The 51,547-nt window shown below is 36.7% G+C and carries 44 protein-coding genes and 2 pseudogenes (1 of these 46 running past the window's edge); 16 read left to right on the forward strand and 30 right to left on the reverse strand.

The window, feature by feature from the left end; translation table 11 throughout:
- The 4 genes from H9650_RS07925 to H9650_RS07940 all read right to left on the reverse strand — a co-directional run.
- Positions 1 to 1,052: the 5' portion of a DUF4179 domain-containing protein gene (locus H9650_RS07925; protein ID WP_191696945.1), read on the reverse strand. Its footprint begins 259 nt before the window's first position; the window shows 1,052 of its 1,311 coding nt (coding positions 1–1,052); its start codon is at positions 1,050 to 1,052; its stop codon lies beyond the left edge, outside the window.
- Complete coding sequence (locus tag H9650_RS07930) at positions 1,045 to 1,563, reverse strand: sigma-70 family RNA polymerase sigma factor (RefSeq protein ID WP_144539896.1); 519 nt, start codon at positions 1,561 to 1,563, stop codon at positions 1,045 to 1,047. Before H9650_RS07930 ends, H9650_RS07925 begins: the two co-directional genes overlap by 8 nt.
- 431 nt (positions 1,564 to 1,994) lie before the next feature.
- Entirely contained in the window at positions 1,995 to 2,561 is a 567-nt protein-coding gene (locus tag H9650_RS07935) for an NADPH-dependent FMN reductase (protein ID WP_144539898.1), read from the reverse strand.
- A 229-nt stretch (positions 2,562 to 2,790) separates the two neighbouring features.
- Positions 2,791 to 3,546, reverse strand: coding sequence for an NAD-dependent epimerase/dehydratase family protein (locus H9650_RS07940; RefSeq protein WP_151111447.1), 756 nt, complete (start codon positions 3,544 to 3,546; stop codon positions 2,791 to 2,793).
- A gap of 112 nt (positions 3,547 to 3,658) precedes the next feature.
- On the opposite strand from H9650_RS07940, the gene H9650_RS07945 reads away from it, so the two are divergent.
- The 3 genes from H9650_RS07945 (at position 3,659) to H9650_RS07955 (ending at position 6,661) form a co-directional block, all read left to right on the forward strand.
- A complete protein-coding gene (locus H9650_RS07945) occupies positions 3,659 to 4,663 on the forward strand; it encodes a hypothetical protein (protein WP_144539902.1) in 1,005 nt (334 codons plus the stop codon).
- 47 nt (positions 4,664 to 4,710) lie between these two features.
- The gene (locus tag H9650_RS07950) at positions 4,711 to 4,893 is read left to right on the forward strand and encodes an SE1832 family protein (protein WP_144539904.1); all 183 of its coding nucleotides are present in this window, start codon (positions 4,711 to 4,713) and stop codon (positions 4,891 to 4,893) included.
- A gap of 205 nt (positions 4,894 to 5,098) precedes the next feature.
- A complete protein-coding gene (locus tag H9650_RS07955; RefSeq protein WP_151111451.1) occupies positions 5,099 to 6,661 on the forward strand; it encodes an ABC-F family ATP-binding cassette domain-containing protein in 1,563 nt (520 codons plus the stop codon).
- 83 nt (positions 6,662 to 6,744) lie between these two features.
- Here H9650_RS07955 and H9650_RS07960 read toward each other — a convergent pair whose 3' ends face one another.
- The 6 genes and pseudogenes from H9650_RS07960 to H9650_RS07985 all read right to left on the reverse strand — a co-directional run bounded on the left by H9650_RS07960 (position 6,745) and on the right by H9650_RS07985 (position 12,357).
- Entirely contained in the window at positions 6,745 to 7,020 is a 276-nt protein-coding gene (locus H9650_RS07960; protein ID WP_154311581.1) for a hypothetical protein, read from the reverse strand.
- Between the two features lie 429 nt (positions 7,021 to 7,449).
- The gene (locus H9650_RS07965; RefSeq protein WP_144540056.1) at positions 7,450 to 7,998 is read right to left on the reverse strand and encodes an RNA polymerase sigma factor; all 549 of its coding nucleotides are present in this window, start codon (positions 7,996 to 7,998) and stop codon (positions 7,450 to 7,452) included.
- 224 nt (positions 7,999 to 8,222) lie between these two features.
- Positions 8,223 to 9,488, reverse strand: a complete 1,266-nt coding sequence (locus tag H9650_RS07970; protein ID WP_225215978.1) for a hemolysin family protein — start codon at positions 9,486 to 9,488, stop codon at positions 8,223 to 8,225.
- A 306-nt stretch (positions 9,489 to 9,794) separates the two neighbouring features.
- Positions 9,795 to 10,700 carry a cation diffusion facilitator family transporter gene (locus tag H9650_RS07975; RefSeq protein WP_144539908.1) on the reverse strand — a complete coding sequence of 302 codons (906 nt, stop codon included), beginning with the start codon at positions 10,698 to 10,700 and terminating at the stop codon, positions 9,795 to 9,797.
- A gap of 507 nt (positions 10,701 to 11,207) precedes the next feature.
- Positions 11,208 to 11,894 (reverse strand): annotated as a pseudogene (locus H9650_RS07980) (cyclase family protein).
- Between the two features lie 88 nt (positions 11,895 to 11,982).
- Positions 11,983 to 12,357, reverse strand: a complete 375-nt coding sequence (locus H9650_RS07985) for a VOC family protein (protein WP_186318220.1) — start codon at positions 12,355 to 12,357, stop codon at positions 11,983 to 11,985.
- Between the two features lie 233 nt (positions 12,358 to 12,590).
- Between H9650_RS07985 and H9650_RS07990 the strand changes: the two genes are divergently transcribed.
- Together H9650_RS07990 and H9650_RS07995 are read left to right on the forward strand one after the other, a co-directional pair.
- Positions 12,591 to 13,988, forward strand: coding sequence for a dipeptidase (locus tag H9650_RS07990; RefSeq protein WP_151111453.1), 1,398 nt, complete (start codon positions 12,591 to 12,593; stop codon positions 13,986 to 13,988).
- A gap of 429 nt (positions 13,989 to 14,417) precedes the next feature.
- Positions 14,418 to 14,867, forward strand: coding sequence for a hypothetical protein (locus tag H9650_RS07995; RefSeq protein WP_191696946.1), 450 nt, complete (start codon positions 14,418 to 14,420; stop codon positions 14,865 to 14,867).
- Positions 14,868 to 14,912: 45 nt separating this feature from the next.
- Here H9650_RS07995 and H9650_RS08000 read toward each other — a convergent pair whose 3' ends face one another.
- On the reverse strand, positions 14,913 to 15,491 hold the full coding sequence (locus H9650_RS08000; RefSeq protein WP_144539919.1) for a nitroreductase family protein: 579 nt from the start codon (positions 15,489 to 15,491) through the stop codon (positions 14,913 to 14,915).
- Positions 15,492 to 15,679: 188 nt separating this feature from the next.
- Between H9650_RS08000 and H9650_RS08005 the strand changes: the two genes are divergently transcribed.
- On the forward strand, positions 15,680 to 16,261 hold the full coding sequence (locus H9650_RS08005) for a glycerol-3-phosphate acyltransferase (protein WP_191696947.1): 582 nt from the start codon (positions 15,680 to 15,682) through the stop codon (positions 16,259 to 16,261).
- Between the two features lie 73 nt (positions 16,262 to 16,334).
- The gene (locus H9650_RS08010) at positions 16,335 to 17,186 is read left to right on the forward strand and encodes a DegV family protein (RefSeq protein WP_191696948.1); all 852 of its coding nucleotides are present in this window, start codon (positions 16,335 to 16,337) and stop codon (positions 17,184 to 17,186) included.
- A gap of 115 nt (positions 17,187 to 17,301) precedes the next feature.
- Here the strand turns inward: H9650_RS08010 and H9650_RS08015 are convergent, their stop codons facing one another.
- Together H9650_RS08015 and H9650_RS08020 are read right to left on the reverse strand one after the other, a co-directional pair.
- Positions 17,302 to 17,892 (reverse strand): GNAT family N-acetyltransferase, encoded by a 591-nt coding sequence (locus H9650_RS08015; RefSeq protein WP_191696949.1) that lies wholly within the window; start codon positions 17,890 to 17,892, stop codon positions 17,302 to 17,304.
- Between the two features lie 428 nt (positions 17,893 to 18,320).
- Positions 18,321 to 18,812: an amidase domain-containing protein gene (locus H9650_RS08020; RefSeq protein WP_144540060.1), complete on the reverse strand. Its 492-nt coding sequence runs from the start codon at positions 18,810 to 18,812 to the stop codon at positions 18,321 to 18,323.
- A 113-nt stretch (positions 18,813 to 18,925) separates the two neighbouring features.
- Here H9650_RS08020 and H9650_RS08025 point away from each other — a divergent pair, with 113 nt between their 5' ends.
- Positions 18,926 to 19,948, forward strand: a complete 1,023-nt coding sequence (locus H9650_RS08025; RefSeq protein WP_144539927.1) for a DUF2804 domain-containing protein — start codon at positions 18,926 to 18,928, stop codon at positions 19,946 to 19,948.
- 207 nt (positions 19,949 to 20,155) lie between these two features.
- Here H9650_RS08025 and H9650_RS08030 read toward each other — a convergent pair whose 3' ends face one another.
- Entirely contained in the window at positions 20,156 to 21,196 is a 1,041-nt protein-coding gene (locus H9650_RS08030; protein WP_144539928.1) for an NAD(P)/FAD-dependent oxidoreductase, read from the reverse strand.
- Positions 21,197 to 21,316: 120 nt separating this feature from the next.
- Here H9650_RS08030 and H9650_RS08035 point away from each other — a divergent pair, with 120 nt between their 5' ends.
- From H9650_RS08035 to H9650_RS08050, 4 genes are all read left to right on the forward strand, one after another.
- Positions 21,317 to 22,117 carry an ABC transporter ATP-binding protein gene (locus H9650_RS08035; protein WP_191696950.1) on the forward strand — a complete coding sequence of 267 codons (801 nt, stop codon included), beginning with the start codon at positions 21,317 to 21,319 and terminating at the stop codon, positions 22,115 to 22,117.
- Positions 22,114 to 23,043 carry an iron-hydroxamate ABC transporter substrate-binding protein gene (locus H9650_RS08040; RefSeq protein WP_191696951.1) on the forward strand — a complete coding sequence of 310 codons (930 nt, stop codon included), beginning with the start codon at positions 22,114 to 22,116 and terminating at the stop codon, positions 23,041 to 23,043. Before H9650_RS08035 ends, H9650_RS08040 begins: the two co-directional genes overlap by 4 nt.
- 62 nt (positions 23,044 to 23,105) lie before the next feature.
- Positions 23,106 to 24,104: a FecCD family ABC transporter permease gene (locus H9650_RS08045; protein ID WP_191696952.1), complete on the forward strand. Its 999-nt coding sequence runs from the start codon at positions 23,106 to 23,108 to the stop codon at positions 24,102 to 24,104.
- Positions 24,101 to 25,108, forward strand: a complete 1,008-nt coding sequence (locus tag H9650_RS08050) for a FecCD family ABC transporter permease (RefSeq protein ID WP_144539936.1) — start codon at positions 24,101 to 24,103, stop codon at positions 25,106 to 25,108. The genes H9650_RS08045 and H9650_RS08050 overlap by 4 nt, the downstream gene beginning before the upstream one ends.
- Before the next feature lie 474 nt (positions 25,109 to 25,582).
- Here H9650_RS08050 and H9650_RS08055 read toward each other — a convergent pair whose 3' ends face one another.
- From H9650_RS08055 to H9650_RS08075, 5 genes are all read right to left on the reverse strand, one after another.
- Positions 25,583 to 26,308 carry a glycerophosphodiester phosphodiesterase gene (locus tag H9650_RS08055; protein ID WP_144539938.1) on the reverse strand — a complete coding sequence of 242 codons (726 nt, stop codon included), beginning with the start codon at positions 26,306 to 26,308 and terminating at the stop codon, positions 25,583 to 25,585.
- Positions 26,309 to 26,831: 523 nt separating this feature from the next.
- Complete coding sequence (locus H9650_RS08060) at positions 26,832 to 27,701, reverse strand: GNAT family N-acetyltransferase (protein ID WP_191696953.1); 870 nt, start codon at positions 27,699 to 27,701, stop codon at positions 26,832 to 26,834.
- Between the two features lie 15 nt (positions 27,702 to 27,716).
- The gene (locus tag H9650_RS08065) at positions 27,717 to 29,537 is read right to left on the reverse strand and encodes an ABC transporter ATP-binding protein (protein ID WP_191696954.1); all 1,821 of its coding nucleotides are present in this window, start codon (positions 29,535 to 29,537) and stop codon (positions 27,717 to 27,719) included.
- Entirely contained in the window at positions 29,521 to 31,257 is a 1,737-nt protein-coding gene (locus H9650_RS08070; RefSeq protein WP_191696955.1) for an ABC transporter ATP-binding protein, read from the reverse strand. The genes H9650_RS08065 and H9650_RS08070 overlap by 17 nt, the downstream gene beginning before the upstream one ends.
- 131 nt (positions 31,258 to 31,388) lie before the next feature.
- The gene (locus H9650_RS08075) at positions 31,389 to 32,318 is read right to left on the reverse strand and encodes a DMT family transporter (RefSeq protein WP_191696956.1); all 930 of its coding nucleotides are present in this window, start codon (positions 32,316 to 32,318) and stop codon (positions 31,389 to 31,391) included.
- A gap of 148 nt (positions 32,319 to 32,466) precedes the next feature.
- Here H9650_RS08075 and H9650_RS08080 point away from each other — a divergent pair, with 148 nt between their 5' ends.
- Positions 32,467 to 34,494, forward strand: coding sequence for a bifunctional diguanylate cyclase/phosphodiesterase (locus H9650_RS08080; protein WP_154311606.1), 2,028 nt, complete (start codon positions 32,467 to 32,469; stop codon positions 34,492 to 34,494).
- Between the two features lie 98 nt (positions 34,495 to 34,592).
- Here the strand turns inward: H9650_RS08080 and H9650_RS08085 are convergent, their stop codons facing one another.
- The 4 genes from H9650_RS08085 to H9650_RS08100 all read right to left on the reverse strand — a co-directional run bounded on the left by H9650_RS08085 (position 34,593) and on the right by H9650_RS08100 (position 39,331).
- Positions 34,593 to 35,324 (reverse strand): MBL fold metallo-hydrolase, encoded by a 732-nt coding sequence (locus H9650_RS08085; RefSeq protein WP_191696957.1) that lies wholly within the window; start codon positions 35,322 to 35,324, stop codon positions 34,593 to 34,595.
- A 388-nt stretch (positions 35,325 to 35,712) separates the two neighbouring features.
- A complete protein-coding gene (locus tag H9650_RS08090; RefSeq protein WP_191696958.1) occupies positions 35,713 to 36,162 on the reverse strand; it encodes a threonine/serine exporter family protein in 450 nt (149 codons plus the stop codon).
- Positions 36,163 to 36,174: 12 nt separating this feature from the next.
- Positions 36,175 to 36,921, reverse strand: a complete 747-nt coding sequence (locus H9650_RS08095) for a threonine/serine exporter family protein (RefSeq protein ID WP_144539954.1) — start codon at positions 36,919 to 36,921, stop codon at positions 36,175 to 36,177.
- Positions 36,922 to 37,225: 304 nt separating this feature from the next.
- A complete protein-coding gene (locus H9650_RS08100; protein ID WP_154311610.1) occupies positions 37,226 to 39,331 on the reverse strand; it encodes a beta-propeller domain-containing protein in 2,106 nt (701 codons plus the stop codon).
- 178 nt (positions 39,332 to 39,509) lie between these two features.
- Between H9650_RS08100 and H9650_RS08105 the strand changes: the two genes are divergently transcribed.
- Positions 39,510 to 40,826, forward strand: a complete 1,317-nt coding sequence (locus H9650_RS08105; RefSeq protein ID WP_144539958.1) for a short-chain fatty acid transporter — start codon at positions 39,510 to 39,512, stop codon at positions 40,824 to 40,826.
- Positions 40,827 to 40,890: 64 nt separating this feature from the next.
- Here the strand turns inward: H9650_RS08105 and H9650_RS08110 are convergent, their stop codons facing one another.
- From H9650_RS08110 to H9650_RS08120, 3 genes are read right to left on the reverse strand one after another with little or no spacing between them, the layout of a single operon-like run.
- The gene (locus H9650_RS08110; protein ID WP_191696959.1) at positions 40,891 to 42,084 is read right to left on the reverse strand and encodes an acyl-CoA dehydrogenase family protein; all 1,194 of its coding nucleotides are present in this window, start codon (positions 42,082 to 42,084) and stop codon (positions 40,891 to 40,893) included.
- Complete coding sequence (locus tag H9650_RS08115; RefSeq protein ID WP_144539962.1) at positions 42,074 to 43,243, reverse strand: saccharopine dehydrogenase family protein; 1,170 nt, start codon at positions 43,241 to 43,243, stop codon at positions 42,074 to 42,076. The genes H9650_RS08110 and H9650_RS08115 overlap by 11 nt, the downstream gene beginning before the upstream one ends.
- A 13-nt stretch (positions 43,244 to 43,256) precedes the next feature.
- A complete protein-coding gene (locus tag H9650_RS08120) occupies positions 43,257 to 44,732 on the reverse strand; it encodes an aldehyde dehydrogenase family protein (protein ID WP_191696960.1) in 1,476 nt (491 codons plus the stop codon).
- Positions 44,733 to 44,901: 169 nt separating this feature from the next.
- On the opposite strand from H9650_RS08120, the gene H9650_RS08125 reads away from it, so the two are divergent.
- A complete protein-coding gene (locus H9650_RS08125) occupies positions 44,902 to 45,699 on the forward strand; it encodes a TIGR00266 family protein (RefSeq protein ID WP_191696961.1) in 798 nt (265 codons plus the stop codon).
- Between the two features lie 226 nt (positions 45,700 to 45,925).
- Positions 45,926 to 46,123 (forward strand): C4-dicarboxylate ABC transporter, encoded by a 198-nt coding sequence (locus H9650_RS08130; RefSeq protein ID WP_144539968.1) that lies wholly within the window; start codon positions 45,926 to 45,928, stop codon positions 46,121 to 46,123.
- Between the two features lie 666 nt (positions 46,124 to 46,789).
- On the opposite strand, the gene H9650_RS08135 is transcribed toward H9650_RS08130, so the two are convergent.
- The 4 genes and pseudogenes from H9650_RS08135 to H9650_RS08150 all read right to left on the reverse strand — a co-directional run.
- Positions 46,790 to 48,148 (reverse strand): arsenic transporter, encoded by a 1,359-nt coding sequence (locus tag H9650_RS08135; RefSeq protein WP_191696962.1) that lies wholly within the window; start codon positions 48,146 to 48,148, stop codon positions 46,790 to 46,792.
- Between the two features lie 440 nt (positions 48,149 to 48,588).
- On the reverse strand, positions 48,589 to 49,263 hold the full coding sequence (locus H9650_RS08140) for a DUF2642 domain-containing protein (protein ID WP_144539972.1): 675 nt from the start codon (positions 49,261 to 49,263) through the stop codon (positions 48,589 to 48,591).
- Between the two features lie 157 nt (positions 49,264 to 49,420).
- Entirely contained in the window at positions 49,421 to 51,250 is a 1,830-nt protein-coding gene (locus H9650_RS08145) for a hypothetical protein (protein WP_191696963.1), read from the reverse strand.
- 65 nt (positions 51,251 to 51,315) lie between these two features.
- Positions 51,316 to 51,547 (reverse strand): annotated as a pseudogene (locus H9650_RS08150) (hypothetical protein); the annotation flags it as partial.

Consider the following 51,547-nt stretch of genomic DNA (forward strand, 5'->3'; position numbering starts at 1 on the left):
ATTTTTTCAAAGGAGGGTTGTTCTAAAATTTCCTTTTTACTAAAATCGACTAAAAGGTAGCTTTCCTTCTTCGGTAGTGCCTGCACTTTATCAAACTTTAAGTATAGCTCCTTTGGCTCTTTAAAATAGTTACTTTGTAGAAAGAAGGTTTTCTCTAAATCTCCTAATCCCCCAAAGCCAGAAGAGCCATTTCGTATAGAACTCCAGACCTCACCTTTCTCATCCTCTAATCGGATATCTTCAAATTGGAGAAGCACCATATCATTTCCCTCATCAAAGCGCATGGTAAGTGCTACACGAAGTGGATAAATTTTCACTTCTTCTACAAAAACTTTTTGACCATCTATTACTACTTCTTCGTTTACCTCGAATACTTTACCGTTCATTAGGTCATTTTTAATCGTAAATGGAATTTCGAAGGACGTTAAATCTTCTCTACCCTCTTTGACTTCAAACTTAATAGTAAAATCCTTCGTTTTAAATTTTTCTATATCAACAAAGGTAAAACTAAACTTGTCTGTTTTTCGATTATCATCTTCCTGATTGGGAGAATTATACGCTATGGAGCCCACCAATTCTCTATCTCCATTCAAAAATTTTATATCTCCATAGTCTATATTTTTTATAGACCTTGGTGCTTCGAGTGTATAGAAAATTTCTGCTCCAGTCTCATCTATAATTACTCCATCTAATGTAAAGGTAATATTATTCCTCGTTTGACTGATAGCAATTGGCTCATAGTATTCATTTTCGATAATTGCTTCCAAGCCTTTATCGAACTCCGGCTGAAGTATATGCACAAATCGTTCCAAACCCGGTATGGATGCAACTGCACTTGCAAAAGCAGGAGAAACACGTATGGAAGTCGTAAAAGCCAGCATGAGTACAGCTGCCACTCCAAGAGTCCAAATTGTTTTTCTGCGTTTACGCCTTTTTGCCTTTGCTTTTTGAAGGCCTTCTTGAATCGCACTGTTTACCAATTCATCAGGAATCGAGACCTCGTCTAAACGTTTCTTCGATTCGTTTATCATTTCTTCCTCTCTCTCAAACATGATCAGCACCTCCTTTCTCCGATAAAAAATTTCTCAATGACTTTAGAGCTTTATTGAGCCGAGACTTTACCGTTCCTTCAGGAATATTCTCTATTTTTGCTATTTCCTTAATTTTAGAGTCTTGATAGTATTTCATATGAATGAGTTGCTGTTCCTTCTCCGACAGGGATGAAATTGCTTCATCTATTTCTAAATAAGAGCTGTTTTCGTCATATCTCAGTTCTTGAAGTACCTCCCCTGATATAAAGCGCCTATTTTTCTTTAACTGAGTTTGACAGTAATTGATCATGATTCTGACTAGCCAAGTTTTTATATATTTTGGTTCATTTACTGTATGAATTTTTTGATAGGCTCTAAATGTTACTTCCTGCATTGCTTCTATCGCCTCGTGCTCATTTTTCAGAAAAGCATAAGCCGTTCGATAGAGAGCAGCTTTATGTACCTGCATTAATTGCAAAAAAGCCTGCTCATCTCTTTGTATTGCTTTCTTTGCAATTTCTAACTCTTCCACATGGACACCCCTTTTTGGCTTACTGATATACATTAGACACCCGAACAAAGAAAAAGTTCATTGAAAATAAAATTTTTACAAATAGAAACTCGATACTGCAAGTACACAAAAAGACTATAAACAAACTTCAAATTTCTTTGAGTTTGTTTATAGTCTGAGTTCGCGCTTTCGCCTAAGAAGAAATTATGAGCTTATTTCACCCAACGGTCATAAATTTTTCTATCCGGTCGTAAATTCGAGCTATCCGGTCATAAATATTTTTATCCGGTTATAAATCACTGCTATCCGGTCATAAAATGAATTTTTTTCAATAGTTAGCTCAGCTGGGGATTTGATTAAGCTACAATAATTTTTTATTCATTTGTTTAACCCAAGGTCATCAATTTGAGCTGTCCAGTCATAATTTCACATGGACGATACGGAAAGACGTTTTAATTAATACGAATCGTTGCCTCTTTTGTTAGGTTTTGACTCATGTCAGCATATAAAACAAACACGCGAGCAAGCTCTTTCAAACGAACATGGACATCTTTATCAATAATTTTATTATTTTCATCGAAGTGGCTTGTTTGAGTGTAAACGTAGTTTGGAGTAACTAAGCATTTAAAGTAGTCAAGTATTGGCTTTAGTTGGTTTTCTACTACTAGATGATGTTGGAAAGTCCCACCATTAGCAACAATGGAAACCGGCTTGTAACGCATCGATTTTGGATGCAAGAAGTCGAAAGTATTTTTTAATACGCCTGGAATAGACCCTTGAAAGATAGGCGTAGCAAAAATAAACCCGTCTGCCTGATCGAATTTGCTGACCAATAGCTTCATATCATCGTTATATTGCTGAAATGGTCGACCGTCTACAAATTGATGCTCATAGTTAGAAAGCTTAATGATTTCCAAAGTGTAGTCTTTATTTAATTCTTCTATATAGTCTTTCACTTGTTCTAATAACACACCTGTTTTCGTCCCGATAATTGTTCCGTCTACCAATAGAATTTTCACCTTAACAGAACCTCCTTTTTTCGCTCTTTATTATATCAAAAAAATAGCCCCATTTTAGTAGAAAAGTTCCTGTTTGATGAAGTTCATCCTTTTGACTGAGAAAGCTTGTTTCCTTTTTTCTTCTGGGCAATTCCCAGTATTAACCCGTCTAAAAGCGGGATAAACATAGATTAATGCAGTATATGCACTTTTTGCATGAACGACAATTACATATTTACCTCTATATCCCCTACTCCTGTTTTTCCTTTTCTACAAAGAGACCCTCTCTTTTCTCCCAGTTAAATAGCTCTTCTCTAGATATAGGCTGATCTTCTGTTGTCTCTATTGGTCTAGCATTTATAATATCTATATTTTGATATATATTTACTTTGCTTTTCTTTCCATAAAGCGCATAGTGATACATCGCATAAGCTAGCTGTCTCCCATGAATCGCTCTCATTTTTTTTAAGGGACCAACAAACACTGGATTTAGTGCTTTAAATAACCCTTCGGAAACACGTTCTCCCAGTCTAAATTCCTCTCTCCCGCCAATTATCAAGGATGGTTTAAAAATAGAGAGACTCGGCATATTGAGCTCTATTAGCTCTTCCTCTAATCGTCCCTTCACCTGACTGTAGAAAAAAGGAGATTTTTTGTTTGAACCAACTGCAGAGATGACATAAAAATTAGGTATCCCTCTTTTTTTCGCTAAGGAAGCAATTTGAAGAGGATACTCTAAATCTACTTTTTGAAAATTTTCTTTTGTTTTTGCTTTTTTTATCGTTGTTCCTAAGCAGCAAAATAAATCATCCGCGATTTCTAAATCCTCTTCCTCTAGTCGATTAAAATCCTTTATTTTTACGTCTAGCTTTAGATGATCGTATTCCGGCTTTCTCCTTGTAATAATAGACACTGCTGCATATTCTTCACTCTCACATAATTGCTTTACTAAAAACTGACCCGTAAACCCGGTCGCTCCCACAACTATAGCCGTTCGCTTTGCCATTTTTATACCCCCTTCTTAATGCAAGACTGCACCTTTCCTGAATGTATTGTCATATACCCCTGTCCTTTTCCATACAATAGAAAGAATATGTCGGAAAGGAAGATGATGAAACTTGAAACTAGCTTACCTATTAAACACATTGCCTCATCGAGGATTATATCCTGCCGATCGTGCAAACAGTCTGATTTCTGCAATGAAGGCGAAGGAAAATAAAGTTTTTGTGCCTGCTTCTAATACAAGCCTGATTAACTACTTAGAAAAACAGCAGATTAAGCCCTGTTTGTATAAAACGAATGCTCAATTAGTGGCAGAAATGGATTCCTTCCAACCGGATTGCATTATTCATGATAGCGGCAATTCCGAGAAGGATCTTATTAAAAGACTAAAAAGGGATAACCGTTCCCTTATCCATTTTGATGATCATGGAGATGGTGGTATGCTTGCAGACATCGTCTTTCAAGCACTCTATGAAACTCCTAAAGAGATTTCAAAGGAAAACTACGTTTATGGGCCAATCGGCTATATACCAGTACACAAGATTGTTTATAAAAATAATAACATGCCGGACCTTCCCCCGCATATAGTGGTAGCTTTTCCACATGAAGACCCTGAAAATTTAACGTACCGTACACTAAGACATCTTGTTCAGCTTCATATTCCATTACGCATTAGCGTTCTTGTGAATGACCAATACAAGCACGATGTGACTGAGCTAAAGCGTTTCGCGCTTACGCGAAAATCCATTGGCATTATAAAAACCAATGAACCAGAAATTTATATTCCCTTAAGCGACATCGTTATAAGCTCTGGATCCTATGTCCCTTATTTGGTTTCACAATTTAATGTTCCTTGTATAATCCTATGCGCACATGAAGAAGAGGTTAACTATGGGTTCCCTACAGAAAAACATGGCTTCGCTAACCTCGGTCTAGGAAGAAAAATTAAACAATCCTATCTGCAAAATGCTGTTATGGAGATCATTCTTCATGAAAATCGTAAAAATGCTTATAAGTACAAACAAAAGCAGCTTGATTTTAGCAACCATTTAGAAGAAGTTGTTGGACTTATAGAGCAAGTTATAGTCTCAAAAAAAGAGGAAGAAGAAATTGCGCATTAAGTTAATATTTATGCTACAATGAAGCAAAAAGCTGAAGGTGAACATTCATGACAAAACAACAGCTACAAGCACAAATTGCTGAGTTGAAAATGGACTATATTCGATTACAAGGCGACATGGAAAAGCTTGAATCTAACGGACATCCTACTCAAGTAGAAAATGCTGAACGTAGACTAGCCAAAATGGAAGAAGACCTTGCAGAACTAAACAAACAGCTCGCTGAACTGTAAAACGTATTTTTTCTGTTTGCAGACGGGAGAAATAGAATATGTAAAATCCGTCCCTCGATGGGTTGATTTCATAACTATTCCTGTCTGTAACTTCTGTAGAGCATATACAGAAAAAAATATCTTTGCGATGCATTTTTGAGCAGAGATACAGAAAAGATTATTGTTTTATTCGTTTGCGAGCTTTCTTTTTGGAGGAAAAAATCATATGTTAAACGTAGTAAATTTAGGACATACATTCGGAGATCGCACATTATTTAAAGAGGTTTCTTTTCGCTTAGTTGAAGGTGAGCATGTAGGACTTGTAGGGGCAAACGGTGTTGGAAAATCAACGTTGATGAGCATTTTAACTGGAGAAATTATATATGACGAAGGTAGAGTAGAATGGCTGCCTGGTACTCATTATGGATACTTGGATCAGCATACACGTTTACAGCCAGGTCGTTCTATGTTCGATACACTTCGTGATGCGTTCTTACCTCTTTATAAAAAAGAGGAAGAGCTGAATGAGATTATTGGAAAAATGGGCGATGCCACGCCTGAGGAATTAGAAGTATTGCTTGAACAAATGGCAGAAATTCAAGACGCATTAGATGCTGGTGACTTCTATTCATTAGATATGAAGATAGAAGAGGTAGCTAGAGGACTTGGTTTAGATGCAATTGGATTAGATCGCCCAGTTGAGGCACTATCTGGGGGTCAGCGTACAAAGGTTTTACTTGCCAAGCTTTTATTGGAAAAGCCAAAGGTTCTTTTACTAGATGAGCCTACCAACTATTTAGATGAAGAGCATGTTAACTGGTTATCCAACTATCTAAAAAACTATCCACATGCATTTCTATTGATCTCCCATGATACAGAATTCATGAATGGAATTGTAGATGTCATTTTCCATTTAGAATTTTCGAAGCTTACACGCTACACTGCTTCCTATGAGAAATTTTTAGAGCTTGCGGAGCTAAATAAAAGACAGCATCTTGATGCTTATGAAAAACAACAGGATTTCATAAAAAAACAAGAGGAATTCATAGCAAAAAACAAAGCACGATACTCAACAACGGGACGAGCTAAATCTCGCCAAAAACAATTGGATCGTATTGAGCGCATTGACCGTCCGGAGACAGCAGCAAAGCCAGAGTTTGGCTTTAAGGAGTCTCGTAGCTCTGGGCGTTATGTAATTGAAGCGGAGCATTTAGAGATTGGTTACGACAAGCCACTTCTTCCACCTTTAACGTTTACGATTGAGCGTGGAGAAAAAATTGCCCTTGTCGGGATGAACGGAATTGGTAAATCTACCTTGCTAAAAACGATACTTGGGAAAATCCCTCCTATTGGTGGTAAAGTGATCCGCGGCGATTTCTTATTCCCTTCTTACTTTGAACAGGAAGTAAAAGCTGGTAACATTACACCAATTGAGTCTGTGTGGGAAACGTATCCAAGCATGGAGCAAAGTCAGGTTCGAGCAGCCTTAGCACGCACTGGCCTGAAAAGTGAGCACATTACTCGTCCCCTTTCCAGTTTAAGTGGTGGTGAGCAAGCGAAGGTCCGTTTATGTAAGCTGATGATGGAAGAAAGTAATTGGCTAATTTTTGACGAACCGACCAACCATTTAGATATCCATGCAAAAGAAGAATTAAAACGTGCGATGAAAGAATTTAAGGGCACGATTGTCCTTGTCAGCCATGAGCCTGAATTTTATGAAGGCTTAGTTACAAAAGTTTGGAATGTAGAAGAGTGGTTCTCTACAGGAAAAGAAATTATTGAAGAGTAAGATTTTGACCTGATAGATATAAAAAGCTGATCGTGAGAGGTATCACGATCAGCTTTTTTGCATATTGTTTTTGACTTGAAACCTTAGTTATCTCCCGTATCGATAGTTAACTCTAAGTCTATCTCTATTTTCATAGCATGCCATTTTGCTTTATATTTGGCTTTTGGAATCCCATGATATTGCTCATAACGGCACATCCAACAAGAACAATGAACCTTTCCTTTGTTAAACTTACCTCTTACAGGCGTATATTTTTCTTCGTTGTCGTCCCAATTAAAAACATTTCTTGCGATCCACATCTTTTTTTGAATGGCTCGCTCTCGCTGATGGCGAGTGTAAGCTTTCGAACGATTTTTCATATGTATCAGCTCCCTTGAGAAACCCGAGCTTGCAAGGTAAGTCAAGGGGTTGCAATAGCACACCCTACAAGCTCGGCATGAAGCTGAACAACTGGATTAAATGATTCATATTGTTATTTCCTTTCTATTTTAGAAAATGATATCATATCCCAAATCAGAACACATAAAAGAATGTAATACCCAGTTTTACTTAAGCTAACAGAGTGCTTTAATCTGGTAGTGCAACTTTAGGGTTAAATATAAGTATTTCTCGATAGACGAACAGCATACTCAATAGAATTAACAGGAAAAACGAGCTTGGAATTGTTTCCCCAAGCTCGTTTGCTTAAGATAATAATCGATGAAATTCAAAAAGCCTAACTAAAAAAATATAAAACGTGAAACCTATGACACGATTTCACGTCTCTTATTTGTAGGTGCTTCCTTAGATTAAGCAAAAGCTAACGATTCTTTTGCCATTTCATCATTCATAATCATTTCCTTTAAGCGCTGTTTTGCTCTGAATAATCGTGATTTTACTGTTCCAATAGAAACCTTCATGACCTCAGCAATTTCATTCAGTGAAAATTGATGAACGTAGAAGTACATTACAGTTTTTTGGTAAATGGCATCTAGCTCAGAAATTTTTGTACGAACAATTTCGCAAACATCTTCTTTTTCCAGCTGCTCCTCTACAGATAAAACGTCTGATGCGATGAGGTCAAGCAAGGAAATATCTAATTGCTCTGGTTGGTTGGCTACGTATTTACTACGTCTCACTTGCTTACGATAGCGATCGCGGAATGTATTCATACAAATAGTAGTCAGCCATGCTTTAATATGATCTACTTCCTTCATATAAGACTCGTACCTTACAACTTTCATCCATACCTCTTGCATTAAGTCTTCTGCTTCTACAGGATTTTTTGTTAGTTTCAAACATAAATAATATATGTAACGGTTATATTCTTCGTATATATTTTCAATTGTAATTTGCATTTTAATATCCTCCGGTTGGCTTTTCTTTATAACTATATAATGCCAAACCATAACCTTACCCTCCATCGGATTCTCTTTCAGAAAAATTACAAACGTGTAAGAAACCATAAAAACGTACCAGAAAGTTTCAAGATAAGTACGAACTATAGATGATTGATTTTCGCTTTAGGCGGGTGCGTTCCGCGGCGTGCAAAATCTTAGGGTACAAAAAAACACAAGAGAAATTAATCCTCTTGTGTTTCATTTGAAGCATCTTCTGTGTCCTTAGTAATTGTTACCCGGACGATTCTATTGCGCTCCATTTCATTTATTTCTATATAAAGGTTTTCAAAACGGAATTTTTCATTTTCTTCTGGCACATGACCAAGCTGCTCTAAAACGAGCCCGCCTATTGTATCATTCTCTGTTTCAATAGCAAGCTTAAGCATTTCATTTAGCTCTTCAATTTCAAAGCGTCCAGAGCATACAATTTGGCTTTCGGATGATTCAAATAGAAGAATCTCTTCATCATCATCCGTTTCATCCTCAATCTCTTGACCAATCATTTCTTCTATTAAATCTTCATGAGTCACAATACCAAGAGTACCGCCATATTCATCTAATACAATAGCCATATGCTTTTTATGGTTGAGCATAAGCTTAAACACTTTTTCCACACTTAGCGTTTGTACTACAAACAATGGCTCTTTATCAATAATATCTTCTAGAATAAGAGATGGCTCAATCGACCACTCTATTAGTTTTTTAGAATAAAACATCCCAACAATTGTATCTAAGCTATCTTCATATATAGGATAGCGTGTGTACGAATGCTCTAAAATTGTATCCCTTACTTCCTCATAGGTTGCCTCTATTGGGATACCTACTACGTCTGTTCTATGAGTACAGAGAACATCTGAGACATCCTTATTTGGGAAATCTAGAATCCCTCTTATTCTCTCTGACTCCTCTACCTCAAAGGTGCCATCATTTGATGCTAAATCCACCATTGATAGCAGCTCTTCCTTTGTAATCATTGTCTCTTTTACTGCACCATTTGACCCTATTCTGATTAGCATATTCGTAAACTCAGCAATCAAGAAGGTCACTGGTCGAAGTATTGCCACTAAGAATCTTATAAAAGGAGCTACCATGTAGACAACCGTTTCTGAAAAAGTTGCAGCGATTGTCTTAGGCAATACCTCACAAAATAATATAATAAATGCTGCTACAACTACTACAGACCAACCAATATGCAAATCATAATAATCCGCTATCAATATGGCTAGTAACGTCATGGATGTATTTGCTATTGTATTACCAATGAGGATAGTAATAATCATCCGGTCCGGCTTCATCAGCTGGGCAAGTAATTTTACTGCAGCTACCTCCCCCTGCTCAGCTTTCAGCTGGACCTTGGTCCTATTTACTGTCATTAATGCTGTTTCGCTTCCTGAAAGAAAAAAGGAAACCACGATAGACACAGCTAAAAGTACAAATTCTATGTACAATTTTATATCCTCCTATTTATTCACGTTCAAATCTCTTCTTATAACTATAGCATACTGTCATTTTAGTTGTCACAAAACAAACGCGATTCAAAAGCTATGGAATAAAAAAGTCCAAGCCTATGTTTCCACAAAATAAATGAGAAAAAGGGATGAAAAATTTCCTATTTGTAAACTCTTCCCCACTAGACTTCAAGGTGTTTTAGTTCATTAATAAACAAATTTTCTACTCCTTTAGCGGACTATAGGCTAGCAGCGTAAACGAAGTAAATACTCTTCTGAAAAAATACACCTTTTAGAAAGCCTGATTTAAAAATGATAGTCATCTTCAGAAATGACGATTTCCTTTGGATCATACGGTTCAATATGTACAAAGGTTACCGCCTGACTATTTAATGATTCTATCCGTTTTTCAATTCTATCGGAGATATCATGTGAGCGCCTAACGTTTAAATGTGGATTGACACTAATAGTAATATCAATTAACATCATACCTCCATGCTGACGACCGCGAATTTCATTAATTTCACGAACTTGCGCCATATTTTCCACTTCTGCACGGACTTGGGCTAAGAATTTACTATCAAATCCATCAGTTAATAGATATACAGCTTCTTTAAAAATATCTATTGCTGTTTTGATTATAATAACTCCAATGATAAAAGCTGTAATTGTATCAATTATAGGGAATCCAATAATTGCCGCTACAATACCAATTGCTGTTCCAATACTTACAAAAGCATCCGAACGATTGTCGTAAGCAGCAGCCTTTACAGCAGTACTTTTTACTTTTTCAGCTAGCTTGTAGTTGTATTTATATACAGCAAACATAATTGCGGCACTTATTAGTGACACAAAGATTGTTATTATTTCCGGATCTTCATTTGTCGGATGTAGCATATTTTCTACAGCTGAGATCAGTACCTCGATCCCTACATATATCATAATGAACGAAGCTATTAAAGAGGATACTGTTTCTGCACGAAAATGGCCATAACGGTGGTCATCATCTGGTGGCCGCTGTGAAATACGTAGCCCGATCAGTACTGCCACGGATGCAATAATATCTGTAGTATTATTAAGACCATCCGCACGTAATGCCTCTGAATTTCCGAAATATCCAACTGTTAATTTAAATACACTTAACACAATATATGTGACTATAGATAAGTATGCGCCTTTTTCACCTGCGCGCAAGTTTGTGTATAGCTCCAAAATGTTTCCCCTCCGCAACTTCCCTAAAAACACGAAAGAGGCTACCCATTGCCTAAACGACAATGGGTAACCTCTATAGTTAGTTTTTTCATTATAGCATTTGTTCGTATTTAAAGATAGTTTTACGTGTAGTACCCTTGAATTTCCATTTTTGAAACTTTATAAACGAATCCAGTTAATTAGGAAAAGTGTGAACATGTAATACATAGAATGACTTCCACATAAATTCTTTCTGAAAAAACATAACAAAACGTGTGAAGGATAAGCCACCCCCATGTAATACTTCTGTCGCTAAAATTAACACGATAAATTTTCGTGTGTAAAACTTTAAATCATCTTGTCCCTTGTTAGATATAGATTAGGTTTGTGGCGTTCAATTTTAGATGGTTACTTTCACTGTTCTTTTTTATGATATTCGAATCTAGTATATTGAAGAGTTTTTGTACTATAAGAGTTGAAATTGCATATACCCTTCTATACTTTTATAAAGTAGTACACATCATTTTTTTATTCTTCAATTTGGACCACTACATTAACAACAGATGCATCATGATTTTTGATACGTAAAGGTGCTGTAAAAGCAGAAATGATCTTTTTGCCTATTAAGGGCTCAGGATTGATGTCTTCATAGATAAGCATTGTCGGTTCCTCGTATCTTTCATGATCTAAAAAAGCATGGTGGACAAAATAGCCATTTTCTTTCGCTTCTGTTAAGTTTTCAATACTTAAAGTATCAATGGCTACAGCTTTACAGTTCGGCAATTTCGTCCGTATATATTCGGCTGCATCCGGTGAAACAGATGGGAAGTTATTAGCATATTTTTCGAAATCATTTTCACGATATTTCCAGTGGCTAGTATTAAAAATTAGAATATCAGCTTCCTTCAATTCTTCATATTCCTCTAGCTTTTCAATAGTGATAAAGCCGTTTGGACCTACTGGACAATCGATTAACAACGGATTTTATTAAATGAAGTCTTCAATTGGAATAGCGTCTATTCCCTTGCCATTATTTAAATGATGCCAGGGGGCATCCACATGCGTCCCAGCGTGAAGATACATGCTCAATACGCTACCATTCCAGTCATCTCCTTTTTCCAAACGCTCTCTCGGCTCTAATTTCACTTCCGGTAAACCTGGATAAACGGGCATTCCTTCATAAATCGGGTAACCAATTTCAACATGTTTCTTCATTCTGGCATGCTCCCTATATATTTATTTGTAAATTCTATAGAGTGAATATTATCTTCTTGTAGATAGCACCTAGAAGAATACTCCCTCTTTAAGCAAAACCGTGTACCCTAATTAAATTGTCATCTAAATCTTTAAAATAAAACTCGTGATAATTTAATACAGGATTTTCTATCGCTTGGACTTGAACTCCCTTTTCCTTCAATAGGCTGTGCGTCTCGAAAACGTGATCACTTTGCAAATCCAAAGCAACACTTTTAGGCAACACATTTGAATCACTTGCTTTGAAACGATTACTAATTGCTAGTTTTGTATTTTCATTTATAGGGAAAAAGTATGCAACATCAATGTTGTTAGTAGGTTTGATACCTAATATGTTTGTATACCAATCCACTGAAGCCGATAAATCCTTCACAAAACACCAAACAACTACATTGCCATTAAAAATAGTTTGATTTTCAAACAATTGTATTCCTCCCTGATATTGTAATTTTATTACTATTCTTTAAACGGAAACAAAATACCTTTTAAATATAGTCTTTCTTTTCTAAATGTTTATATTTCTCTATTTGGTACTTCTAATGATAATCATATATCTCTTCTAAAACCTTAGCGCCACTAGATTCTCCGAGTTATTTAGTTGTCACAAAACTTATGCTATACTGTTTTTACTATATCTTTAGAAAGAAGGATGGATCCATGAGCCAACTAACAATCTTAGACAATTACTTTGCAGAAAAAAGAGAAAAACACTTAGAAGAATTGAAAAAATTTCTTAGTATACCAAGCATTTCATCCTTATCAGAGCACAAAGCCGATATGCAAAAGGGTGCAGAATGGCTATCAGATTCATTTAAGCAAGCTGGTCTAGAAAATATTGTGATTGATGAAACAAAGGGGCATCCAGTAGTGTATGCTGATTGGTTACATGCGGAGGACAAGCCAACTGTGCTTATTTATGGACATTACGATGTTCAGCCTGTAGACCCTTTGAACCTTTGGGAATCTGAACCATTTAATCCAGAGGTACGCGATAACAAGCTATATGCACGTGGTGCTAGTGACGATAAAGGTCAAGTATTTATGCATGTTAAAGCTGTCGAAGCACTTCTTGAACTTGAGGGATCCTTACCTGTCAATGTGAAGTTCCTAATAGAAGGCGAAGAAGAGGTTGGCAGCCCTAATTTAGAAGAGTACATCGAAAGCAATAAGGATAAGCTTGCAGCAGATGTAATCGTTATTTCCGATACAGGTATGCAAGGACCTGGACAACCAGCAGTTTGTTATGGTTTACGTGGTTTATGTGGTGTTCAAATTGATGTAAAAGGTGCAAAAGGCGACCTACATTCTGGACTTTACGGTGGCGGTGTACAAAACTCCATCCATGCGTTAGTCTCCATTTTAGAGTCTTTCCGTGACGAAGAAGGTACCATCGAAGTAGAGGGCTTCTATGATAATGTTCGTCCTTTAATGGAAGAAGAACGTGAAGCATACGCTGCTCTTGGTTTCAACGAGGATGAGTTGAAACAAGAAGTTGGCGTCACTGAGTTATTTGGTGAAAAAGGATATACTCATCTAGAACGTGTTTGGGCACGTCCAACTCTCGAAATTAATGGGATATTTGGTGGTTTCTCTGGGGAAGGTATTAAAACTGTATTACCGAGCGAGGCAGGAGCAAAAATTACTTGTCGCTTAGTACCAGATCAGGACCCTGAAGAAATTGTTACAAAACTGAAAGCACATATTGAAAAGCATAAACCAGCCGGTGTAACAGTGAAAGTAACTGAATTTGATAAAGGAAAACCTTTCATCACACCTTTTGACCATCCTGCTATTCAAGCAGCAGGTCGCAGCTACGAAAAAATATATGCTGTACCAACTGCTTATACTCGCGGTGGTGGATCAATTCCAATCGTAGCAGCTTTCGATGAAATTCTTGAACTACCAGTAGTATTGATGGGCTTCGGATTATCTACCGAAAACTTCCATGCTCCTAATGAGCATTTCCATTTAGAAAATTTTGATAAGGGATTACGTGTTATTGGTGATTACTATAATGAACTGTCTAGCCTATCAAAAGAAGAATTAAAAAAATAATAATAATAATATTATAATTTAGCACATGGATTCTTTTTGAATTCATGTGTTTTTTATTATCCTCCTAATGTATAATTCTTTATTACATGGATTAATATCCCATAAAGAAGGAGAGTAACCAAATTTATTAAGCTAATTGCTAGGAAGGTTATTACACCTGTTATTACTGCAATGATTTTTGGTTTAATTTTTTCTTCTTATAACTTGATTGGCAATGATTCTATTCCGCCGTATAGTCGTGGGGAAGAGTTCATAGCTTGGGCTTTGACTTTATTTTTCTATAGCGGATTCATCATACTTATATATGGTACACCTGTCTCCCTCCTCCTAGAATTTATCTTAAGAAAAAAAATGCCCAAATATAATTGGTTATATATTTTGTTTCACGCTTTTTTTGGTGGTCTATTCTTTTATCAGAAATTAGACCTTATGTTTTTAGGTATTGTTCCTGCCCTCATATACAGCATAGTTGATAGATGGTTATATACTAAAAATTTGGACGGCCGCCATATTACCTTTGGATTTCTTTCTCCGATTGCTCTTGCTGTGGTTCTCTGGTTATTTTTCTCCCTAATTTCAGAATCTCGGCCACCTTTTACTAGTGAAGAGGCAATTGCGCTTGCAACATCTGGAGAAGACACTATTTCTAGTAACTTTCCAAAAGAGAAGGATAAATGGAGCGGTAACATTGAAGGTTTTAACGTATCTAGAAAAACATCTGCTAGAAAAATAGGTGATGATCAGTATCTCGTTACATTTACAGAAACCTGGGAAAAAGGGTATGTAAATGGGACCTATTCTGTTTCATATATAGTCAATAGGAATTCAGTTTCTCTTCATAGCGAAGGCGGTAAATCCCCCCCTTACTATAAAAAATAAGGCGAGTAAGAATGGGGCCCCCACTCTTACTCGCCTCAATATTAGTTAGTTCTCGTTTCCAAAGAATGTGATAACTTCTTCTATACTCTTTCGTGGTTTTGGTTTAGGAGCCTCGTCATAATAACCGACCTGTAACATGCTAATGATACGTTCTCCTGGCTTTACTCCTAAAGATTCACGAAATTTTGGATTATCTAGGAATCCTGGCGTTTTCCAGCATGATCCGATGCCTCGATCCCATGCTAACAACTGGATATTTTGAACAAGCATGCTAGCTGCAGCATAATCCTCTAAACGTTCCTTTTGGCGTGCATCCTCTGGAACAATAACAAATACATAACCACCTGGATTTTTATACTTTTGCATTTGTTTTTCTAAGGCATCCTCTGAAAGCTCATGCCATTTCGGTATCCCATATTCTTTTAACAGCTCATGTAATTCATTTAATTCTGACCCACATGCGACGATAAAGCGCCATGGCTGTCTTAGCTGGTGATTAGGCGCCCATAGGGCATCCTCCAAAATAGATAGTAGCACTTCTCTGTCTACAGGCTGTCCATTAAATAATTTTATAGATCTTCTTTGAATAATTGCATCTTTTACCGTCAATGATTGTTCATTCATTATTACACCCTCTTAATTGTCAGTCTTTTTCATCCATTCAATCATACCAATTTATATCAGAGTTTAAAAGTCTTTCAGTTGTTACCTAGTTTTATGTAACGTTACTTTAAATCTTAGTGTAAAATAAAACAAATGGGAATTTTTTCTTTTGTGTATTAATACATTACTAACATTTTTGAGGTGATACATTGCTCCTACTCTACTGGATTTTCAGCTATTTTGTTGGTAATTTCCTTACAGCCTGGTGGGTCGGTAAGTGGAAAAATACAGATTTAAGGACGGAACGCAGTGGCAACCTCGGCGCTAGGAATGCTGGCGCAGTTTTAGGGAAGGCAGCCTTTGGTTTAACCTTCGTTGGTGATGCATTAAAAGGGATTCTAGTTCTTTATGTAGGCTATGTTTTAGATTTCTCTACCCTTACTATTGCTACCGGGGCTTTCTTCGTTATAATTGGTCACCTTTACCCCCTTTGGTTAAAAGGAAAAGGAGGAAAAGGAATTGCTACCTTTATAGGGGTGTCACTTGCTCTTAACCCTTTTTTGTTCGGAATGCTGGCAGTCGTTTTTCTACTCTTACTTTCCGTTATCCGCAGTGCAACATTAAGCATGATTTTAGCCTTTAGTGCATACGGTATTCTATGTTTAGTTATACCGGAATATCAAGATTTGGCCCCTCTTTCCTTAATAATTATAATCATTATAATAAAACACCGACATGATGTAGTAGATTCCTGGCATGAACGTTGGTGGAACAAATCCAATTTAAATTAATTGATATTAAAGAATTTAACAGGAGTATGATTTCCTAATTATGATTAAAATTAAAATAGATAGGATGTAAGTAATGACCTCACAAAAAATCGCATGGGTAGTAGATAGCAGTGCTTATATAAGTAATTTATTAAGAAATCATCCAGACGTATATGTTGTACCTATTAACATTCACTTTGGAACGGAACAATTTGTCGATGGTGTCGATTTGACGTCCGAGCAGTTGTATGAGCGAATCAGAAACGGGGCTGATTCCATAAAAACCTCACAGCCTTCAGCTGGAGAATTTGCTCAATTGTATACAAAACTAAGCACCGAATATAGCTCTATTATCGCCATTCATGTTTCACAAAGCTTAAGTGGTACCCTTTCCTCGTCTGTAGCTGGAGCGCAAATTGCCCAAGTAGAAGTTGATTGTATCGATTCTCTTTCTCTATCAGCAGGGATTACCGGGCTGGTAGAAAAGGGAATGAAGCTTGATGAAGATGGAATTCCTTACAAAGAAATAGTGGCCTATTTAAAGACAGAGGCTACTAAATTCAAAAATTATATTTTAATAGGGAATCTTACGCAGCTTTATAAAGGTGGAAGGTTAAGTAGCGCTCAGTTTTACTTAGGCACTCTGTTAAAAATAAAACCTGTAATACAGATAAACAATAAAGGCGAATTACAAGAGCTCGATAAAGTTAGATCACATAAAAAGGCAATTCAGTATTTAATCAATAAAGTGGTTGATTCAGCAAATAATGAAGGAAGTAAGACGATTTATATTATGCATGCCAATGCCCTACAACAAGCAAATGATTTAAAAGAAGCCCTTTTGCTTCACTGTCCACAATTAGACATAGTTATAGGAGAAATAAGTACCTCACTAGCAGTACACGCAGGGGAGGATACAATTGCAGTATTATGGTACGCCCCTTAAATCTGCATGCCATATTAAAGCTAAAGTTTGATTTTGAAAAGCCATAAAAAATGAGCTGGAGAATATATCTCCAAGCTCATTCCATTTTGATGTTCATTTTTTACTTAAGCACCCGTTAGTGCATTAAAAAGGATGCTTTAGATTTATCAATTCCCTGTTTTTCTTCCCATTCTTCTCGTAACATTCCCATCTTAATTGCATCAAAATATTCCCCGTCAACCATTCTAGCGTTTCTTATTCGTGCTTCTTCTTTCATCCCAATTCTTTCTGCTACCTTCATCATCCTTACATTACCTGACCACGTTGACATTCCTAACCTATGTAAATCAGTAGAACTGAATAAGAAATCTATCCAGAGTTTATAAGCCTCGGTTCCATAGCCACCATTCCAGTAATTGTTATCATAAATGACTATTCCAGTTTCTAACCAATTAGTGTTTTTATCTACCCAATAAGAGCCTACCGTTCCAATTAATTTATTTCCTACAAAAATGATTAATGAATTAGGAGTGTTGGGTGCAATTTCATAGTCTTTATCCCAATTTATTTTAAACTCTTCTTTTGTTATTTTAGTCTCAGGTATGTAAGGGCCATTCCATTTCTTCGCTTCTTGTTTCTTATCTTCATACTTCCAATAATATAAGTCATCAATATCTTGTTGGTTAGCCTCTTTCAATTCAACTTTTTGCCCGACGATTTTTATCATAAATGTAAATTCCCTCCTCTATATCTGTTTAAACTAATATTAACATAATATTCAACCGGCTTTTGAAAAAGGAGTTCTAGAAGTAAAGGTCCAGTTAGTTTAATAAGAGGGTGAGTAAATCCTATCTGTATCAGTATCAATTACAAAATCAACTTTTATATTGTTGGAATAAGGTATTTGTTCAAAATTTTGAAGTCTGAAAATACATTTGTAAGATTACTTGTCTCTAATACTAATTCTTTAGCATTGAGGTACTTTTGCTTTAGTCGCTGTTTTGAACACTTTTTACACGTAAGTAGAACTTGTTGAAAGAAATCGTCAATTTCAATAATCATAATAATCACGACTAGTTGCTAATCAGTCATATAAACAAATAAAAAGAAAGGGCGTTTTATTCGCCCTCCCTTTTCTCCTCCTTATAAAACCCCTTAGAAATCGTCCTTAACATGGAAGAATATATATTTCGTATTTGATGTATAAGCATATGAGTCATGATAGTCCCAGTACCTGTTTCTACTATTATTAGTGTGCGCATTTACGTAGGGTACTCCATCTTGAATACGTGTTACGATTGTTGAATGATCCCATCTGCCGTCTCCCTCAAAATCATAAAATATTAGATCTCCAAGAATCAGTTCTTGCGCTGAATTCACTTGTTTGGCTTGTAGCCCAATAGTAGAGCCAGCTAGGTACCAGCGTAAAGAATGGGGTGTTGACCAACTTAGACTCCATGTATTGTTTCCTAACCACCAACCTTTCTGCCTATTAGGCTGCCCTCTCATAGGAGCGCCTCCAGCGAGCAAGCATTGAGAAATATAATTCGTACAGTCCACATCAAAAATAGGAAAATTAGGGTTATAGCTATTCCACCATGTTTCCGCGTACTGAACTGCTGCTTGCCGATTATATTTTACCAAAATTTCCACCTCCTTCTATTCTGTTTATATGTATTCATCGAAAATATATGCTAGTATGAAGGTAACTGGAAATTTTTTGTGAATTCAATTTATATTTTAGGAAAGGAAGTTGGCTTATGCGACAACATGCAGAAAAGGAAATCACCTCGCCGACTTTGCTATGCGATGATAAAGGGAATCTAAATCCCAAGGCAATAGGTTTTGCTAGAAAGCCAATAATTGAAAGTAACTTAAAGGGTCATTATATGCGGAAGAAAAAGTGGAATTACTGGTGTGTGTTTGGAGATGAAATTCTATTCTCAGCAACTATTAGCCACTTAGACTACGCAGCCGTCTGCTTTGTCTATTTCCTGAATTACGAAACACAACGCTTTGTTGAAAAGACCGTAACCATTCCCTTAGGCAATAAAGTTAAGATGCCTGATCAGGTATTAGAAAGCGTTCACCTTCATTCGGAGGAAATGTCCATCCAACTTTTGTATATTCAAAATGAGACCCATATGACAGTTACTGTTCCTAATTTTGATGGAGAAATGTTACACGCTGACATACATATCACCCATCCACCAGACGATGATTCCCTGAATGTGGTGATTCCTTGGAATAGGACTCAATTTCAATTTACCGCAAAGCACCACCTCTTACCTACCAAGGGTTTTGTAAAAATGGGAGATTCCCGCTATCACCTTCAGGAGCATGACAACTTTGCAGTCTTGGACTATGGAAGAGGGGTCTGGCCGCGTCAAGCAACATGGAACTGGGGGTTTGCTTCACAACGTGTAGGCTTAAAACGAATTGGCTTAAACCTTGGAGGTAAATGGACTGACGGAACTGGTATGACTGAAAATGCTGTGATTGTAGATGGAATCTTAACGAAGATTCATGAGGATTTGATTTTTCACTATCAAACAAATGACTTCATGGTACCATGGACGATTAAAACGAAGTTTTCTAATGATGTAGATTTAACCTTTACCCCCTTCTTCCATAGAGTAGCTAAGACAGATGCAAAACTGGTTTCATCAGAAGTAAACCAGATGATGGGTTACTACAATGGAAAAATCCAATTGGAGGATGGCCCAACTTTACAGATTCTACAGATGCTTGGATGTATAGAAGAGCATAAGGCCAAATGGTAAGATATAAACAAGAGGGTGCAAAAGAATTAATTCTTTTGCACCCTCTTGTCTAAAACATATATATTTAAATCAATTTCAGCATGCCAACAATTTTACATGAAATGAACAATATTATTAAAGGATTCTAAAGAAATGCAGGCTACGATCCTTTTGTTAGTTGATAAGCTATCTTTGCTGTTCACTCTAGTAATAATTGAACTTCACTTTTTAAATAAGTAGCTCAAGCATTTGTTTATTTTTTTCTTTAAAAATCTCATTATGAGAGGAAACCATTGCTGCACTATGGGCATCTGGCTGAATAAAACGTTTTGCACGGTTTACAGCGTTAGCTGCGTCCTGAAATGTACCCGCTATTAAATGGAGCTTCCCGGGATGAGCTAATATGTCCCCAGCGGCATAAATGCCTGCTACGGATGTCTCGCTTGTACTTGTACCGTCTACGTAATATTCATCCTTTACCGCAATGTTGACTGTACTATTTTCAATAAGTTCCGCGTCTCTTTCATAGCCATGATTGATAATTACCTCATCAATGTCTAAGAAGTTCACTTCTCCTGTTTCATTATTCGTCAACGCCACTTGCTCGATAATTTCATGGTTATTCGACGCAATTAATTTAGAGATAGACGTATTAAATAAGCAGGTGACCGTACTGTTCATCAATTGAGTAATTTGCGCCTCATGTCCGTTTAATGCATCTTTTCTGTAAGTAACATAAACCTTTTTTGCAATTGGCTCCAGCTCGTTTGCCCAATCAATCGCAGAGTTTCCACCGCCAGAGATAATAACCGTTTTATCCTTGAAGCGACGTTTAGATTTAATAGTGTAATTTAAATTACTTACTTCAAAACGTTCTGCCCCTTCTATATCTAACTTAAGTGGATTAAGAATCCCACCTCCGATAGCGAGGATAATCGTCTTAGAGTAATGGACTTGACCGGATGCAGTTGTTAAGCAAAAAATCTTTTCATTGCTTTTGGTGATGGATTCTACCTTTTCATTTAATACAACCTCTGGATTAAACGTTAGCCCCTGCTCCACCAGCTGACCTATCAAACGTTCACCTGATATAGGAGGCTGTCCCCCTACATCCCATATCATTTTTTCAGGGTATACATGTATTTTTCCGCCCAACTGAGGCTGAAATTCAATAATTTTTGTCCTCATTTCTCGTAATCCACTATAAAAAGCTGAATATAATCCTGCTGGACCACCACCAATGATTGTTACATCAAATACATCCTGCATATGCTTTAGTCTCCTCTAAAAGTTATTGTTGACTTCTGTCCAAAAATTCCATATAGTTTCTTTATGATAATGATAATCGTTATCACTAATTTTATCAACTGTTAGTTTGGAGGTTTTGAAATGGTTCGCCTTTTTACAGAGGATTTGTCTATAGTTTACGGCGAAAAACTCATAGTGAAGGATCTTTCTGTACAGATTCCCGATCAAAAAATTACGACGATTATCGGACCTAATGGCTGTGGAAAATCCACCCTACTAAAAGCTATCACTCGGATTATTCCCCATCACTCTGGCTCCATTGTTCTAGATGGCAAAACAGTCTCAAGGGAAAACACTAAAGTACTAGCTAAAAAGATGGCGATCCTTCCTCAAACTCCTGAGAGTGCAAGTGGACTCACAGTTGGAGAGCTTGTGTCATATGGTCGATTCCCCTATCAAAATGGGTTTGGACGCCTAAGCCAAAAAGATTATGAAGTAATTGATTGGGCTTTGGAAGTAACTGGGACGATCAATTTTAAATATCTACCAGTAGATTCACTTTCAGGCGGACAACGCCAAAGAGTATGGATTGCTATGGCTCTTGCACAGGAAACCGAAATCATCTTTTTAGATGAGCCAACCACTTATCTGGATATGGCACACCAATTAGAGGTATTAGAGCTTTTACAAAAATTAAATCAACAAGAAAAGAGAACAATTGTAATGGTTTTACATGATTTAAACCAGGCGGCTCGTTTTGCTGATTATATAATTGCACTAAAAGGTGGACAAATTGTTAAAGCCGGAGATAGCAATGAAGTTATTTCAAAAGATGTGTTAAGAAATGTGTTCCAAATTGATGCAGAAATAGGTAAAGATCCCCGAACAAATAAACCTATGTGCATCACTTATAACTTACTTAAGGGAGAATATAAAAAATGAAAAAGCTATTAATGCCGTTTTTAATTTTACTTATATTAACATTAGCTGCTTGTAATAGTGATGAGTCTAGTAATACAGACGCAAATAGCAATAATGATAAAAATGAAACTGATACTATTACATATGAATCCGAGGAAGGCCCTATCGAAGTTCCTGCAAATCCGAAACGTGTGGTAGTAGTCTCTACCTATGCGGGAAATGTAGCTTCACTTGGAGTAAACATTGTTGGTGTGGACGCTTGGGCTAAATCAAATCCTCAATTTAATGAATACTTTGCGGATGTAGAAGAGATTTCAGAAGAAAATCTGGAAAAAATCATTGAATTAGATCCTGATTTAATCATTGGACTTTCCACTGCTCAAAATCTTGATAAATTAAAAGAGATTGCTCCTACAGTAACTTTCACATATGGAAAAGTAGACTACTTGGAACAGCAATTAGAAATAGGAAAGTTATTAAACAAGGAAAAAGAGGCTCAGGAATGGATTGATGATTTTAAAGAGCGTGCACAAAAAGCTGGCGAAGAAATAAAAGCAAAAATTGGGGACGATGCAACTGTTTCTGTCATTGAAAATTTTGACAAACAAATTTATGTTTTCGGCGATAACTGGGGACGAGGGACAGAAATTCTCTATCAGGAAATGAATCTAGCAATGCCTAAGAAAGTACAGGAAATGGCTTTAAAGGATGGATATTATGCCTTATCATTAGAAGTTCTTCCTGAATATGCAGGAGACTATATCATTTTCAGCAAGGTTTCCACTCAAGATAACTCTTTCCAAGAAACAGATGTATATAAAAATATTCCTGCAGTAAAAAACGGACGTGTCTTTGAGGCAAATGCAGAAGAATTTTATTTCAACGATCCAATTTCATTAGATAATCAGCTAGAATTTTTTAAAGAACAATTTTTGAACAGTAAATAAATATGTTGGAGGGATTCATATTAGGAATTCCTCCTTCTTCATGTTAGGAAAGGAATAATAATATGAAATCTTCTGCGCATTTCAGTTTAAAATTTTTAATCGGGGGCCTGTTGCTTATTGTTGTGTTTTGTTTAGCTTTGGTGCTCGGAGCTGCTCAAACAACTGTGCAGGATGTATGGAATGCTGTTTTCTCTACTATCAAAAGTGATTCTATTAATATACTGCGAGAAATCCGTCTTCCTAGAGAAGTTGGAGCAGTTTTAGTAGGGGCTGCTCTGGCAATTTCAGGAGCTATTATGCAAGGTATAACACGAAATCCTTTAGCGGATCCTGGTTTGTTAGGTCTGACCTCAGGAGCAAATGCTGCGTTAGCGGTAACTATTGCCCTTCTTCCTGCAACCAATTACTTGGGTATTACAATCGCCTGCTTTATAGGCTCTGCTGTGGGTGCCATCATGGTTTTTAGTATAGGGGCAGCAAGAAAAGGAGGTTTTTCTCCTTTACGTATTGTTCTTGCGGGGGCTGCAGTTTCTGCTTTCCTGTATGCAATTGCAGATGGAGTAGGTATCTATTTTAAAATCTCTAAGAATGTGTCTATGTGGACTTCAGGAGGCTTAATAGGTACATCTTGGAGTCAGCTACAAATAATCTCCCCTTTTATTATTTTAGGGATATTGGTTTCACTGCTTCTTTCCAGACAGCTAACAATTTTAAGTTTAAATGAAGAGGTAGCAGTTGGTCTTGGGCAAAGAATACTTTTAGTGAAAATGGTACTCTTCATAGTGGTTATTTTACTTGCTGGATCTTCGGTGGCACTTGTAGGGAACATGGCTTTTGTTGGGCTGATGGTTCCACATATAGTTCGAGCTATTGTTGGAACGGATTATCGATTCATCATCCCTATGTCAGCAATAGTAGGAGCCATTCTTATGGTTCTTGCCGATACGATTGGGCGCACCATAAATATGCCTTATGAGACTCCTGTTGCTGCAATCATTGCTATAATGGGCTTACCCTTCTTTCTAATCATCGTACGAAAAGGGGGTAAAGTATTTCAATGATTCATCCAAAAACAATAAAAAAACAACGAATACTATTTTTTAGTCTTCTTGCTTTAATCTTATTAACGGCTTTTCTAAGCGCTGGAATCGGCTACTCTTCCCTATCCTTTAACCGGTTGTTGCCAACTATTCTAGGGAATGGGTCTTTTAAAGAGGAATTTGTATTTTTTTCTGTTCGCTTACCTAGAATTATTATTACCTTATTAGCCGGAATGGCTTTAGCTCTATCCGGTGCAATTTTGCAGGGAGTTACTAGGAACGATTTGGCTGATCCCGGAATAATTGGGATAAATTCTGGGGCTGGTGTTGCAATTGCTGTTTTCTTTCTCTACTTTCCTATACAGCCTGGCTCCTTCATATATATGCTTCCTCTTGTAGCATTTTTAGGAGCTTTAATAACAGCATTTGTCATTTATATTTTTTCCTATAATCGAGAAATTGGATTGCAGCCTGTTCGTTTAGTTCTCATTGGTGTTGGTTTTTCAATGGCTCTTTCGGGATTAATGATTGTTATTATTTCCTCTGCGGAGACGCAAAAGGTCGACTTTATAGCTAAATGGCTAGCAGGTAATATATGGGGAGCTGATTGGCCATTCATTTTAGCTCTTCTTCCATGGCTCATTGTTTTAGTTCCTTTTACTATGTATCGTGCTAATCGCCTAAATCTCTTAGGTTTAAGTGAGCCCGCTGCAATTGGAGTAGGCGTCTCTATTGAAAAAGAACGTATTATTTTTCTTTTAGTAGCAGTAGCTCTAGCTGCGTCAGCAGTTAGTGTAACTGGAGGAATTGCTTTTATAGGACTCATGGCTCCACATATAGCAAAGTCTCTTGTAGGCCCACGTCATCAGCTGTTTTTGCCTATTTGTATTCTTTTAGGTGGCTGGTTGCTTCTGTTAGCAGATACTATCGGAAGAAATGTTATCGAGCCGAGTGGCATCCCTACCGGAATTGTAGTCGCGTTAATAGGCGCACCTTACTTTATGTATTTGTTATTAAGGAAATAAATGATTTTTTTAGAAAAAGCATATGTATATTAAATCAAAGTGAGTGATTTCCGCTTTAGTCGGACGCTTTCCGCGGGGTGAGCGATAAGCCATACCCGTCGCTTACGCGTCGTTTGGGATGGCTTATCTGTCTCACTCATCCCGCTGGAGTCGCCGCCTGTCGCTCCAATCAACAAAAAATAAATTGCTTGCAACAAAACAAGCTACTACATAATTATTTCATTTTTATTCTAGTTCACTAAACTAGAATATCTTCGAGCTTTAAGAATAGTAATTGCGCTTTGGTTATGGCTATCAAATTGTAAATGTAACCTCAAAGGTTGTTTTGTTACTTTCAACACCAGATTTGTCCGTAATGGTAATATATTATTTATAAATTTCTCCGCTCAATAAAAACGTCATGAGCATTAGGTCTTGATCTATTTAGAATGTCTATATAAAAAAAGATAGTGTGATTTCACACTATCTTTTTTATTATTTTCGATTATTTAAGTAGTCTAGCATTTTCTTTGGATAGTCAGTAAAAATGGCATCTATTCCTACTGACATTAACATATCCACATAAGCCTCTTCATTTACAGTGAAGACGCGTACTTTTTTTCCACTTGCTACTGCTTCTTGTCCCATTCTTCTAAATACCGTCGGAAAGAAAGTGTGCAAGGCATCCGCTCCTACAGCCTCCGCATATAAATGTGGGGCCACCATCACTTCCATGAATAAGATAGCTGTCTCCACCTCTGGAGCCTTCTCTTTAAAACTTTGTATCATTTCATGATTAAAGGAGGAAATAACGACACGATTTACTAATCTATAATCTCTTAACATATTGATTGCTTTCTCTTCCATTCCTTCGTATGGAAAAACGTCAGACTTCAATTCAATATTAATATGATGATGAGTATCCTTAAACACATATAAAACTTCTCTTAGAGTGGGGATCTTTTCACCTTTAAATTTTGATGAGAACCATGCACCAAAATCGTAGGATTCTAATTGCGCTAGCGTCATATCCTTCACATAACCTTGTCCATTGGAAGTTCGATTAATTTTCTCATCGTGGATAACTACAAGTTCTCCATCTTTTGTCATATGAACATCAAATTCTACTCCATGTACAGGTAAAGCTGCTGCTGCTTTAAAGGCCGAAATAGTGTTTTCAGGATGCGTTCCAGATGAGCCTCTATGTGCATAAATTTTCATAATATACCTCCCTCATATTTGTTATAGTTAGTATATCTTTTGATGGAACAATATGTAAATGGATTTTATTATCATGTCCTGACTAACCTAACCTTTGTCTGAAAATGCGACTTGCTAAAGCGAGATAAATGTAATTTCTCTTCAAAAAAACCTCTTATATAAAGAGGCAGGTTCTATATTCTCGGTGGAATCTTTATGTATTTACGCTTAGGTGGACGAGTTTTTTTTAATATCATCCATTGTAGAGTGATTTGAATTTTTTGTTTTACGTGGGTAATCCGCATTGAATGTAACCTTTTGTCTGAATTTTTCATTGTTACATGATGTTCGTTTAACCCCAATAAGATCTCTCCTTTACGATTGAATGTTTATACATTCATCTTATAGTGATAGTATGAAAAGAATATAGTGGTTATGTTTAGACTTTGTAAATGTTATCTTAATCTTCCGTGTTCAGCTCAATTAGTGTTATTAATTCACTGTACAAAAAAGGGTGATCCAGTTTCTTGGACCACCCTTTCCTTTAATTTTTTCTTCTATAAAAAAGAGTATGCGCTGCTGTTTGAAAGCCTTGTTTTTGATAAACTGATAGCGCTATATCATTATCGGTTTCTACATCCAAATAAACTTGTTGTTTCCCTAAAATGTATGCCTCATGCTTACACCAATTTAACAGAGCCTTTGCTACTCCCTTACCTCTTGCATCATTATGCACGGCTAAACCTGTAATCCATAGCTGTTCTTGGTTATCTACCGTCGTAGCAGTACCTAATACTTTATTAGCTTGCTTTGCAAGCATCAGCTTTCTATTTGGGGTTTGCAAATTAAAGGATATCATTTCTTTTGCTTCTTCTTGAGTGTCACCAAATGCACTCTTCAGAACATTTATAAGCTCATCTCCTTCATTTACAAAAGGAGCTATTTCAAATTCACTTTTCGTTTGTTCAGGAGCAGTATTCGCGACCATGGTAATTTCTGAAATCTCATGAGAGTATCCATTACTTGTCAGCATATCTTGACCTATCGTCGCAGTATTAGGAACTAGAGCGATAGCGGCTGTAGCTCCCCTTAGCTCTAAGTTTCTATTGAGCTCCTGGAACATTTTGCTTGCTATGCCTGCTTTTCTTGCACTCGGGAGTACCAAGGCACTCCATTCATAATCTATTGTTCCTAAACGATCTATGGCAGTTAAAATACCGACTAATTGGTCTGAATCATCATTATAAGCTAATATGCAAAAACCTTTCAAAAAATAGTCCATTAACTCTGTAACGTTTAACAAATGACTATAATTGATTAAATCTACATGAGTAGCTTCATCCACTAATATTTTTATTTCCTCTAACGTTTCACCGTCAACTGGAATTGACACAGTCATAACTGATATGTCCATGTACATACTTCCCTTCTAAATCTTTGAATTCATCAGCATACTATAAAAACGACCTTGCGTATTTATAAGTTCCTCTTGTGATCCTGATTCTATCAGCTTTCCATTTTCCATGACAAATATTAAATCTGCTTTTCTTACCGTATTTAAGCGATGGGCTATTACAAAACTCGTTCTACCTTCCATCAATCTTTCCAGTGCTTCTTGTATTTTAAGCTCTGTTACAGTATCAATGCTCGAGGTAGCTTCATCTAACAACAAGATTGCTGGATCTGCAACTAAAGCTCTTGCAATAGAAAGCAGTTGCTTTTGCCCCTGACTTATCTCACTGCCATCTGCCGATAAAATAGTATCATATCCATTAGGTAGCTTCGTGATAAATTCATGTGCATTCGCTTCCTTAGCTGCCTGAACAATTTCTTCATCTGTCGCATTTAGCTTTCCATATTGTATATTTTCTTTTACACTCATTTCAAAAAGGAATGGATCCTGCAAAACAAAAGCAGTTTGGCTTCTCAAAGTATGTCTAGGCATTTCGTCAATAGCAATATTATCAATTAAAACCTTACCATCATTCGCTTCATAAAAACGAGCTAATAATTGCATAATAGTTGTTTTACCAGCACCCGTAGCTCCTACTAAAGCAGCAGTCTGACCTGCCTCTACCTTGAAGGACACATTATCAATAGTTGGTTTTTCATCATCTTTATTGTATTTAAAGGTTACGTTTTCAAAAACCACATTACCTTTGAGCTTATAATCCTTATTATCTACTGCTGTATCCTTTTCTTCTGGCTCATCAATAATTGCAAAAACACGTTCAGCTCCTACAATAGCTGAGAGCACAGTATTAAACTGGTTAGCTAAATCGTTTAGAGGTCTAGTAAATTGACGCGCATATTCTGTAAAAATAACAATTTCTCCAATAGACACATAACCATGGTAAGCTAGTACTCCTCCCGCAGCTGCAACCAATGTAAAGCTTGTATTGTTCAATAGGTTCATAACCTTAGGTATAAATCCAGAATATGTAAGCGCCCAAAATCCAGTTCGTTTTAGACGTTCACTTTTAACCGCAAATTCCTCTAGCATACGCTGCTCCTGAGAGAATGCTTTGACAATTCGCTGTCCGGAAATGGTTTCCTCAATCATCCCATTCAATTCCCCCACTGCCTGTTGCTGTTCCTTGAAAAGTTTCGATGTTCTTTTGGTAATCCATTTCATCGCAAAGAACATTACTGGAACAATGACTAATGTCACTAGCGTTAGTAGAGGACTTAACATTAGCATAACGACCGTAGTTCCAACTAAAGTTAAAACGCTAGAGAAGACTTGTATAAAGGAGGAGTTTAACGTCTGACTAACGTTTTCAATATCGTTAGTCATTCTACTCATAAGCTCCCCATGCTGACGCTTATCGAAAAAAGACACCGGGAGTTTTTGAAGCTTATTAAACAAAACTGTACGAAGTCTATAGATTGTTTGCTGGGAAATTCCAATCATCCAATAGCTTTGTAAATACATTGAGATAGAAAGAAATACATAGACAATTATTAAAATGCCAATTAAGCTTGCTAGACCTTCAAACACATTTACCGAAATATATTCATCAATAATTACCCCTATTAAATATGGTCCTAATAAGGATAGGGCTGAACTAACTACTACTAACATCAATACAACAATGAGTAAAAAGCGCTGTTCATCCACTAGCTTCCAAATGCGACTAAGCACACCCTTCCAATCCGATGCCTTATCAATTTTCTTTTTGTTCTTCTTTTTCAAATCTTCCTTTGTTATAACCGGCTCATAGCCAAAAGGTTTACGAATGAAGTTCATCTTGTTCGTCCACCTCCTGTTGCGATTCTGCAATCTCTCTATACAGAGGAGAATTTTTCATTAGCTCATCGTGCGTGCCATATGCCGATACTTGCCCTTCCTCTAGAAGAAGTATTTGATCTGCACCCTTAGCAGTTCTAATTTTTTGTGTTATTACCAGCATTGTAGCATTTTCTCCTTCTAAGGCTTCCCATAAGGCATTCTCTGTAGCTACATCTAACGCACTTGTACTATCATCAAATAGTAAAATCTCTGGCTTACGCACTAATGCTCTAGCAATAGAAAGCCTTTGCTTTTGTCCTCCAGACAAATTAACTCCTTTTTGGCCTACCCTAGTATCGTATTGATCAGGAAACTGCTCAATGGAATTATGTATTTGCGCCTGCTTCGCCGCTTCTTTCAATAACTCCTCTGTAGCCATCGAGTCTCCCCAGCCTAGATTTTCTTCAATACTACCTGTAAAGAGGATCGATTGCTGAGGCACTAGTCCAATCACTTGTCTAAGCTCTTTTAAAGACCATTGCTGCACTTCTTTTTCGTTAACCAATATCCTGCCTTCTGTCGCATCAAAAAATCGTGGGATTAAATTGAGCAAGGTAGATTTACCTGAACCTGTTGCACCCATGACGGCAAGCTTAGAACCAGGCTTTACTATAAAGGAAACATCTTGTAACACAGGGTTCAACGTTTCTGGGTATGTAAAGGAAACATTTTGAAATTCTAATTTACCAATACTAGAAGGATTTTCTACTATTTGGCTATCAATATTTTCAATGCCATCTTCAACTAACAGCACTTCTTCCATTCGTTCAGATGAAGATTTTGCACGTGAAAAGAATATGATAATGAAAGAAAACATAGAAAAAGCACCCGTCATTCGCATTGCATAATTGACGATTGCAACCAGCTCACCAATTTGCGCGCCACCAGTTTGAATTTCCTTTGCTCCAAACCATAGTACTGCCATTAAGCTTACATTCATAACAAACAAAAGAACTGGAAGTATTAACTCCATAATTCGAAATGCTTTTACATTGTCTACTTTTAGAATGTCTGCGACTTTTCCAAATCTACTAGATTCGAAATCACCTCTTAAATAAGCCTTTATCAAACGAACTGCCTGCAGGTTTTCTTGAATCTTACGTGTAACACTGTCCACGCTTTTTTGTACTTTGGAAAACAATGTTAATCCTTTTCGACTCATTAAATAGAGAAAGACCAATAGAAATGGTGCACCAATAACTAAATATAGTGCTAGCTTTGGATGGACGAAAAAGGACATTATAATACTTCCTACTACTAGTAATGGAGCTCTAAGCATAATTCGGAGACCCATAAATATAAGATTTTGAGTAATCGTAACGTCACTTGTGAGTCTAGTGATTAAACTAGACGTTGGAAATTTTAGAAAAGTTGTCATCGTAAAGGACTGGACTTGTCGAAACAAGGCCTGACGTATATCGTAGCCATAGCTCTGCACTGCATGAGAAGCTATGAAAGTATTAATAATACCAGCAAAAAATGCCACGATAGAGAGGACCAACATAATACTTCCCCAAAATATGATAGATGATTGGTCCCCCGCGACGATACCATCATCTATAATAACTGCAATTAATAGCGGCTGAATGAGCTCTACCGAAAGCTCAACTAGCATAAAAAATAGCGCAGCAATGACAAGCCACTTATATGGCTTTAAATAAGAAAAAATGGTCTTCATCTAAAACACTCCTAAATTCTTCGTCACTCGAATTAATTTACTGTAAAATCTATTATGCCATATCCCATAACTAATAAATAGAAAAAAAATAATAATCTGTTTATTTGTCGATAAGGAGATATAAAAGCATTCTATCCTCTTCTTTTTTTAAGTTTTTTTAATAAATCCAAATTGACATCACCCGCTACCGAAAGCCACGTCACAAATAAAAGCATGACTACTACACCTGTGTATTGCCAACCGCCTAGGATTTGATTAAACCAAAATACTGATATAATCATCGCTGTTAAAGGCTCTATACTAGATAAAATACTTGTCTCCACCGCTGTTATGTATTTCATGCTTGAGAGGAACATAACAAATGCAATAGTCCCCATAAAAATAATCAGTACCACGAATATAATAATTGGATATTCCAACAATTCATTCCATTGACTAGTGTTCCAAATTTGAGAGACAGTTGATAGGACAATCCCACCAATTAGCATTCCCCAACCAACAACAACGAGTACACCCCATTCTTTCATCAGCCTAGCTGGATAGACGGTATATATTGAAAAAGCAATACCAAGCAATAACCCCCAAAACAGCGCCTTGTTGCTGATTAATAGTCCACCTATTTGTGCATTAGTTAGCAATAAAAACAATCCAACCAGCGTTCCTATTATTCCTATCACCTGATACTTAGGAGGAAAGACCTTCCCCTTCCAGGAAACGTACATAATAATATAAATAGGACCAAGGAATTGTAGAAGCGTGGCTATAGATGCATTACTAGCCTCAATTGCTGCAATAAAAGTGTATTGAATTCCTAGCATCCCTAGTATCGCAAAAATAAATAATTGCTTTAACCAAACGGGCTCCTTCCATATTGCAAACACTTTTTTTCTTTGTAGCATTAAAAAGATTAGTATACTCATTCCAGCCACAATCAGTCGGACTGTTAGGAAGAATGACACGGTTACTTCACTATTATGTAGAACCCATTCCATCATTGGTCCTGTTGCACCCCAGAGAATAGAACCTAAAATAATTAGAAAAATTCCTTTTCCTCGTTCCATTTTAATCACCCTCCATTAATGTTTTAATATTTTCACAGGTAATATAACCTATATTATTTTTTTTTATGAATATATTGTTCTAGGCTAATGACTATATTCTCTAAATTCTGTATAATTACTTATAGATAATTTTTATGGGGGCCTGACGATGTATCTGCAAGCAAAAGAACTAGATTTAAGTGAAGCTGTGTTGAATCATATACCATATCCGACCTTTTTAACAGACCAGGATGGTCTAATCGTTTGGTGGGGCTATGAAGCTGAAAAGCACTTTGGTTATACTTCCGAAGAAGTAAAGGGTGCAAGATTACCTTTTTTTAACGATTATACTCTCGGTCATCTATCAGCTAAGTGGGAAAAGATTATGACGAAGGAAGAAGCAATTCGTATTAATCCAGTAACCCTGTACACAAAAGACCAGCAGTTATTAAAAACAACGCTTATAGTAAAATCCCTTTCTATTAACAATGCTACGTATGCTTTATTCCAATTGGATTCCAATCGAATAAACGATACTGATCAAACAGCATCATTTGAATTAGACTTACTGAAAAAAGCACTTTCTCAAAGTTTTATGGTCCTATATTTGGATAAAGAAGGACTGATCATGCATGCCAATGACCTGTTCCTGAAGAAAAGTAATTGGACCCCAAAAAGAATCATAGGAAAATCCTTTTGGCAGCTTTTCCCTAATACACCCGAGCATATAGCAGTGGCAGATGAAGTAATGAATTGCATTCAAAGAGGAAATACCTACCAAGGCACCGTAGAAAAAATGACAAAAGACGGAACTAACTATTGGGTTGAATTACTAGCAATTCCTATAACTGATATTGAAAATAATACGCTGTACTATCTACTTTTGGAAGAAGAAGTTACGGAAAAAAAATTATTACAATCACGACTTGAGGAAATTGCTTACGTAGATGCTGAAACAGGGCTAATGAGCAGACATCGTTTAGAAGAAGTTGTAAACGAGCATATTGAGGAACGGAAAAACTTTTCCTTTGTTTTTATTAGCATCAACCATTTCTATACACTAAAAGAGATTTTGGATGTAGAAACAGAGTCATTGTTAATGGTTGAACTAACGAAAAGGCTTAAAATTTACTTTGAAGATTCAATTATTGCCAGAGCGGGAAGAGATGATTTTGCTATTATCACTCCTCTAAGCGATTGGTATATTGAAGGATTTATACATTTCTTAAAACAAAATCCTATTTATTTAGAAAACAAGGCGATCCCAATTACAGTAAGTGGAGCTATCACTAAATATCCTGAAGATCAACAAACCTATTTACATCTCTTGAAGGCTACTAATACAACTCTTCAAAAGGTAAAACTAGAAGGTGGAGGCATTATATCTTCTCTTTCTCAATCAGACCATCATAAGCTTACAAGAACGCTCCAAATTGAAAAGAGATTAATAGAAGCACTGAATCATAATGATTTTCATGTTATGTACCTACCTCAACGTAATGTTGCTACCGGAAAAGTCACTTCTGTAGAAGCTTTAGTTCGTTGGAAAGACGAGGTTCTAGGAGTTATTCATCCAGATGAGCTAATTCCAATCGCTGAAGAAACGGGCCTTATTAATGACATTGGCACTTTTATGCTCGAAAAAGCATGCCAACAGGCCGCAATATGGAAACAAAAGGGTTTAGGGATAAAAGTTAGCTACAACTCCTCTATAAGAGAATTCAGAGATAAAAATATGGTGAAAACCGTTCGCTCTGTATTGAAAAAATATAATTGTCCATCCGACTTGATTCAAATAGAGTTTACTGAGAAGTTTGCATTGGAAGCAGAGGCAGAGAAAAAAATTATCCAACAGATGCAAACACTCCATCAAGAAGGAATTACTTTTGCATTAGATGATTTTGGAACTGGTTACGCATCTTTAAGATACTTGCAGTTACTGCCAATTGGTAAACTAAAAATTGATAAATCCTTCGTGAGCTCAATTATGCAACAAAAAAAGCTACAACAGCTTATTCAAGGATTAATACACTTCGGACAATCTCTAGATGTTATAGTTGTCGCTGAAGGTGTTGAAACCAAGGATCAGTTTAACCTGCTTAGTGAAATGGGCTGTGATGCGGTGCAAGGCTATTTTATTAGCGAGCCTATTACTGCAGAGGAAGTTGAAAGGCTAATTATGTTAAACGAGGTTTAATACTGCTATTAAATTTACAGAAGAGGTCGTGACTTGATCACGGCCTCTTTCTTTTCCTAAAATATTTTTAGTTCCCTAACCATAAGTACCTTTTTTCACTATAGCTCAATAAGCACTCCTGGGCGTGCTAATTCAATCGCATGGTTTCCTTCATTCAAAGCGCTAGCTAATAGCTCCTCTAACTCTCCATAATGTGGAAGATGGGTTAAAATCACCTTTTTAGCCTTCGACTGATAAGCCAACATACCCGCTTCGCTCGAAGTCATATGTCCTGAAGCACTCCCGTCCATGCCATCGTATAAGCTACTTTCTGCGATTAAGAGGTCAGCATCAGCTGCAAATTCTATTAGTTTGCTAGTGTAGCTAGTGTCCGAAGTATATACAATCTTTTTATGTCCACTTTCAATTTTAATACTGTACGTTTCAATTGGGTGGTTATTTCTCATAAAAGTGAACCTAAAGGGACCAATATGCAACTCGCTATTTTTATCGATAGTGGAGAACTCGCAGTACTCTATCTCCTCTACCCTACGTTTCATTTCCTCATCATCTGGTCCATATACATGTAATGCCTCATCTGTATTACCAATTTTTGTATTAACTAGTCTCGAAAACAAATAAGCACCAATATCACTAAAATGATCGTAATGATAATGGGATAAAAGCACGTGATTTATATTGTTTAAATCCACATATTTTTGAACATTAGTTAATACCCCACTTCCACAGTCTAATAGTACTTTAAATTCATCCTGTTCAATTAAATAACCCGAACAAGGTCCGTTCTCTTTAGGAAAACCGCCCCACATTCCTATAACTCTACACTTCATAAACTTCCTCCTTCACTTAATAACCTTACCTTCTCTATTCAATTCACATTCCTAAAACACCTTCTAATCCAATAGAAAAGCGCATGCGCCTATAACTGCCACGAATAGCAAATAAAAATTCAAATTTCCGCTTTCCGTGGGGTGAACGAAAAACACACCGTCGCTAACGCGTCGTTTGTTATTGCTTATCTGTCTCAATCATCCCACTGGAGTCGCCTGCCGCTCCAATCAGTTACAAGTTAAATGTTCTTTAGAGAATAAACATTGGAAAAATGGCTTTTTTATAACTCAAATAAAAGGTCACTAGTTATCGAAATATAATTTTTAAAGATTATTTAATATTGCTATCGAAAAAACCGTGAGTAAGGAATACCATACTCACGGCTTACTAGATTTTCACTTTCATGCTTTTTAGGCTTTTTAACCATATCTGCGTTATAATTTCTGCGAACACTAACCCCATTGCTACCGCTCCGGAAATCATTAGTGCAAGTGCAGCATATTCTACTGCTACTCCGTAATCTTCCTCCACTACATTTCTCATAGCATTATAAGCAGACCCTCCTGGAACAAGCGGGATAATACCAGCTACACTAAATATAATCATAGGCATTTTAAACTTCTTAGCCATTATGTGAGCTACGAATGCGATAGAGAACGCTCCAGCAAAAGAAGCAATAATTGGATCATCATTGAGATACCTCACAAGAGAAAATACTAGCCAACCAACCATTCCTACTAATCCACAGTAGACGAGGGACTTCCTTGGAGCATTAAAGATAACTCCAAATGCCGCAGCAGCTATAAAGCTTATGATACCCTGTGCTGCAAAATACATATCCATTCCTCCTTATAAAGATAATATAAATGCTACGCCCGCTCCAATTGCAAAGGCAGTTAGAAAAGCTTCCGCTCCCTTTGAAAGACCAGACATAAAGTGCCCTGCCATTAAGTCACGAACAGCATTAGTAATTAGCAAACCTGGAACAAGAGGCATTACCGAGCCAATAATAATTTTGTCTATTTCTACACCATACCCATAACGAATAGAAAGCATAGCAATCATACTGATAATAAGTGCTGCAAAAAATTCGGCGAAGAATTTCACTCTCGTTTTTTCTTCCAGTAAGTTAGCTACTGCATAGCCAATTCCACCAGCAAACATAGCATGAGGTACATCTATTAAAGGAGCGCCAAATAACCACAGAAAGGCACCTGAAGCAACTGCAGCTGCTGCGATCCGAATCCAAAAAGCATACATCTTATGGTCTTCGTCAATTCTTTTTAATTCAATATATGCTTCTTCCAAACTCATTTCATTGGAGGCTAGCTTGCGGGATACTGCATTCACAAGAGCAATTTTTTCTAAGTCCGTTGTTCTATTATTTACTCTTACTAATCGTGTTGGAAGATTATTTTTGCCACTGAAGAGAATTCCGGTCGGGGTCACAAAGCTTTGGGACTGAGTCAATTGTTGGGACAATGCCATTCGATCCATTGTATCCTCTGCTCGATACGTCTCTGCCCCACTTTCCATCATCAATTTTCCAGCAAGTAAACAGCACTCTACCGCTAGTTCATAATCGGTTTTCAACACTCCTCACCCTCCTTCTACTAACATTACAATTTCCCTTTTTAGAAACGTTTAATCTAATATAACATTTACTAACAAAAAAAAGGTGAATGAGAAGATTTCGAAAAAGAGCTTTTATCTATAAAGCTTAGCGCCTATATTTGTTCCTACAAGATAATAGAAAGAAGTGAGGAAGTAGTTCCTTACATACTTGGTTTATGACGTTCAATGTAATAGAAAAAAATAAAGCCCCAAAAATTTATTACATTTTTGGGACTTTTGAATTTCTATGGTGGATGATGTATCGCCTTTTAACTATAATTGCTGCTTAATAGGAAAGTAAACCAATTTCTTTAAAGGTGTTCAGGTTATAGCTTTTCATTTCCTTCAAAGCAATCGTATATAAGAAATCATTTGCATAAATAATTCTTTGAATCATGGATTCCCAATCTTCATATAACTGTGCTGGATTTTCTTTGGTAAGCAGCTCTGCCTTTAAAATGATTCCTGCTTCCGGTGTTATTTCGTAAATCATTGCACCATCTTGCTTATAGCTACTATATTCCTGCCCCTCTAGTTTGTCATAAATAGCCACGGGGAAACCATAGAGATTTTTCTCAACATGTTGGAACAATGCATGATGATCATATTGAATAGGTGAATATGTCCCTTGGCCACCAATTATCTCCGTGTCCACTTCCTTTGGATTTGCAAAGTCGCTAACATCAAAAAGGGATACCTTCATTCCTTCCGTCTGTATTATAGGCTCCTTGCTACCATTTGGTACAAAAGAAGTTGTTTCGTAGCCAAAGCCGATTAGATGGTTTTCCCCTAATGGATGTAGGTAATTACTGAAACCAGGAATTTTTAATTCGCCTAGCACTTTGGGCTTATTAGGATCAGCGACATCAATCACAAACAACGGATCTGTTTCTCTGAATGTTACCATATACGCTTTGTCTCCCATAAATCTTGCCGAATAAATTCTTTCCTCTTTTGCTAAGCCTGTAATAGACCCTGCAATTTCCATGGATTTATCTAATATAAATAAATTATTTTCTGAAGTATTACTTTGGTCCCAAGGATTACCTGTTGTGGTGACTGTTCTAAAATAACCGTTATGCTCATCCATGGAAAATTGGTTAAGGATTGTTCCTGTGAGCTTAGCTGAATCAACAAATTCAACGGAGGTGTCCTGTAGAGAAAATTTATATACCTCGGTATCCATTTCACCAGGGTTCCATATCATTTTTTTACTTGTTCCGGCCTCTCTATTCTTATAAATGACTGAGGTTAAATAAAGATTTTCTGTGGACATATATAATTGCTGACTTCCTCCTAGAAAACTCTTCGTCTGAGCCTCATTCACTAAAGGATTCGAAATATCTAATGCTGTAATAACGGTATAATTCCCATCTAAAGAACCAGGTAAGATTGAGATTTGTTGATAATCTAAAGGTACAGCTTCTTGACTATTCTTTGAGTCATACGTGAATGGCCTTAACTCCGTGTCTTTGTTTTCCTTCATCATCCAATATCTTGGCATTACTGTTGAAACAAGGTAAAGAATATCTCCATTTAAACGTACCCCATTCATATAACCCTCCGAAGCTATTTCTCTCATTAGCTTTGGAGATTTAGGGTTGGAGATATCGTATAGAAAAACACTAGTCATACTTTCCCAAGCAGGATCTATTCGTGATTGAGAATCTCTAGCGTCCAAAGTATGATACACATTCTTTTGCCCAATCACTAGAAGTGTTTTCCCCTTCAATAAAAGTTGACTAGGATAGAATGAATCTGTAAATCGTATCTTATTTTCCATTTTCATATTCTTTCCATCATCAATACTATTAACAACAACGTTATTTTCACTTATAGCAAATACATGAGAACCATTCGTCTGGACGATATCTGCTTCTTCTACTCCTTCAACTTGATTGTTCGTCGTGGAGTAACCCCCGCTTCCAGTAGATTTCGTTTCTGCTTCCATCGCCATGTCTTCGGCTGTTTCTTGTTTTACGTTTTCTCTTGATCCCATCACTAACTTAAAATATGCCTCTAACTCTTCTCGAGACTTTACTGTAGGAAATGCTTCATGGACCTCAAATGTATATTCACTTTTTCCTAGCCTATACTTTTCATCCACATAAAGAGTGTATTTACCTTTTTGGAGTCCAGTTATTTCAATGGACTTCCCTTTATTCGTCAGCTTATAAGCTGCCTTAACCTTATTTCCCGACTTATCCGTTAAGTACACCGCCTCTTTTTCCAAGGCGTCTTTACTGACAGCCTTCGAAAAGTCCGCCTTAAAAATTTGGTTGGATAATACATAACTTTGCGCTGATACCTTTTGATTGGAAAAGTAAATCCAGACAGTACTAACCGTTAAACAAAGCCCTATTGCTATGAAGGATATTAGCCACTTTTTCATTTCGCGCTTCCTTTCTTTTACATTTATTTTAACTATTAGATTGAATTTTTTATAAATAGTTACAATACAAATTTATTGTTTTTTTGTCGAATATTGTTATTAGAATTATAGAGAATTTTCTTACTTTCATATAACATAGATTAAGAGGGGGATGTAAAAAAACAAAGGGGGAAAAATTTTGAAGGCACTTACTCGATTTTCAAACACTTTAATGGTCAGATATCTACCTGATCCATACATATTTGTTGCAATGCTAACGCTATTAGTATTTTTGTTAGGGATAATCTTAACCGATTCTACGCCACTGGAAATGGCAACATATTGGGGAGATGGTTTTTGGGGATTACTATCTTTCACTATGCAAATGGTTGTTGTTTTGTTAGCTGGTCATGTACTGGCAAGTAGTCCGCTTTTCAAGAAAATATTGAGCTCTTTAGCTAGAATTGCTAAGTCACCAGGCTCAGCAATTTTGTTAGTTTCAGTAGTTTCTTTAATTGGCTGTTGGATTAACTGGGGGTTTGGTTTAGTAATTGGGGCACTTTTTGCCAAGGAAATTGCCAAGCAGGTTAAAAATGTAGACTACCGCCTATTAATTGCAAGTGCATATTCAGGATTTATCATTTGGCATGGTGGTCTAGCTGGTTCTATACCACTTTCTATTGCAACCGAGGGTCATCCATTTGCCGATATCATGGGCGTAATACCAACTACAGAGACATTATTTACACGGTATAATTTAATCATTGTAATTGCATTATTTATTTCTGTACCTCTTTTAAACAGATGGATGATGCCAAGCAAGGAAGATACATTGTCTATTGACCCTTCTTTGCTAGAGGAAGAGGTAGTAATAGAAAAATCTACTGAAAAACCTACTCCTGCCGCAAGACTAGAACGAAGCTATTTGTTGACCGGATTAATCGGTCTACTGGGACTAGTCTATTTGATAAACCATTTTATTACTAAAGGCTTTGACTTAAACTTAAATATTGTTAATCTTATTTTCGTTGTGCTTGGCATCATCTGTCACGGCACACCAAAAAACTTTTTATTAGCCGTTAAAAATGCTGCAAGTACAGTTGGAGATATCGTTATTCAATTTCCTTTTTACGCTGGCATCATGGGCATGATGGTTGCTTCTGGTCTAGCTGGAGTTGTTTCGGAAGCATTTATAAGCATTTCTAACGAGCATACATTTTACCTCTTCACTTTTTATGCTGCTGGAATAGTTAACTTCTTCATTCCTTCTGGTGGAGGACAATGGACTGTTCAAGCACCAATTATGTTGGAGGCTGCATCAGCACTTGACCTAGACTACGCAAAAACTGCCATGGCTATTGCCTGGGGAGATGCCTGGACGAACATGATTCAGCCATTCTGGGCTCTACCAGCTTTGGCAATTGCCGGGTTAAAGGCAAAAGATATCATGGGTTATTGTGTATTTGTATTATTATTAAGCGGTGTCATTATTAGCATAGGTCTGTTCTTTTTCTAAAAATATTATTTATACATTCCCCTTATATGCTAAAGAGGATCCCTTTTCATGGGATCCTCTTTTCTTATTCTTCAAACGGCCATTTCGGTAGCATTCTGTTTAACTTTTTATCTTCACGATAGCCAAGCACATATTCTGCCTGCATGATTGTATGGATTTCTCTTGTTCCTTCATAAATGACAGGCGCCTTCGAGTTTCTTAGGTATCGAGCGACCGGATACTCATCGGAATATCCATAAGCTCCATGAATTTGAACTGCATCGTCAGCAGCCTTATTAGCAAAGTCACATGCCTGCCATTTTGCCAAGGAGGTCTCTCTAGTATTGCGTACCCCTTTGTTCTTAAGTTCTCCAACCCGATAAACAAGCAGACGGCTCATTTGAAGACCGGCTTCCATTTTGGCAATCATTTGTTGCACAAGCTGATGCTTGCCAATCTCTTTCCCAAAGGTTTCTCGTTCCTTAGCATATTTAACACAGGCTTCTAGACACGCGAGCGATAGACCTGCAGCCCCAGCGGCAACTGTAAATCTACCATTGTCTAAAGAAGCCATTGCAATTTTAAAACCTTCTCCTTCTTCTCCTAGAAGATTCTCTTTAGGCACTTTCATGTTTTCGAAGAAGATTTCCCCGGTATTCCCTGACTTAATGCCATATTTTCCTTTGATGGCCTTGGAAGAAAAGCCCTCCATTGTACGTTCCACGATGAACGCACTAATCCCATGATGCTTTTTAGATTTATCGGTATAAGCAAACACGATAAAATGGTCTGCCGCATCACATAAGGAGATCCAAGTTTTTTGCCCATTTAAAATATAATTATCACCATCTCGAACAGCTACGGTAGACATTGCAGCTACATCGGAGCCAGCTCCAGGCTCTGTAAGACCGAAAGCACCTATTTTTTCTCCCTTAGCTTGTGGCTCCAAATACTTCTGCTTTTGTTCCTCTGTTCCCCATTGCAGTAAGGTCATCGAGTTTAAGCCCGTATGAACGGATACAGCTGTTCTAAAAGCAGTGTCTCCTCTTTCTAATTCTTCACACACAATAGCAAGAGAATTATAGTCCATACCACTTCCGCCGTATTTCTCAGGGATACAAACTCCCATCAATCCCAATTCAGAAAGACGGCTCCATATTTTAGGATCAAACGCACCCTGCTCCTCCCACTTTGCGATATGAGGGATGATTTCGTTATCTACAAATTGTCGAACGGTCTTACGAAGAAGCTCCTGCTCATCTGAGAATTCAAAGTTCAATCTTCTCACCTCTTGCCACATATTCTTTTATTTCTACTCCTCTTGCCGCCATTTCTCTAATATATAACTCCCCTGGTACAATCAGCTCTGGTGTAGAGACTCCTGGTTTTTTAATAACACCATTCCCAATCATTTGTGCTACGACCGAAATAGTGTTTGCTGTTGCGCGAGCCATAGCAGTTTCACCGGATAGAGGGTCCTTTTTGGTTGCCATCTCATACGTATAGATTGTCTCATCACCGTCTTTTTCCCCTTTTACAACAACTCTTAGTAGTACTGCATCCTCTTTGTCTCCAAGGAGAAGAGAAGGTGTAAGTACTTCTTTTAGCACTTCTCGAACGTTGATAATATTGCCACCAGCGTTTACCGTCTTGTTCTTATCAGTAAGACCTAAATCTACTAATAACTTAAACTTTTCAGCGTGTCCCTTGTATCGGATTGTCTTATACTCCAGTGTTTGGACATTTGGAAATGATTTAGTCAGAGTGGATGTACCCCCTGCTGTATGGAATGCTTCTAGCTCCTCATAACCTTCAAACTGAATTGGCTCAACTTCTGTTAAAGAGGCAATTTCCTCTAGTTGGCCATTTCTAATTACATGCGATGGGTCTGTGTAATGATCGAATACTCCTTCTAGGGAGAAAACAATATTGTATTTAAATATCCCTTCAGGCTCAACTGGAATTCCACCCACGTATAGGTGAATATCCGTCACCTCATCTAATTTACTTGCACCGTAGCCAGTAAGTATATTAATCATTCCAGGAGCAACTCCAAGATCCGGTATTAAAGTTATTCCTTTTTCACGAGCCTTTTCATCCAACGAAAGCACCGCATCTGTCGCTCCACCAATATGACCACCGAGGTCGATGGAGTGAACGCCAACCTCTACTGCGATTCGTGCCACTTTTTCATTGAACGAATAAAATAATGCGTTAATCACGACATCTGCCTTTTTCATGACCTCCATCAAATTGACATCGTCGTTTGCATCTAGCCTTAATACTTCTATCTTAGAATTTTGCATCTTCTCTTTAAACATATTTGCCTGTCCCACATCTAAATCACATAAATAAATTTTATCTACATTTGGACTCAAAATTAAATCCCTTGCAGCCTCTTTACCCATTAAACCTGCACCTAATACAGCAACCTTCATATCATTATCCTCCTTATTCTGTGTCTATTTGCGCTCTCTGTAACTTTCCGCTGTAATCTATATAGATACTTTTCCACTCTGTATAAACATCTAACGCTGCTACTCCGGAATCTCGGTGTCCATTTCCAGTTCCTTTTGTCCCTCCAAACGGCAGATGAATTTCTGCCCCTGTTGTTCCTGCATTGACATAGACAATACCCGTATCAAGGTCACGCTGCGCTCTAAATATTTTATTAACATCTCGAGAAAAAATAGAACTAGATAAACCAAATTTCACACCATTGTTTACTTCGATTGCTTCCTCTAAGGAATCAACCTCGATTAAAGAAACAACCGGACCAAAAATTTCTTCCTGAGCAATTCTCATATCGGGCTTAACATTAGAGAATAGAGTTGGTGCATAATAGTTCCCTTTTGCTAAATCACCATTGTCTAAAATTTCTCCACCTACTACTAAATTAGCACCCTCCTCTTTTCCTATCTGGACATAAGAGTGTATTTTCTCTAGGGCATTTTTGTTAATAACTGGGCCTACTTTAACGGATTCATCCATGCCGTCTCCTATGGTCAACTTCTCCATTCTTTCAAGAAGCATTGTCTCCAATTCCTTCTTCACATCTTTGTGTACAATCACCCTACTGCATGCTGTACAACGTTGTCCTGCTGTCCCGAACGCGCTCCACAAAATGCCTTCTACTGCAAGATTTAAATCTGCGTCCTCCATAACAATTACTGCGTTTTTGCCGCCCATTTCTAAGGACACTTTTTTCAAGTGTTTCCCTCCGAGTTCTGCCACCTTACTTCCAGTGTCTGTAGATCCAGTAAAGGAAATAACCTTGACATCCTCATGTTCAATCATTGCTGTCCCTACTTCTGATCCAGACCCAAAAACGACGTTTGCCACTCCAGGCGGCAAACCAACTTCTTGGAATATCTTAGCCATTTCATAGGCCATCATTGGGGTTTCAGTAGCTGGTTTCCAAATAAATGCATTTCCTGCCACTATTGCCGGAAATGACTTCCACGTAGCAATCGCAACCGGAAAATTCCATGGAGTTATTAGCCCCACTACTCCAATCGGTGCTCGAACACTCATTGCAAATTTATCTGCTAGCTCAGAAGGTGTTGTTTCACCGAATAACCTTCTTCCCTCACCCGCCATATAAAAGGCCATGTCTATGCCTTCCTGAACTTCTCCCCGACCTTCCTCAATGACTTTCCCCATTTCTTTTGTCAACACTTGGGCAAGATGTTCCTTTCTTTCTTTCATTAGTCTGCCAATTTCATATAGATAGTCTGCTCGCTTTGGAGCCGGAACTAGTGCCCACTTTTTTTGCGCATTGACGGCTGCCTTGACTGCTGTGTCCACATCTTCTTTTGTAGACATCCTTACCTCCGCTAGCTGCTCACCATTTGCAGGGTTCAATACAGCTGTATATGTTGCTTCTCCCTCTTGCCATTCCCCATTAATAAAGTTTGATAATTTCATTTTCCTACCTCTTTCCTTATAAATTGAAAACGGTTTCATAAATATTACATTCTCTAACTTCTATTAAAACCCTTTAAAAAAACTAAAAAATTTGAAAAATTGAAAAGCTGAAACCTTTTATTTTATTGTTCGTATACATATTTAATTACTATGAGGAGGGAAATATATAATGAATAATCATGAAATAGATTACAAATTGCATGGTGACGATATGCAGTTTGTTGAAATTGAACTAGATCCACAGGAAACAGTCGTTGCAGAAGCAGGAAGCTTAATGATGATGGAGGACGGAATCTCTATGGAAACCATCTTTGGCGACGGCTCTGGCAACAGCGGAAGTGGCCTGATGGGGAAATTAATGGGTGCAGGTAAACGTATGTTAACCGGCGAAAGTTTATTCATGACTACCTTTACAAATGTAGGTAATGGGAAAAAACATGTTTCCTTCGCCTCTCCATATCCAGGGAAGATTATTCCAATGGATTTAAGCGAGCATCGTGGAAAAATCATTTGTCAAAAGGATGCTTTTTTGGCTGCTGCTAAGGGAGTATCTGTAGGAGTAGAGTTTCAACGTAAATTAGGTACCGGTTTCTTTGGTGGAGAGGGATTCATCATGCAAAAGCTTGAAGGAGATGGTCTAGCATTTGTCCATGCAGGTGGTACAATTCACCAGAAAGTTTTACAACCGGGTGAGGTATTACGAGTAGACACTGGATGTCTAGTTGCTATGACTTCAGAAGTCGATTACAACATAGAAATGGTAAAAGGCGTTAAAACTGCTCTATTTGGAGGAGAAGGATTATTCTTCGCAACTTTACGTGGCCCTGGAACAGTTTGGATTCAATCCCTTCCGTTTAGCCGTCTAGCTAGCCGAGTATTTGCTGCTGCTCCACAAACTCCTGGTGGTGGTTCTAAGGGAGAAGGTAGTATTACTGGAGGCTTGTTTGATCTTTTAGGCGGTAAATAACGAAAATAAGATGTCCATAAATTACAAGAAAGCTTGAATATGTACCCAAAGGCAAGAATGTTGTTTTTACAGCATGCTTGTCTTTTTGAATTCTGAACGTCTTTTTTAAACATATAATTATTTTAACCCAGCATATTGCTTATAATCTTGAACTACTCCCTTCATATACTAATTAATAAGAATAGAAGCACCATATTTCTTATAGAAATGAAGGGAGGAATTATAAATGGAATATAATTTTGGATTTTGGCTTGGTCTTTTAGGTATTATCTTAGCGGTAGTCGGCTACTTTTTCTATCCGATTTGGCTTGGAATTGCTGCCGTTGTATTAGGTTTCGTAGCACTATATCATTATAAGCAAATAATCTTGGGCTGGCTGTCAATTATATTAGGAGTTATTATATTATTACTTCAATTTATATGATTTGAGAATCAATGACCGAAGTACTAAATAGAGGTTACTGGTTAATACCAGTTTAGGAGAAAATAGTTTATAGGCATGTGTGGAATCCCATATATGCCTTTTATTTTAAGTAAAATTGATATTCTGCTTCCATTAGAGTTCATATTTAATAGTAGTTATGCAGTATCATTTACCCCAAAAGTAACATATACATACAATAACTTCCCCTATCAATTGGACATTAAGCGAAATCCTATTTATTTATTCTTATAGAAATGAATGCAGAAATGTTGACAATATAAGTTGAATTTTAAAAAAAACATCCGACTTATCAAACATATAAAGGAATCCATATTAATGACATCTTTAGCTATCCTAATTTCCATATTCTCCTGGATGGGATTACAAGACATTTTTAAATATGGATTCTATTCATTTATGTAATCAACCCAGCTTACTCGGATTGTTCTCTTCCATTTTTATGTATAGTATAGCAGGAAACTAGCTGTGTATTTTCCCGCTACCTTAGTATAAATTTACTTAATGCATGATTGATATAATAATTTTGAAAACTAAAAGTGAATATAAAGCTATATTCTTTCACTTTGACACATACCCCTTCAAGTAAAGTTAGAGAAGTATATTCTCATCTTACCCATTATTATTTAGCGTACACTCTTCTCAACCTCAAGAAGAAAAAACTATTTGCACCCAAAAAAATAACAATATCAAAGTTACAATTGTAGTTATTGGAACGACTATCAATGTTACGCTTAAATAATCTTTCCAAGAGACCTTTATCTTGTTACTTTTTAGAATATGCATCCAAATTAGTGAGGCAAGTGTACCGATAGGTAATAATAATGCCCCCATATCGCTACCAATAATATTCGCAAGATAAATAGTCTTTAAAGTAATTGGATCTAATCCCATCTCTGTTAAAGTAATGGTTCCAATCATTAGCGCCGGATGATTATTGAATATATTAGAAAGAACGGATACTAATCCTCCCATGATAATACTTGCTTGAAACAATCCCTGATTTACAATTGGTTCACATAATTGAACTAATAGTGATGTCAATCCTACATTATTCAACCCGTATATTATGACATACATTGAAAATGCAAAAACAAGTATATGCCAAGGGGTCTTCTTAAGTATATCAACTGGACTAGTCCTTAAATGATACCATCTCCACAACAATAGTACAGCAGATCCAAGTACTGCGACAATCTCAATAGGTATGGTTAAATATGATGCAATAAAAAGTAGACATCGAATAATAAATACAAATACTAATATTTTCAACATAAATTTGGAACGTTTTTGTTTTGTTTCAAATGAAGTCTTTGCTTTGAACGGATGAAAATTTTTAGTGAAAAAGAATTCTTCTATGTCCATTGAGGAATTTGGTAAAGTTTTCGGTAGTTTTTTTCTTAAGACAATATACATTAAGAAAGACATGAATAACAAACCCAATGTTGAAGGAACGAACATCATTGCCGTATGTGCCCAAAGTGACATATCAACTATCTTTAATGCAATTAAGTTTACAATATTACTTACTCCAATCGGCGCACTGGAAGCAGTTGCTATTAAAGCTCCACTTAACAAATAAGGAAGCTGCTGACGAGGTTTTAAACGAAGATTTTTTAAGAGGAGGATTAATATTGGAGTTGTAATTAATATACTTCCATCATTATTAAATAATATTGTCATCAAAAAACATAATAATTGAATATACCAATATAACCGAAGTCCAGACCCCCTTGCCAAGCTTGTCAGCCTAGCCGCTACCCAATTAAAAAATCCAAAGCTTTCTAATATTATAGCCATGACAATTGTTGCGATAATGGTTAAAGAGGCACTTCCAATTTTAGTAATAATATCTATAACGTCAGCCTGAGACACTATTCCTGTAAGTATAATAATTGCTGCACCTACTGAAGCTGGCCATGCCTCATTTAACTCTTTTGGTCTCCAAAATATGACAATCATAGTTGCTAGGAACACCAAACTGGCGATTCCAATCTGAAAGCTCATGCATATACCATTTCCTCTCGAAATAAAAATAAATGTTTGTCCGTTTCCATATATGTATATTCGCTTTTCTCTAGAAAGAGCAAGATGTCTGTCTATAGCTTGGAATTATATATTTTTTAACAAAAAACGCCTATTAAAAAAATAGACATTTGAGCATTTTTATAAATGACAACTTACTATTCAAAAACTAACTTTTGTCAATTTGTTCATGCAGGAGCAGGTTGCAACTCGTGGGCTGTTTAAGACATATCCAGCATTTAAAAGAAAGCACAAAAGTGTCTGTTATCTTTTACCCCATACACAAGAATAGAAAATAGGCTGTCGATACTTTCTCGTCAGCCATAAAGGACGGTTTTATTCTTACAATTTATAACTATTTGTGAAGTTATGCAGGCTCGCAAGTGAAATTTTAATTCTAAGTAGAAGTACATTAATTATGTTTAAACTTGGTGTAAAGTTTTAATATGATCTAGATTTAAATAATACGAATGCAATTTTGCTCCATGAATTTCAACTAAATTTTCCTCTATTTCGTTTAATTTTCCTATATGACTTTTATTCCCCCCAGCATTAAGCACGACAATTTTATCTTTGAACTTTTCAATTTGTTGTTTAAATGTGCTTGCTAATATCTGCCTACTCGATTGCACTAGGCTATTATGAAAGTTTTTACCGTAGGGACTTTCGTTTTCAGCGTAGGGTATAAGCACCTTTAAGTGACGGAGGGAAACATATACTATTTTATAAACAGGGGAATAGAATTCAATATAATCGTCCATCAAACTTAAAATATATCCATGAATAGGCGGTCCATCTGTTACATACAGCTCAACGTAATTTCCTTTAGCTTGAGTAAGAATCTCTCTAAAAGAAAGATCTTTTTCCTCTTCAACTGTAGAGATAGTTGGAGCGTGTGTAGGAGCCATAATATCATCTTCATTAATATTTACTTCAAAACGCTGTATATGTTCTAAAGAAATGTATACAAAATCTATCCCATTAAAAAGGACAACCAGATCACTTCCTGAATCTACGAGCGTACCATTCATCATTTTTTTCCCTGAAACCTCTATTTCGACAACTTCTGTTATAAGATTTTGAATAATATTATTCAAGGTTAACCCTCCTTTCTAGTTATTATCTAAATAGCAAAATCATACATTTAAGCTTAGAGAAATTTAAGGGTAAGTTACATAAACTCATATATTTCATCACCATTAGTCATTTGGAGAGCCTCGTTTATTAAACGCTACTTATTCCTGTCGTTGCCTGTCAGGCTCTATTTCCTAGTCTTTCTTCGATTATTTGCTGGTATCTCTTTTTCGAAAATTCCATTAAAGCATAATACTGTCTTTCCAACATGAAGTCTTCCGTTTGTTTTCCGTAGATTACTTTTTGGTTGCTTTCTTCTTGCCCATACTTTTCAAAAGCATCAGATTCTATATTTTGAAGACGCTCATACATATTGGTTGCATGATTCATTAAAGAATAATACTGTTTTTCTAAAATTGCTCTTTCTTCTTTTGGGTTTAACTTTATAATTGAGGTTTCAGGTACAGTTATTATTTCGTGCTCAAGATTTTCATTGGTGAAATTAATTTTTTTCATTTTTAATTTTATTTTTTTTTTCCTTTTACGCCTAAAATAAAATAAGTTATTAAAGTCGTTCAGGTCCTGTTCTCTTTCGTTTTCTTTTACTTCTGGTATTAATACATCATTTTCTTCAGCAGTTTCTGGGGAATGTATAGTTTGGGACTCAGCTTTTATAAATCTAAAAGGCAGGGATTTTTTGGAGGTTATATTTTCTTCTAAATTAGTTTCCATTATAGGCTCTACGCTATTAAGAGTTTTACTTTCGTTTATAATATTATCGGGATTTGCTGCGCGTAAAAATCGTTCTCTTATAGGCTGTACACCTTGTCTATTAGGCTGTAACGAGTCATTGAACTTTGGCATCCTAACTTTTTTATAAACAAATGAATCTTCCTTTTCATTAGCTCTAACTGTATTTTCTTTTACAATTTTATGATCTATATTTGCAATATCAGTTGCTTCTTCTTGTTTTTCTTCTATATTAAAGTCATTTGGATCTTCCTCTTGGTCGGCTCTCTCCAAAATTTCAATTTTTGTTAGTTGTTCCGTTAGCGTCACAGTTTCTTCTAAGTTCTCTTCCAAAACAAAATCAGTCAGACCTTCCTCTTGGTGGATACTATTTAGAATCTCAATTTCTGTTAGCTGTTCCATCAACGTATTGTTCACAGCTTCTTCTAAGTTCTCTTCCAGAACAAAATCAGTCGGACCTTCCTCTTGGTCGGTACTATTTAGAATCTCAATTTCTGTTAGTTGTTCCGTCAACGTATTGTCCACAACTTCTTCTAAGTTCTCTTCCAGAACAAAATCAGTCGGACCTTCCTCTTGGTCGGTACTATTTAGAATTTCAATTTTTGTTAGTTGTTCCATCAACGTATTGTTCACAGCTTCTTCTAAGTTCTCTTCCAAATTGCCTATCCCTAAAATAGGCCTCACAGATGTTCCCTCTTGCAGATTTTGTTTTTCTGTATCCCGCTTATTATTATGTTTATCAATCTTAATCACTTCCTGTGCCCTACTATTATTAACAAGAGGTATATATGATTGCTCAACATAAAGATGTTCCTTACTATTAAATAAACTAATCTGTTTTTCAGTAATCTTGCTAAAGACACTTGATATGCTCGAGTGTGGCACATAAATTAGATTTTCATCATTTACTAATACGATATAATCTTTATAGATTTTGCTTAAGACTCCTATTAGTTGCTGATTACTGAAACTATTAATCTTAACCCAGTTGTATTTCATTCCTATTAATGTATTCGTGAAATAGTTACTGTTAAGATAGGGTACCGCTTCAGAGGAAATAAAATTATCCTTAGCATTTTTTGAAAAAGCAAGAATATGATGTAGGGAGATATAGTAGACGTTATTAGTTATTTCACAGATCAGGTAATCGTTTTTGACATTCAACAAGATTCCCTCAATAAATTGATCGCCCTTAAGAAACAAACCAACTTTGTTACGTTTTAGGGCGCTTAAAGCTTCTTCAATTTTTTTAGACTGCATTGGTAGCGCCTCCTTTTAAAACATTCGTCGACTCTGAATTACAGAAACGACGAACGCATGGTCATCTATTCATTTTCATTTTTTACTTCATGATTGATATTTGCTTCATTTATTTCCACTTCGTGCTTAGGCTTTTCACCTTTTTGGTGCTTATCTTCGTGTTTTGCTTTCTCTTCCTTGTTTGCTTTTTCTTCGCGTTTTTCTTTGTCTTCTTTGTTTGCTTTACCTTCGTGTTTTTCTTTGTCTTCTTTGTTTGCTTTACCTTCGTGTTTTTCTTTGTCTTCTTTGTTTGCTTTA

Origin of the sequence: Psychrobacillus faecigallinarum (genome assembly GCF_014836595.1) — a bacterium.
GTDB classification, from domain to species: domain Bacteria; phylum Bacillota; class Bacilli; order Bacillales_A; family Planococcaceae; genus Psychrobacillus; species Psychrobacillus faecigallinarum.

Bases quoted from the DNA above. Each gene is read 5' to 3' on its own strand.
- H9650_RS08010 (WP_191696948.1), top strand. From the start codon at position 16,335: ATGACCTCACAAAAAATCGCATGGGTAGTAGATAGCAGTGCTTATATA.
- H9650_RS08015 (WP_191696949.1), bottom strand. From the start codon at position 17,892: ATGATAAAAATCGTCGGGCAAAAAGTTGAATTGAAAGAGGCTAACCAA.
- H9650_RS08040 (WP_191696951.1), top strand. From the start codon at position 22,114: ATGAAAAAGCTATTAATGCCGTTTTTAATTTTACTTATATTAACATTA.
- H9650_RS07960 (WP_154311581.1), bottom strand. From the start codon at position 7,020: ATGAAAAATCGTTCGAAAGCTTACACTCGCCATCAGCGAGAGCGAGCC.
- H9650_RS08085 (WP_191696957.1), bottom strand. From the start codon at position 35,324: ATGAAGTGTAGAGTTATAGGAATGTGGGGCGGTTTTCCTAAAGAGAAC.
- H9650_RS08045 (WP_191696952.1), top strand. From the start codon at position 23,106: ATGAAATCTTCTGCGCATTTCAGTTTAAAATTTTTAATCGGGGGCCTG.
- H9650_RS07965 (WP_144540056.1), bottom strand. From the start codon at position 7,998: ATGCAAATTACAATTGAAAATATATACGAAGAATATAACCGTTACATA.
- H9650_RS08120 (WP_191696960.1), bottom strand. From the start codon at position 44,732: ATGAAATTATCAAACTTTATTAATGGGGAATGGCAAGAGGGAGAAGCA.
- H9650_RS07955 (WP_151111451.1), top strand. From the start codon at position 5,099: ATGTTAAACGTAGTAAATTTAGGACATACATTCGGAGATCGCACATTA.
- H9650_RS08050 (WP_144539936.1), top strand. From the start codon at position 24,101: ATGATTCATCCAAAAACAATAAAAAAACAACGAATACTATTTTTTAGT.
- H9650_RS08125 (WP_191696961.1), top strand. From the start codon at position 44,902: ATGAATAATCATGAAATAGATTACAAATTGCATGGTGACGATATGCAG.
- H9650_RS08090 (WP_191696958.1), bottom strand. From the start codon at position 36,162: ATGTATTTTGCAGCACAGGGTATCATAAGCTTTATAGCTGCTGCGGCA.
- H9650_RS08075 (WP_191696956.1), bottom strand. From the start codon at position 32,318: ATGGAACGAGGAAAAGGAATTTTTCTAATTATTTTAGGTTCTATTCTC.
- H9650_RS08115 (WP_144539962.1), bottom strand. From the start codon at position 43,243: ATGAAGGTTGCTGTATTAGGTGCAGGTTTAATGGGTAAAGAGGCTGCA.
- H9650_RS08000 (WP_144539919.1), bottom strand. From the start codon at position 15,491: ATGAATGAACAATCATTGACGGTAAAAGATGCAATTATTCAAAGAAGA.
- H9650_RS08080 (WP_154311606.1), top strand. From the start codon at position 32,467: ATGTATCTGCAAGCAAAAGAACTAGATTTAAGTGAAGCTGTGTTGAAT.
- H9650_RS08055 (WP_144539938.1), bottom strand. From the start codon at position 26,308: ATGAAAATTTATGCACATAGAGGCTCATCTGGAACGCATCCTGAAAAC.
- H9650_RS07990 (WP_151111453.1), top strand. From the start codon at position 12,591: ATGAGCCAACTAACAATCTTAGACAATTACTTTGCAGAAAAAAGAGAA.
- H9650_RS07940 (WP_151111447.1), bottom strand. From the start codon at position 3,546: ATGGCAAAGCGAACGGCTATAGTTGTGGGAGCGACCGGGTTTACGGGT.
- H9650_RS07950 (WP_144539904.1), top strand. From the start codon at position 4,711: ATGACAAAACAACAGCTACAAGCACAAATTGCTGAGTTGAAAATGGAC.
- H9650_RS08130 (WP_144539968.1), top strand. From the start codon at position 45,926: ATGGAATATAATTTTGGATTTTGGCTTGGTCTTTTAGGTATTATCTTA.
- H9650_RS08100 (WP_154311610.1), bottom strand. From the start codon at position 39,331: ATGAAAAAGTGGCTAATATCCTTCATAGCAATAGGGCTTTGTTTAACG.
- H9650_RS08070 (WP_191696955.1), bottom strand. From the start codon at position 31,257: ATGAAGACCATTTTTTCTTATTTAAAGCCATATAAGTGGCTTGTCATT.
- H9650_RS08060 (WP_191696953.1), bottom strand. From the start codon at position 27,701: ATGGACATATCAGTTATGACTGTGTCAATTCCAGTTGACGGTGAAACG.
- H9650_RS08145 (WP_191696963.1), bottom strand. From the start codon at position 51,250: ATGCAGTCTAAAAAAATTGAAGAAGCTTTAAGCGCCCTAAAACGTAAC.
- H9650_RS08025 (WP_144539927.1), top strand. From the start codon at position 18,926: ATGCGACAACATGCAGAAAAGGAAATCACCTCGCCGACTTTGCTATGC.
- H9650_RS08035 (WP_191696950.1), top strand. From the start codon at position 21,317: ATGGTTCGCCTTTTTACAGAGGATTTGTCTATAGTTTACGGCGAAAAA.
- H9650_RS08030 (WP_144539928.1), bottom strand. From the start codon at position 21,196: ATGCAGGATGTATTTGATGTAACAATCATTGGTGGTGGTCCAGCAGGA.
- H9650_RS08065 (WP_191696954.1), bottom strand. From the start codon at position 29,537: ATGAACTTCATTCGTAAACCTTTTGGCTATGAGCCGGTTATAACAAAG.
- H9650_RS08135 (WP_191696962.1), bottom strand. From the start codon at position 48,148: ATGAGCTTTCAGATTGGAATCGCCAGTTTGGTGTTCCTAGCAACTATG.
- H9650_RS07995 (WP_191696946.1), top strand. From the start codon at position 14,418: ATGTTTTTAGGTATTGTTCCTGCCCTCATATACAGCATAGTTGATAGA.